The organism is Bacillus sp. FJAT-47783 (assembly GCF_022808615.1).
Taxonomy (GTDB): domain Bacteria; phylum Bacillota; class Bacilli; order Bacillales; family Aeribacillaceae; genus Bacillus_BZ.
This window is the reverse complement of sequence record NZ_JAKZKS010000001.1, coordinates 115,344-173,014: the sequence shown is the minus strand read 5'-3', so window position 1 is coordinate 173,014 and position 57,671 is coordinate 115,344. Positions and strand designations below refer to the sequence as shown.

At 38.6% G+C, this 57,671-nt stretch carries 57 protein-coding genes, 1 riboswitch and 1 other annotated feature (2 of these 59 cut by a window edge); of the genes, 55 read left to right on the top strand and 2 right to left on the bottom strand.

Annotated features, from left to right (window positions below; all coding sequences use genetic code 11):
- The 33 genes from sigG to MLD65_RS00690 form a co-directional block, all read left to right on the top strand.
- Window positions 1–550 carry the 3' portion of an RNA polymerase sporulation sigma factor SigG gene (gene sigG, locus MLD65_RS00850; protein WP_243289959.1) on the top strand. It extends 230 nt beyond the left edge of the window, so 550 of the gene's 780 nt are visible here — the last part of the coding sequence; its start codon lies off the left edge, out of view; it ends in the stop codon at window positions 548–550.
- 95 nt (window positions 551–645) lie between these two features.
- Window positions 646–906, top strand: a complete 261-nt coding sequence (locus tag MLD65_RS00845) for a YlmC/YmxH family sporulation protein (RefSeq protein ID WP_243289958.1) — start codon at window positions 646–648, stop codon at window positions 904–906.
- A 78-nt stretch (window positions 907–984) separates the two neighbouring features.
- Complete coding sequence (pgeF, locus tag MLD65_RS00840; RefSeq protein ID WP_243289957.1) at window positions 985–1,812, top strand: peptidoglycan editing factor PgeF; 828 nt, start codon at window positions 985–987, stop codon at window positions 1,810–1,812.
- A 3-nt stretch (window positions 1,813–1,815) separates the two neighbouring features.
- Window positions 1,816–2,487, top strand: a complete 672-nt coding sequence (locus MLD65_RS00835; RefSeq protein WP_243289956.1) for a YggS family pyridoxal phosphate-dependent enzyme — start codon at window positions 1,816–1,818, stop codon at window positions 2,485–2,487.
- A gap of 72 nt (window positions 2,488–2,559) precedes the next feature.
- Entirely contained in the window at window positions 2,560–3,024 is a 465-nt protein-coding gene (locus MLD65_RS00830) for a cell division protein SepF (RefSeq protein WP_243289955.1), read from the top strand.
- A gap of 6 nt (window positions 3,025–3,030) precedes the next feature.
- On the top strand, window positions 3,031–3,294 hold the full coding sequence (locus tag MLD65_RS00825) for a YggT family protein (protein WP_243289954.1): 264 nt from the start codon (window positions 3,031–3,033) through the stop codon (window positions 3,292–3,294).
- A gap of 103 nt (window positions 3,295–3,397) precedes the next feature.
- The gene (locus tag MLD65_RS00820) at window positions 3,398–4,174 is read left to right on the top strand and encodes a YlmH family RNA-binding protein (protein WP_243289953.1); all 777 of its coding nucleotides are present in this window, start codon (window positions 3,398–3,400) and stop codon (window positions 4,172–4,174) included.
- 91 nt (window positions 4,175–4,265) lie between these two features.
- Window positions 4,266–4,775 (top strand): DivIVA domain-containing protein, encoded by a 510-nt coding sequence (locus tag MLD65_RS00815; RefSeq protein WP_243289952.1) that lies wholly within the window; start codon window positions 4,266–4,268, stop codon window positions 4,773–4,775.
- Window positions 4,776–4,868: 93 nt separating this feature from the next.
- Window positions 4,869–5,102: a binding site (T-box leader), on the top strand.
- A gap of 52 nt (window positions 5,103–5,154) precedes the next feature.
- A complete protein-coding gene (gene ileS / locus MLD65_RS00810) occupies window positions 5,155–7,923 on the top strand; it encodes an isoleucine--tRNA ligase (RefSeq protein ID WP_243289951.1) in 2,769 nt (922 codons plus the stop codon).
- Window positions 7,924–8,168: 245 nt separating this feature from the next.
- Complete coding sequence (locus MLD65_RS00805) at window positions 8,169–8,459, top strand: TraR/DksA C4-type zinc finger protein (RefSeq protein WP_243289950.1); 291 nt, start codon at window positions 8,169–8,171, stop codon at window positions 8,457–8,459.
- Between the two features lie 117 nt (window positions 8,460–8,576).
- Window positions 8,577–9,038, top strand: a complete 462-nt coding sequence (gene lspA / locus MLD65_RS00800) for a signal peptidase II (protein WP_243289949.1) — start codon at window positions 8,577–8,579, stop codon at window positions 9,036–9,038.
- A gap of 6 nt (window positions 9,039–9,044) precedes the next feature.
- Window positions 9,045–9,959, top strand: a complete 915-nt coding sequence (locus tag MLD65_RS00795) for an RluA family pseudouridine synthase (protein WP_243289948.1) — start codon at window positions 9,045–9,047, stop codon at window positions 9,957–9,959.
- Between the two features lie 172 nt (window positions 9,960–10,131).
- Window positions 10,132–10,674, top strand: coding sequence for a bifunctional pyr operon transcriptional regulator/uracil phosphoribosyltransferase PyrR (gene pyrR, locus MLD65_RS00790; protein ID WP_243289947.1), 543 nt, complete (start codon window positions 10,132–10,134; stop codon window positions 10,672–10,674).
- Between the two features lie 177 nt (window positions 10,675–10,851).
- Window positions 10,852–12,162, top strand: coding sequence for a solute carrier family 23 protein (locus tag MLD65_RS00785; protein WP_243289946.1), 1,311 nt, complete (start codon window positions 10,852–10,854; stop codon window positions 12,160–12,162).
- Between the two features lie 156 nt (window positions 12,163–12,318).
- The gene (locus tag MLD65_RS00780; protein WP_243290244.1) at window positions 12,319–13,242 is read left to right on the top strand and encodes an aspartate carbamoyltransferase catalytic subunit; all 924 of its coding nucleotides are present in this window, start codon (window positions 12,319–12,321) and stop codon (window positions 13,240–13,242) included.
- Complete coding sequence (locus tag MLD65_RS00775) at window positions 13,212–14,492, top strand: dihydroorotase (protein WP_243289945.1); 1,281 nt, start codon at window positions 13,212–13,214, stop codon at window positions 14,490–14,492. The genes MLD65_RS00780 and MLD65_RS00775 overlap by 31 nt, the downstream gene beginning before the upstream one ends.
- 4 nt (window positions 14,493–14,496) lie before the next feature.
- Entirely contained in the window at window positions 14,497–15,600 is a 1,104-nt protein-coding gene (locus MLD65_RS00770; protein WP_243289944.1) for a carbamoyl phosphate synthase small subunit, read from the top strand.
- Window positions 15,585–18,800 carry a carbamoyl-phosphate synthase large subunit gene (carB, locus tag MLD65_RS00765; RefSeq protein ID WP_243289943.1) on the top strand — a complete coding sequence of 1,072 codons (3,216 nt, stop codon included), beginning with the start codon at window positions 15,585–15,587 and terminating at the stop codon, window positions 18,798–18,800. Before MLD65_RS00770 ends, carB begins: the two co-directional genes overlap by 16 nt.
- Window positions 18,797–19,573: a dihydroorotate dehydrogenase electron transfer subunit gene (locus MLD65_RS00760; RefSeq protein WP_243289942.1), complete on the top strand. Its 777-nt coding sequence runs from the start codon at window positions 18,797–18,799 to the stop codon at window positions 19,571–19,573. The genes carB and MLD65_RS00760 overlap by 4 nt, the downstream gene beginning before the upstream one ends.
- Window positions 19,574–20,485: a dihydroorotate dehydrogenase gene (locus MLD65_RS00755; protein WP_243289941.1), complete on the top strand. Its 912-nt coding sequence runs from the start codon at window positions 19,574–19,576 to the stop codon at window positions 20,483–20,485.
- The gene (pyrF, locus tag MLD65_RS00750) at window positions 20,478–21,209 is read left to right on the top strand and encodes an orotidine-5'-phosphate decarboxylase (RefSeq protein ID WP_243289940.1); all 732 of its coding nucleotides are present in this window, start codon (window positions 20,478–20,480) and stop codon (window positions 21,207–21,209) included. Before MLD65_RS00755 ends, pyrF begins: the two co-directional genes overlap by 8 nt.
- The gene (pyrE, locus tag MLD65_RS00745) at window positions 21,190–21,822 is read left to right on the top strand and encodes an orotate phosphoribosyltransferase (protein ID WP_243289939.1); all 633 of its coding nucleotides are present in this window, start codon (window positions 21,190–21,192) and stop codon (window positions 21,820–21,822) included. Before pyrF ends, pyrE begins: the two co-directional genes overlap by 20 nt.
- A gap of 114 nt (window positions 21,823–21,936) precedes the next feature.
- Window positions 21,937–22,043: riboswitch (SAM riboswitch) on the top strand.
- A gap of 132 nt (window positions 22,044–22,175) precedes the next feature.
- Window positions 22,176–22,319, top strand: coding sequence for a YezD family protein (locus tag MLD65_RS00740; RefSeq protein WP_243289938.1), 144 nt, complete (start codon window positions 22,176–22,178; stop codon window positions 22,317–22,319).
- A 106-nt stretch (window positions 22,320–22,425) separates the two neighbouring features.
- Complete coding sequence (locus tag MLD65_RS00735; protein WP_243290243.1) at window positions 22,426–23,145, top strand: phosphoadenylyl-sulfate reductase; 720 nt, start codon at window positions 22,426–22,428, stop codon at window positions 23,143–23,145.
- A 2-nt stretch (window positions 23,146–23,147) separates the two neighbouring features.
- Window positions 23,148–24,206 (top strand): inorganic phosphate transporter, encoded by a 1,059-nt coding sequence (locus MLD65_RS00730; RefSeq protein ID WP_243289937.1) that lies wholly within the window; start codon window positions 23,148–23,150, stop codon window positions 24,204–24,206.
- Complete coding sequence (gene sat / locus MLD65_RS00725; protein WP_243289936.1) at window positions 24,206–25,339, top strand: sulfate adenylyltransferase; 1,134 nt, start codon at window positions 24,206–24,208, stop codon at window positions 25,337–25,339. The genes MLD65_RS00730 and sat overlap by 1 nt, the downstream gene beginning before the upstream one ends.
- Before the next feature lie 15 nt (window positions 25,340–25,354).
- A complete protein-coding gene (gene cysC, locus MLD65_RS00720) occupies window positions 25,355–25,963 on the top strand; it encodes an adenylyl-sulfate kinase (protein WP_243289935.1) in 609 nt (202 codons plus the stop codon).
- 1 nt (window position 25,964) lies between these two features.
- Window positions 25,965–27,587: a nitrite/sulfite reductase gene (locus MLD65_RS00715; RefSeq protein WP_243289934.1), complete on the top strand. Its 1,623-nt coding sequence runs from the start codon at window positions 25,965–25,967 to the stop codon at window positions 27,585–27,587.
- 2 nt (window positions 27,588–27,589) lie between these two features.
- Window positions 27,590–27,805: a DUF3906 family protein gene (locus tag MLD65_RS00710; RefSeq protein WP_243289933.1), complete on the top strand. Its 216-nt coding sequence runs from the start codon at window positions 27,590–27,592 to the stop codon at window positions 27,803–27,805.
- 11 nt (window positions 27,806–27,816) lie between these two features.
- A complete protein-coding gene (gene cobA / locus MLD65_RS00705) occupies window positions 27,817–28,596 on the top strand; it encodes a uroporphyrinogen-III C-methyltransferase (RefSeq protein ID WP_243289932.1) in 780 nt (259 codons plus the stop codon).
- Window positions 28,593–29,348, top strand: a complete 756-nt coding sequence (locus MLD65_RS00700; protein WP_243289931.1) for a sirohydrochlorin chelatase — start codon at window positions 28,593–28,595, stop codon at window positions 29,346–29,348. Before cobA ends, MLD65_RS00700 begins: the two co-directional genes overlap by 4 nt.
- A gap of 210 nt (window positions 29,349–29,558) precedes the next feature.
- The gene (gene cyoE / locus MLD65_RS00695) at window positions 29,559–30,485 is read left to right on the top strand and encodes a heme o synthase (RefSeq protein WP_481748484.1); all 927 of its coding nucleotides are present in this window, start codon (window positions 29,559–29,561) and stop codon (window positions 30,483–30,485) included.
- A gap of 500 nt (window positions 30,486–30,985) precedes the next feature.
- Entirely contained in the window at window positions 30,986–31,867 is an 882-nt protein-coding gene (locus MLD65_RS00690) for an NAD(P)-dependent oxidoreductase (protein WP_243289930.1), read from the top strand.
- Between the two features lie 121 nt (window positions 31,868–31,988).
- Here the strand turns inward: MLD65_RS00690 and MLD65_RS00685 are convergent, their stop codons facing one another.
- A complete protein-coding gene (locus tag MLD65_RS00685; protein WP_243289929.1) occupies window positions 31,989–33,698 on the bottom strand; it encodes an Rqc2 family fibronectin-binding protein in 1,710 nt (569 codons plus the stop codon).
- A gap of 217 nt (window positions 33,699–33,915) precedes the next feature.
- On the opposite strand from MLD65_RS00685, the gene MLD65_RS00680 reads away from it, so the two are divergent.
- The 17 genes from MLD65_RS00680 to spoVM all read left to right on the top strand — a co-directional run bounded on the left by MLD65_RS00680 (window position 33,916) and on the right by spoVM (window position 51,626).
- Window positions 33,916–36,597 carry a calcium-translocating P-type ATPase, SERCA-type gene (locus MLD65_RS00680; RefSeq protein ID WP_243290241.1) on the top strand — a complete coding sequence of 894 codons (2,682 nt, stop codon included), beginning with the start codon at window positions 33,916–33,918 and terminating at the stop codon, window positions 36,595–36,597.
- Between the two features lie 115 nt (window positions 36,598–36,712).
- Window positions 36,713–37,588: a YicC/YloC family endoribonuclease gene (locus MLD65_RS00675; RefSeq protein WP_243289928.1), complete on the top strand. Its 876-nt coding sequence runs from the start codon at window positions 36,713–36,715 to the stop codon at window positions 37,586–37,588.
- Between the two features lie 35 nt (window positions 37,589–37,623).
- Window positions 37,624–37,887, top strand: a complete 264-nt coding sequence (gene remA, locus MLD65_RS00670) for an extracellular matrix/biofilm regulator RemA (protein ID WP_243289927.1) — start codon at window positions 37,624–37,626, stop codon at window positions 37,885–37,887.
- Between the two features lie 12 nt (window positions 37,888–37,899).
- Complete coding sequence (gene gmk / locus MLD65_RS00665; RefSeq protein WP_243289926.1) at window positions 37,900–38,520, top strand: guanylate kinase; 621 nt, start codon at window positions 37,900–37,902, stop codon at window positions 38,518–38,520.
- 1 nt (window position 38,521) lies between these two features.
- Complete coding sequence (gene rpoZ / locus MLD65_RS00660; RefSeq protein ID WP_243289925.1) at window positions 38,522–38,725, top strand: DNA-directed RNA polymerase subunit omega; 204 nt, start codon at window positions 38,522–38,524, stop codon at window positions 38,723–38,725.
- A 150-nt stretch (window positions 38,726–38,875) separates the two neighbouring features.
- Window positions 38,876–40,084 carry a bifunctional phosphopantothenoylcysteine decarboxylase/phosphopantothenate--cysteine ligase CoaBC gene (coaBC, locus tag MLD65_RS00655; protein WP_243289924.1) on the top strand — a complete coding sequence of 403 codons (1,209 nt, stop codon included), beginning with the start codon at window positions 38,876–38,878 and terminating at the stop codon, window positions 40,082–40,084.
- Between the two features lie 2 nt (window positions 40,085–40,086).
- On the top strand, window positions 40,087–42,498 hold the full coding sequence (priA, locus tag MLD65_RS00650; RefSeq protein WP_243289923.1) for a primosomal protein N': 2,412 nt from the start codon (window positions 40,087–40,089) through the stop codon (window positions 42,496–42,498).
- Between the two features lie 84 nt (window positions 42,499–42,582).
- On the top strand, window positions 42,583–43,059 hold the full coding sequence (gene def, locus MLD65_RS00645) for a peptide deformylase (RefSeq protein WP_243289922.1): 477 nt from the start codon (window positions 42,583–42,585) through the stop codon (window positions 43,057–43,059).
- Between the two features lie 6 nt (window positions 43,060–43,065).
- A complete protein-coding gene (gene fmt / locus MLD65_RS00640; protein WP_243289921.1) occupies window positions 43,066–44,001 on the top strand; it encodes a methionyl-tRNA formyltransferase in 936 nt (311 codons plus the stop codon).
- Window positions 43,998–45,344: a 16S rRNA (cytosine(967)-C(5))-methyltransferase RsmB gene (gene rsmB, locus MLD65_RS00635; RefSeq protein WP_243289920.1), complete on the top strand. Its 1,347-nt coding sequence runs from the start codon at window positions 43,998–44,000 to the stop codon at window positions 45,342–45,344. Before fmt ends, rsmB begins: the two co-directional genes overlap by 4 nt.
- A gap of 5 nt (window positions 45,345–45,349) precedes the next feature.
- Complete coding sequence (gene rlmN / locus MLD65_RS00630; RefSeq protein ID WP_481748480.1) at window positions 45,350–46,441, top strand: dual-specificity RNA methyltransferase RlmN; 1,092 nt, start codon at window positions 45,350–45,352, stop codon at window positions 46,439–46,441.
- 5 nt (window positions 46,442–46,446) lie between these two features.
- Window positions 46,447–47,205, top strand: coding sequence for a Stp1/IreP family PP2C-type Ser/Thr phosphatase (locus tag MLD65_RS00625; protein WP_243290239.1), 759 nt, complete (start codon window positions 46,447–46,449; stop codon window positions 47,203–47,205).
- On the top strand, window positions 47,199–49,181 hold the full coding sequence (gene pknB, locus MLD65_RS00620; RefSeq protein WP_243289919.1) for a Stk1 family PASTA domain-containing Ser/Thr kinase: 1,983 nt from the start codon (window positions 47,199–47,201) through the stop codon (window positions 49,179–49,181). The genes MLD65_RS00625 and pknB overlap by 7 nt, the downstream gene beginning before the upstream one ends.
- A gap of 19 nt (window positions 49,182–49,200) precedes the next feature.
- Window positions 49,201–50,085: a ribosome small subunit-dependent GTPase A gene (gene rsgA / locus MLD65_RS00615; protein WP_243289918.1), complete on the top strand. Its 885-nt coding sequence runs from the start codon at window positions 49,201–49,203 to the stop codon at window positions 50,083–50,085.
- Between the two features lie 4 nt (window positions 50,086–50,089).
- Window positions 50,090–50,740 (top strand): ribulose-phosphate 3-epimerase, encoded by a 651-nt coding sequence (rpe, locus tag MLD65_RS00610; protein WP_243290238.1) that lies wholly within the window; start codon window positions 50,090–50,092, stop codon window positions 50,738–50,740.
- Window positions 50,741–50,814: 74 nt separating this feature from the next.
- The gene (locus MLD65_RS00605) at window positions 50,815–51,495 is read left to right on the top strand and encodes a thiamine diphosphokinase (RefSeq protein ID WP_243289917.1); all 681 of its coding nucleotides are present in this window, start codon (window positions 50,815–50,817) and stop codon (window positions 51,493–51,495) included.
- A 50-nt stretch (window positions 51,496–51,545) separates the two neighbouring features.
- A complete protein-coding gene (gene spoVM, locus MLD65_RS00600; protein ID WP_243290237.1) occupies window positions 51,546–51,626 on the top strand; it encodes a stage V sporulation protein SpoVM in 81 nt (26 codons plus the stop codon).
- Window positions 51,627–51,772: 146 nt separating this feature from the next.
- On the opposite strand, the gene rpmB is transcribed toward spoVM, so the two are convergent.
- Window positions 51,773–51,961 (bottom strand): 50S ribosomal protein L28, encoded by a 189-nt coding sequence (rpmB, locus tag MLD65_RS00595; protein ID WP_243289916.1) that lies wholly within the window; start codon window positions 51,959–51,961, stop codon window positions 51,773–51,775.
- Between the two features lie 261 nt (window positions 51,962–52,222).
- Here rpmB and MLD65_RS00590 point away from each other — a divergent pair, with 261 nt between their 5' ends.
- The 5 genes from MLD65_RS00590 to recG all read left to right on the top strand — a co-directional run.
- Entirely contained in the window at window positions 52,223–52,585 is a 363-nt protein-coding gene (locus tag MLD65_RS00590; RefSeq protein ID WP_243289915.1) for an Asp23/Gls24 family envelope stress response protein, read from the top strand.
- Between the two features lie 20 nt (window positions 52,586–52,605).
- Window positions 52,606–54,279 carry a DAK2 domain-containing protein gene (locus tag MLD65_RS00585; RefSeq protein ID WP_243289914.1) on the top strand — a complete coding sequence of 558 codons (1,674 nt, stop codon included), beginning with the start codon at window positions 52,606–52,608 and terminating at the stop codon, window positions 54,277–54,279.
- A 136-nt stretch (window positions 54,280–54,415) separates the two neighbouring features.
- Window positions 54,416–55,078, top strand: a complete 663-nt coding sequence (sdaAB, locus tag MLD65_RS00580) for an L-serine ammonia-lyase, iron-sulfur-dependent subunit beta (RefSeq protein ID WP_243289913.1) — start codon at window positions 54,416–54,418, stop codon at window positions 55,076–55,078.
- Window positions 55,079–55,106: 28 nt separating this feature from the next.
- Window positions 55,107–55,997 carry an L-serine ammonia-lyase, iron-sulfur-dependent, subunit alpha gene (gene sdaAA / locus MLD65_RS00575; RefSeq protein ID WP_243289912.1) on the top strand — a complete coding sequence of 297 codons (891 nt, stop codon included), beginning with the start codon at window positions 55,107–55,109 and terminating at the stop codon, window positions 55,995–55,997.
- Window positions 55,984–57,671, top strand: partial view of an ATP-dependent DNA helicase RecG gene (gene recG / locus MLD65_RS00570; protein ID WP_243289911.1) — the 5' portion only. It continues 364 nt past the right edge of the window; the window shows 1,688 of its 2,052 coding nt (coding positions 1–1,688); the start codon lies at window positions 55,984–55,986; its stop codon lies beyond the right edge, outside the window. The genes sdaAA and recG overlap by 14 nt, the downstream gene beginning before the upstream one ends.

Sequence of the window (57,671 nt, the reverse complement as noted above, 5' to 3'; positions counted from 1 at the left end):
ATCAATCGATAATTTTGACTTAAGTCAAAATGTCAAATTCTCAACTTATGCCGTGCCGATGATCATCGGTGAAATTAGAAGATATTTACGAGATAATAATCCAATACGTGTTTCGCGTTCTCTTCGTGACATCGCGTATAAAGCATTACAAGTACGTGAGAAGCTTATGTCACAAACATCAAGAGAACCGAGTGCAGAAGAAATTGCAAAAGTTTTAGATGTTTCCCATGAAGAAATTGTCTTTGCTTTAGACGCCATCCAAGATCCGGTTTCGTTATTTGAACCGATATACAACGATGGCGGAGACCCGATTTACGTTATGGATCAATTAAGTGATGAACGAAATCGTGATACGAATTGGATTGAAGAACTGGCATTAAGAGAAGGAATGCGACGTTTAAATGATCGAGAAAAATTAATTTTGCGAAAACGTTTCTTTCAAGGGAAAACGCAAATTGAAGTAGCTGAAGAAATCGGCATTTCCCAAGCACAAGTTTCCCGGTTAGAAAAAGCAGCGATTAAACAAATGAACAAAAATATACAGCAATAATTTAGAGGGGTCAGGCGTTTTTCGTCTGATCCCTTAATCATGAATAAGTAGTCGATGTCATATGTTTAAATAGGAGGAGAATGGAGGGAAGAGATATGATGCATATTTCTGAATTTCAAGTAAAAGATGTGATAAACGTTTCGGATGGAAAGCGATTAGGGAATATAGATGATATCGATATAAATGTTACGAATGGAAAAATTCAAGCAATCATTATTGGCAACCAAGGGAAAATGCTCGGCTTTTTTGGAAAAGGGGATGAAATGATGATTCCTTGGCGTAATATTGTGAAAATTGGTGAAGACGTTATATTAGTTCGATTACCGCAACAAATAGAGGCGATTGAAAACTCTTAAAAATAAAAACGGTACTTTTGTTCATAGCGACATGTGGTAAAATAAAGAAAGGATAAATGTCGAAAAGGAAGGTAATGTATGGAAAAAGACCCTTTTCATCTTCAAAATGAATCCATTTTGACACTTAAAGAGTGGAACGCTATGAATGAAAACCTTGTCACGGGCTTTACAACGAAACGAGGAGGTTTTTCAACAAATTTTTTTGAATCGTTAAATGTCGGACTTCATGTACTTGATGATAAACAAGTAGTCGTTAAAAATCGAGATAAAATAGCAAGACAGATCGATATTCCTTTATCACATTGGGTGTTTGCGGATCAAGTTCACAAAGAACATATTCAGAAAGTATCGAAACGGGACCGGAGTGCAGGAACAACGAGCTATGAAACAACAATTTCTAAAAGCGACGGCTTGTATACAAATGAGATGAACACCGTTTTAGCTCTTTGTTTTGCTGATTGCGTCCCATTATATTTTTATGCACCTACCCACCATATGATCGGTTTAGCACATGCTGGATGGAAGGGGACAGTCAAAAATATTGCAGGAAATATGTTAACATTATGGACGGAAAAAGAGCGTATTGACCCGAAAGATATATATGTTTCCATCGGTCCTTCCATCGGCTCTTGCTGTTATCAAGTTGATGACCGTGTGATAGACGGAGTAAAGAAATGTTTACAAAAGGACGCAAATAAGACGTATACTGAAGTTGGAAGAGGACAATATCGCATAAATTTAAAGCTAGTCAACAAACTAATTTGCTTGCAATTTGGAGTGAGTGAACAGAATATTTCTGTTTCTGAATATTGTACGAGCTGTTGCGATCGACTATTTTTTTCCCACCGACGTGACCAAGGGAAAACTGGAAGAATGATGAGTTTTATTGGGCTGAAGGAGGTTTGAATCTTGACTGTAAAGGAAAATTTAGCAGCCATTCAAGCGAATATTGAAGATGCTTGTAGAAAAACGAATCGTACGAAAGATAAGGTTCAAATCATTGCTGTTACGAAGTATGTATCAATAGACCGAGCAGAAGAAGCTGTAAAGGCTGGTGTTTGTCATTTAGGTGAAAATCGAGATGATGGATTTTCACAAAAATATGAGCGAATCGGTGATAAGGCGACATGGCATTTTATCGGCACTCTTCAATCACGAAAAGTAAAAAACATTATTGATAACATCGATTATATTCATTCACTTGATCGATTATCTCTAGCAAAAGAAATACAAAAGCGAGCAAAGAAGAAAATTAACTGTTTTGTACAAGTGAACACATCAGAAGAAGAATCAAAGCATGGTTTACATATGAATGAATGTACGGATTTTATTAAAAGTCTCAAACCGTATACAAATATTGAAATAATGGGCTTAATGACAATGGCACCATATACAAAAGATGAACAAATCATTCGTGCGTGTTTTCGCTCACTAAAAAATCTACAAGAGGAAGTGCAAGCGTTACAATTACCTTTTGCACCTTGTACTGAACTATCAATGGGAATGTCGAACGATTATCATATTGCGGTTGAGGAAGGAGCAACATTTGTTCGTATCGGGTCTTCGTTAGTGGGGGAATAAATGAAACTTCATTCAGTGGAGTGTTACTAATTTTAAAGAGGCGAATAAAGCGGAATCGGAGGTATGGAATCGATGAGTATTAAAAATAAGTTCAGAAGCTTCTTTGCATTAGATGATGAAGAATATGAATATGTAGAAGAAGATCAGCATTACGAAGAAGAAAAAAATGAAAGTTCTATTAATAGAAGAGGCTTTGCGCAAGAAGTCCCACAACAACAAAGTCATAAGCAAAATGTTGTTAGTTTGCAAAGTGTACAAAAATCCTCTAAAGTGATATTATGCGAACCAAGGGCCTATTCAGAAGCACAAGAAATTGCAGATCATTTAAAAAGTCGCAGGTCTGTTGTTGTGAATCTTCAGCGAATTAATCGTGACCAAGCGAAGCGAATCGTTGACTTTTTAAGTGGTACGGTTTATGCTATTGGCGGAGATATTCAACGTGTTGGTGTCGATATCTTTTTATGTACACCCGAAAATGTAGATGTATCTGGTTCGATTTCTGATTTTTTACCAGAGGAAGAAAATAAAAGGTGGTAACGTATAATGGGATTAGTGATTGGTGTTTTAAGTCGATTATTAGAGATCTATTCTTATGCCATTATTATATACATACTCATGAGCTGGTTTCCGAACGCTCGTGAATCGGCAATAGGTCAATTTTTAGCAAGAATTTGCGAACCGTTTTTAGAACCGTTTCGCCGTTTCATTCCACCGCTAGGAATGATTGATATTTCGCCAATTGTTGCCTTACTTGTGTTAAGATTGGCCAATTATGGACTCGTTTCGTTATATATGATGATTTTTTAAAGGGGCTTTTCTGCCTCTTTTTTTCTTATTCTATTATTGAGAGGATCTTTAAAATATTGAAATAGAACTTATAGTTAAAAGGAAAAAGTATGGAGTTGTCAATATGGAAGGAATTTTTCAACATTTTCGCGAAAATGAACGTCATTTTATCGAAATGGTATTAGAGTGGAAAAACGTTGTTGAAGGGCAATATAGACCTAAATTAACCGATTTTTTAGATCCAAGAGAACAATGGATTGTCCAAAGTGTCATCGGTCATCATCATGACGTGAAAGTAGCTTTTTTCGGTGGAAGTGAACATGTTGAGCGAAAAAGAGCGCTTTTATACCCTGATTATTTCGCATTAGGGAGAGATGACTTCCAATTAAGTGTGTATGAAATCGATTATCCGAAAAAATTTGTCAAATTAGAACATCGACAAGTATTAGGTTCGTTAATGTCACTTGGGGTAAAGAGAACGAAATTTGGTGATATACTAATAGAAGGTGACCGAATCCAAGTGATTGTGGCGAAAGAAATCGAATCATTCGTAGAAATGAATTTTCAAGAAGTAGGAAGAACGAACGTTTCGCTTAGAAAGGTTAATGGAGATGAAGTGATTGAAACGTATGATCGATTTGAAGAACGAATGACGACAACTTCTTCATTAAGACTTGATACGGTTTGTTCATCGATTTACAATTTATCTCGTCAAAAGACGAAGCCATTTATTCACAATGGTGATGTGAAAGTGAATTGGAAAATAGTGGAGGATGCGTCTTTTGAAGTAGGGGAAGGAGATTTAATTTCTGTACGCGGATTCGGACGCTGTAAAATTCAATCTATTGAAGGACGGACTAAAAAAGATAAAATAAAAATGATTGTTGGTGTTCAAAAATAATTTAAGGAATTAGAAGGAAATTTGTTCATTCTGTCGAAATATGCTATATAATTGAAAAAGAATGAAGTCAATACATACGGAGGTGGCATTCGTGCCTTTAACGCCATTAGATATTCATAATAAGGAATTTACGAAAGGATTCCGCGGTTATGATGAAGATGAAGTAAATGAGTTTCTTGACCAAGTGATCAAAGATTATGAAATGATCATTCGTGAAAAAAAAGAACTTGAATCAAAAGTTCAAGAGCTAACAGAGAAATTAGGTCATTTTAACAATATAGAGGAAACGCTTAATAAATCGATATTAGTTGCGCAAGAAGCAGCAGAGGATGTAAAAAGAAGTGCGCAAAAAGAAGCGAAACTCATCATTAAGGAAGCGGAAAAAAATGCCGATCGCATTATTAATGAATCACTTGCCAAGTCGCGTAAAATCGCGATGGATATCGAGGAAATGAAAAAACAGTCCAAAGTGTTTCGTACAAGATTCCAAATGCTCATTGAAGCACAGCTTGACTTATTAAAAAATGATGATTGGGATCATCTAATGGAGTACAATGTAGAGCCGATTATAGACGAGGAGTATGAAGAATCTAAGTCTTAATATTAAACTCCAAAAAGAATGAAGTTTTTCTTTATGCGCTTGACTTTTCGACTTTTTTTCGCATATAATACAAAAAACAGAAAACACTATAATGTTAAAACAATGAGAGGGACAGTAGTTCCTTCTATACCTTTTCTTAAAGCGAGCTTAGGTTGGTGGGAGCTAAGCAAAAGGTGAAGGAATGAACATCACCCTTGAGTTCTTAGCTGAATAGACAAAGTAAGCTAAGACGGGACGATACCCGTTACAATGGAATGAAGAGGATATACATACTACTACTGTATATCTAAAAGGGTGGTACCGCGAGCTAACCTTCTCGTCCCTTAGGGATGAGAAGGTTTTTTATTTTGCTATTTTTAACTGATGTGGAGGAATGGAAATGGATTATAAAGATACGCTACTCATGCCGAAAACAGAGTTTCCAATGCGAGGAAATCTTCCGAAGCGTGAGCCAGACATTCAAGCAAAATGGGAAGATGTGAACATTTATGAAAAAGTACAAGAACGTACGAAAGGTCGCCCTTTATTTATTTTGCATGACGGACCGCCTTATGCAAACGGTGATATTCATATGGGCCATGCCTTAAATAAAATTTTAAAAGACTTCATCGTTCGTTATAAATCGATGAATGGCTATCATGCACCGTACGTTCCGGGATGGGATACACACGGTCTACCAATTGAAACAGCGTTAACGAAAAACAAAAAAGTAAATCGGAAAGAAATGAGTGTTGCTGATTTCCGTAAGCTTTGTGAAGAATATGCATGGGAACAAATTGATCGTCAACGTGAACAATTTAAACGTCTCGGAGTTCGTGGAGACTGGGAAAATCCATATGTTACGTTAAAGCCAGAATATGAAGCACAACAAATTAAAGTGTTTGGGGAAATGGCGAAAAAAGGATATATTTATAAAGGGTTAAAACCTGTTTACTGGTCTCCTTCTAGTGAATCAGCGTTAGCTGAAGCAGAAATTGAATATTACGATAAACGTTCACCATCTATTTATGTTGCCTTTGAAGTGAAGGATGGAAAAGGTGTATTAGAACATGATGAAAAACTAGTTATTTGGACGACGACTCCTTGGACAATTCCTGCAAACTTAGGAATAGCCGTTCATGCTGATCTTGATTATAACGTCGTAAAAGTCAATGGTGAAAAGTTTGTTGTCGCAAAAGACTTGCTTGAAACGGTTGCAAACGAAATCGGCTGGGAAAATGTCGAAGTCGTTAAAACAGTAAAAGGTCGTGAGTTAGAGCATATTGTAGCCAAACACCCAATTTATGACCGTGATTCTCTCGTTATGCTAGGTGAGCATGTCACAACAGATGCTGGTACAGGATGTGTTCATACAGCTCCTGGACACGGTGAAGATGACTTCATGATCGGACAAAAATACGGTTTAGACGTTTTATGTCCCGTTGATGAAAAAGGATATATGACGAAAGATGCGCCTGGGTTTGAAGGGCTATTCTATGACGAAGCGAATAAACCAATTACGCAAAAATTAGAGGAAAATGGTGCGTTATTAAAGCTATCGTTTATTACACACTCTTATCCGCATGATTGGCGCACGAAAAAACCGACGATTTTCCGGGCAACGGCGCAATGGTTTGCTTCGATAAAAGACTTCCGTGAAGAGCTTTTAAAAGCTATAGAAGAAACAAAATGGGTACCAGCATGGGGAGAAACGCGTTTATTTAATATGGTAAGAGACCGTGGTGATTGGTGTATTTCTCGTCAACGTGCATGGGGTGTGCCAATTCCAGTATTTTACGGGGAAAATGGAGAGCCGATTATTACAGATGAAACGATCGAACATGTTTCAAAATTATTCCGTGAACATGGCTCGAATATTTGGTTTGAAAAAGAAGCCAAAGACTTGCTTCCGGAAGGCTTTACACACCCTTCAAGTCCGAATGGACAGTTTACGAAAGAAACAGATATTATGGACGTTTGGTTCGATTCAGGTTCATCACATCAAGCCGTATTAGAAGAACGTGAAGACTTACAACGTCCAGCTGACCTTTATCTTGAAGGATCTGACCAATACCGAGGCTGGTTTAACTCTTCATTATCAACAGCTGTTGCTGTTACAGGGAAAGCTCCATATAAAGGGGTTTTATCGCACGGTTTTGCACTGGACGGTGAAGGACGTAAAATGAGTAAATCATTAGGGAATGTCGTTGTACCAGCTAAAGTTATGAATCAGCTTGGTGCTGACATTTTACGCCTTTGGGTTGCATCAGTCGATTATCAAGCAGACGTTCGTGTATCTGATGCGATTTTAAAACAAGTAGCAGAAGTGTATCGTAAAATTCGAAACACCTATCGTTTCTTATTAGGAAATTTATTTGATTTTAACCCAAATACAGATGCCGTTTCTTTTGATCAATTACGTGAAGTTGATCAATATATGTTAGTGAAATTAAACAAGCTTATTGAAAAAGTGAAAAAATCTTATGATGAGTATGAATTTGCTGCAATTTATCACGCTGTTCATAATTTCTGTACAATTGAACTAAGTTCATTTTATTTAGATTTTGCTAAAGACGTATTATATATTGAAGCAACAAATCATCATGAACGCCGTGCGATTCAAACTGTATTATATGAGTCGCTTCTTGCATTAGTGAAATTAATGGCACCAATTTTACCTCACACGACAGAGGAAGTATGGAGTCATATTACGTCTGTTCAAGAAGAAAGTGTACAATTAGTCGACATGCCAGAAGTTGTACAAATTGATGAGGCAGATGCATTAGTGAAGAAATGGGATGCCTTTATGGCACTTCGTGATGATGTACTAAAAGCGTTAGAAGTTGCACGTAATGAAAAAGTGATTGGTAAATCGTTAACAGCAAGCATCACTTTATTTGTAAATCAAGAGGCAAAAGCATTACTTGATTCTGTTGAGGAAAGCTTAAAGCAGTTATTTATTGTCTCCGAATTTAAACTAGGTGGATCAATAGAAGATGCGCCAGCAAATGCTCAAAGCTTCGAAATCGTCAAAATTGTTGTCGAACCAGCAAAAGGAGAAACATGTGAACGCTGTTGGGTCGTAACACCTGAAGTTGGGTCTGTAAAGGAACATGAAACGTTATGCCCGCGCTGTGCACAAATTATCAGTGAACAATATAGTTGTTAATGTAAGAGGATAAATCATTATAAATGAAGAAACCCACAGAAATATGGATGATTTCTGTGGGTTTTACTTATAGGATCAGAATTTATAAAGGTTTCTGCACTTTCCTAATGAAAAGATTTGACGTTTATGTTGTCAATTTTTTTCTGCATTGGTATACAAGGAAAAAGTTGATACGCGTTAAGATGAGGTGAAACGTCTACACTATCATTACAAACAAATTTCTGAACAACAAGGAGTTGTTCTGAATGCTAAACAACCTTATGAAAATTGAACACGAACTACAGTTAATGAAAAAAGAGTTACAAACTTGTTTAATGGAACAACATAACCTTCCCCTATCGATTCGAGCGATGATGAATGATGAATTAATGGATGTAGAAAGGGCATTATGGAAATTGCAAAATGGCCAATTTGGTATTTGTGAAAAAACATCACAACTCATCCCTTTTGACAAATTACACTTATTACCGACAGCTAGAACAGTTGACGACTTCTCACTACAAAGGTTTTTCGAAAAACGGGAAGTTTATTCTTAAAAGGAAAGGAGCGTTCCTTTCTTTTTTCCTTTTTGTCATTTGAGAATTTCTTTACAGTCTAATGAAAACTATGCTACTATTCAAAAGTAAACTTGAAATTAGCAGGATGTGAAGATTGTGATTTACTATATTATTGCTTTATTTGTCATTATTCTAGATCAAGTAACGAAATGGCTTGTTGTACAAAACATGCAGTTAGGTGAAAGTATAAAAGTGATTGAAGGATTTTTGTATATTACGTCACACCGAAACCGTGGAGCAGCATGGGGCATTTTGGAAGGTCAAATGGCATTTTTTTATATCATTACTGCCATTGTCATAATTGGGATCATATTTTACATGAACAAATATGCGAAAAAAGAGCCGTTAATGGGGGTTGCACTTAGCTTTATGCTTGGTGGTGCCATCGGTAATTTTATTGATCGACTTTTTCGTAAAGAAGTCGTTGACTTTATTAATACGTTTATCTTTACATACGACTTTCCGATTTTTAATATAGCTGACAGTGCTTTAACGATTGGTGTCATCTTACTTTTTATTTATATGTTGTTTTTTGAAGGAAAGGAAAAAAAGGAGTAAACATACATGGAGCTAGTAAAAATTCTCGTTGAGGAATCATTCGCTAATGAACGAATTGATAAAATGTTATCCACTTATCATAAAGATTGGTCACGAACACAAGTTCAACAATGGATAAAAGACGGGTTAGTGCTCGTCAATGATCAAAAAGTAAAAGGGAATTATAAATGTCAATTACATGATTCGATTACGGTTTCGATCCCTGCACCTGAAAGCCTAGATGTAGAACCAGAAGAAATGGATTTAGATATTTTTTATGAAGATGAAGATGTATTAGTCGTCAATAAGCCGCGAGGAATGGTTGTTCATCCTGCACCAGGGCATTCTTCAGGGACGCTTGTGAATGGACTCATGGCACATTGTAAAGATTTATCAGGCATTAACGGTGTTTTACGTCCTGGGATTGTTCATCGTATTGATAAAGATACATCGGGGCTGTTAATGGTGGCAAAAAATGATCGGGCTCATGAGTCGCTCGTCAATCAACTTGTCCAAAAAACGGTGACGAGAAAATATCGTGCCATTGTTCACGGTGTAATCCCTCATGATGTCGGAACGATTGATGCACCGATTGGACGTGATCCGAAAGATCGTCAAAGTATGACCGTTACAGAAGTGAATAGTAAAGAAGCAGTTACTCATTTCAACGTTATTCAACGTTTTAAGGAATATACATTTATTGAATGTCAATTAGAAACAGGGAGAACGCACCAAATTCGTGTACACATGAAATATATAGGATACCCGTTAGCAGGAGATCCAAAATATGGTCCGAAAAAAACGTTGCCAATTGAGGGACAAGCCCTTCATGCTGGAATACTGGGCTTTACTCACCCTAAAACAGGTGAGTACATGGAATTTGAAGCCCCTTTACCGACAGAATTCGAACATTTGCTTCAAGTTTTAAAGAATAATTATTGACAGACTTAATCTCATATGAAATAATACCATTAGAAAGTGAACCTTTAATACAGTCCCGTGAGGCTGAGAAGGAGTTCAAATACGATTGATAAATCCTACAATTCGTATGTCCTCTCAAGCCTAAAGTTTGAGAGGATTTTTTGTGCTCACGGAATGAATCGAGGTGAAGAAGATGCAACAAACGACAGTACTAGATGATCAAGCGATTCGTCGATCATTGACGAGAATTTCACATGAAATTATTGAGCGAAACAAAGGTATTGAAGATTGCATTTTAGTCGGAATTAAAACACGCGGTATTTACTTAGCCAAGCGTTTAGCAGAAAGAATTGGAAAATTTGAAGGAAATGAAATTCCGGTAGGCGAGCTAGACATTACGCTCTATCGTGACGATTTAACGAAAAAAACCGTTGATAACGAACCGCTCGTAAAAGGAACAGACATTCCGATTAGCATTAACAATAAGAAGATTATTCTTGTTGATGATGTTCTTTACACAGGTAGAACCGTTCGAGCAGCGATGGATGCGATCATGGATCACGGAAGACCGGCACAAATTCAGCTTGCCGTTCTAGTTGACCGCGGACACCGTGAATTGCCAATACGCGCAGACTATGTCGGCAAAAATATTCCGACATCGAGCTCCGAAAAAATTGTTGTTGAATTAGTAGAAGTAGACGAAACTGATCGAGTAACGATTCATAAAAAGGAATAACAAGACCCTTTTAATGACAGTCCCGTGAGGCTGCAAAGGGGGAGAATGGACAAATTGAAATGGAATGACTTCCGTTTCCGATTTGTACCACTGTGCCCTCTTTGCACCTTTAGCAAAGAGGGTTTTCTTTTAGACAAATACGAGATCGGACTAAATGAGAAAAGAGGAGGAACGAACATGAAACATTCAACAGACATCATCTTAGATATACAGGAAAAACCACAAGCCTCTACTTGGTTCGCGTTAAGCTTTCAACATTTGTTTGCGATGTTTGGGGCGACCATTTTAGTTCCATTTTTAGTTGGTATTGACCCTGCAGTTGCTTTGATTTCAAGTGGTCTAGGAACTCTAGCGTTTCTAATCATTACAAAGGGCCAAGTTCCTGCCTATTTAGGCTCATCATTTGCCTTTATCGCACCACTCATTGCAGCGAAAGAAGCGGCAGGTCCTGGAGGAGCAATGGTTGGATGCTTTTTAGCAGGGCTTGTATATGGAATTATCGCGATTGTCATTAAGTCAGCAGGGTATAAATGGGTCATGAAGTTTCTCCCACCTGTTGTGATCGGACCGGTCATCATCGTCATCGGTTTAAGCTTAGCGAATGTAGCCGTGTCCATGGCCATGAATAATCCTGATGGTGAATATAGTACGCTACATTTCTCTGTCGCTCTTGTCACATTGCTCATTACGATTGTAAGCTCTGTGTTCTTTAAAGGGTTCTTCAATTTAATACCGGTTCTTTTTGGAATCGCAGGAGGTTACGTATACTCCGTAGTCATTGGGATTGTAGACTTTACGAAAATAGTAGAAGCTAAATGGATTCAAGCTCCACAATTCATTATTCCATTTAAAGATTACACACCAACAGTTTCTGCCGAAATCATCTTCTTAATGGTGCCTGTTGCGATTGTAACGCTCTCTGAACATATTGGTCACCAAATGTTATTAAGTCAAGTTGTAAGACGGGATCTCATTCAAAAGCCTGGGCTATCAAGATCAATCTTAGGTGATGGAGTAGCAACGATGATTGGGGCACTAATCGGTGGACCGCCAAATACGACTTACGGTGAAAATATTGGTGTTCTTGCGATTACGAGAGTCTTTAGTGTCTACATCATTGCTGGAGCAGCTGTTTTCGCGATTGCCTTCGGGTTTATCGGAAAAGTTTCCGCGCTCATTTCATCCATCCCAACACCTGTAATGGGAGGCGTTTCGATCCTCTTGTTTGGGATTATCGCATCAAGCGGCTTACGAATGATGATTGATGATAAAGTGGATTTAGGAGAAAAGCGTAACTTAATTATCGCGTCCGTCATTTTAGTCATCGGAGTTGGTGGTGCAGTCATCCATATAGGTGAACGATTTGAACTCCATGGTATGGCACTTGCGGCAATTATCGGTGTCGTGTTAAATCTTGTATTACCGAAAGGGAAAGAAAAGGGAGAAAATGACGAAACAACGAAAAAGAAAGATTTAGTCGCATCATAAACACCTTTTAATCGAAGTCCAGTGAGGCTTCAAAGGGTGTAATCTTGATATGGCATTCATCAAGAATTACACCCTAACCAATTTGTGCTGGTTAGGGTTGTTTATTGAAATGGGGAAACATAAGAAAAAAGAGGTTTCGTGAAGGGAGAAAAGATGATGAATCATTTATTAACGATGACAGACCTTTCAATTGAAGAGATTGAGCAAATTATTCAAGATGCTGCTAATTATAAGCAAAATGAGGGCTGGAAAGCTCAAGAAAAACTTTTCGTTGCAAACTTATTTTTTGAACCGAGCACACGTACAAGATTTAGTTTTGAAGTTGCCGAGAAGAAGCTTGACCTTGAAGTGTTGAATTTTGAAGCAAGTACTTCAAGTGTGCAAAAAGGTGAGACGTTGTACGATACTGTCCGAACACTTCAAGCAATAGGTGCGGATGCCGTTGTTGTTCGCCATGAAGAGAATCGCTATTTTGATCAGCTAACGAATCTTGGTATACCTATTATAAATGCAGGTGATGGCTGTGGACATCATCCAACACAAAGCTTGCTTGATTTAATGACCATTTATGAAGAGTTTGGGAAGTTTAAAGGTTTAACAGTTTCGATTATCGGGGACATTCGTCATAGCCGTGTGGCGAGATCAAATGCCGAAGTGATGTCAAGGCTCGGAGTAAATGTCCTATTTAGCGGCCCACCGGAGTGGAAAGATGATCAAAATCCATTCGGAACGTATGTAGATATTGATGAGGCAGTTCGTACATCAGATGTGATCATGTTGCTCAGAATTCAACATGAAAGGCATGAAACAAAATCAGAAACATCCGAATACTTACAAAAATTCGGCTTAACGAAAGAGCGAGAAAAGCAAATGCAACGACATGCAATTATTATGCACCCAGCTCCAGTAAATAGAGGAGTAGAAATTGACTCTGACTTAGTGGAATGTCCTCGCTCAAGAATATTTAAACAAATGGAAAACGGTGTCTTTGTACGTATGGCTGTATTAAAACGAGCACTTTTTCAATTCGATCAAGGGGGAATGTCATTATGTCCATCATCTTACAAAATGCCCGTATAATAACCGAAACAGGAGAATTTCAAACAGTTGATATAAAAATAAAGAACGGCAAAATTGAAAAAATAGCTTCGAGAATTGAAGAAGAAGGTTCAAATATCATAAATTGCAAAGAGAAATTAGTTTCCGCTGGCTTCATTGATTTACACGTTCACTTGCGTGAACCAGGTGGTGAAAAGAAGGAAACGATTGTAACAGGTACACTTGCCGCGGCAAAAGGCGGGTTTACGACCGTTGCTGCGATGCCAAACACAAGACCTGTCCCTGATACGGTCGAACATATGGATGATTTAATGGAAAGAATTAACGAAACGGCACATGTCCGGGTGTTACCGTATGCTTCCATTACGGTAAGACAAACCGGAAAAGAATTGACAGATTTTCAAAGTTTAAAACAAGCTGGTGCATTTGCCTTTACGGACGATGGAGTTGGGGTTCAATCAGCTAAAATGATGTTTGAAGCGATGAAAAAAGCAGCCGAAAACGGTTATTCCATTGTAGCGCATTGTGAAGATAACTCTTTAATATATGGCGGCTCAGTGCACGACGGGGTTTATGCTAAACAAAATAATTTACCGGGTATTCCATCTGTTTGTGAAAGTGTTCATATTGCAAGAGATGTGTTATTAGCGGAAGCAACTGGATGTCATTATCACGTATGCCACATTAGTACGAAAGAGTCCGTTCGCGTCGTTCGCGATGCAAAAAAGGCGGGAATAAATGTGACATGTGAAGTAACCCCACATCACTTATTACTTTGTGATGAAGATATAGAAGGTGTGAATCCGAACTTCAAAATGAATCCTCCACTCCGCAGTAAAGAAGACAGAGAGGCATTAATTGAAGGATTATTAGATGGAACGATCGATTTTATTGCGACAGATCATGCACCACATACGGAGGAAGAAAAAAGTGAAGGAATGAAGCAAGCGCCATTTGGAATTGTCGGCTTAGAAACAGCCTTCCCACTCCTATATACACATTTCGTAAAACGAAACGTTTTTACATTGAAACAATTAATGGATTGGCTGACGGTAAAACCAGCTGAAAGATTTGGATTAAATCTAGGTCAATTACAAGAAGGGGCATTAGCTGATTTAACAGTCATTGACTTAGATCATGAAGCTGACATCAATCCAAATGAGTTTGTCTCAAAAGGTAAAAATACACCGTTTGCTGGATGGACGTGTAACGGATGGCCGATTTTAACGATGGTAAATGGTGAAATTGTTTGGGAAAAGGACGTGAAATAAAAAGATGAAACGATTACTAGTGTTAGAAAATGGAGAATTTTTCGTAGGAGAAGCTTTTGGAAGCGAAATAGATATTATCGGAGAAGTTGTTTTTACAACAGGCATGACAGGGTACCAAGAAACATTATCCGATCCATCTTACTGCGGACAAATCGTCACATTTACGTATCCACTCATCGGAAATTACGGAATTAATCGCGATGATTTTGAGTCCATTAACCCTTCGATTCACGGAATGATTGTAAAGGAAGCTTGTGTAGAGCCTTCAAACTTCCGAAACGAAATGACATTAGATGAATTTTTAAAAGTAAAAGACATTCCAGGAATTAGTGGTGTCGATACGAGAAAATTAACGAAAATCATTCGCCAATACGGAACATTAAAAGGAGCGATTTGCTCGATCGATGAACAGCCGAACGAAGTTGTTGAAAGGTTAAAGCATACAGAATTAATGCGAGACCAAGTAGCGAAAGTATCAACGAAAACTCCATACCCTTCACCGGGGCGTGGTCACCGTGTCGTACTTGTAGACTTTGGAATGAAGCACGGTATTTTACGAGAATTAAATCAACGCGATTGCGATGTCGTCGTTGTTCCACACAATTTTACTGCAGAAGATATTATGCTCTTAAATCCAGATGGTGTCATGTTAAGTAACGGTCCTGGAGACCCGAAAGATGTTCCAGAAGCCATTGAAATGATTCGTCAATTACTCGGTCGTGTTCCGATCTTCGGCATTTGCTTAGGGCATCAATTGTTCGCACTTGCATCTGGTGCAGAAACGGAAAAAATGAAATTCGGTCATCGAGGCTCAAACCATCCGGTAAAAGAATTAGCAACGAACAAAGTAAGTATTACGTCTCAAAACCATAGTTATACGGTAAATCCTGATTCTTTAACAAATACAGACATAGAAGTAACGCATGTAGCCCTTAACGATGGAACTGTAGAGGGACTTAGACATAAAAAATACCCAGCATTTACTGTCCAGTATCACCCTGAAGCATCACCTGGACCTGAAGATGCAAACGGATTATTTGATCAATTCATGAACATGATGAACGAAACGAAGAAGAAAAGAGGGGATCTTCAATGCCAAAACGCGTAGATATAAAAAGAATTTTAGTAATTGGATCAGGCCCGATTATTATCGGTCAAGCTGCTGAGTTTGATTATTCTGGAACACAAGCATGTATGGCATTAAAAGAAGAAGGATATGAAGTCATTTTAGTAAACTCTAATCCAGCAACGATAATGACCGATGTAGAAATTGCCGATAAAGTATATATCGAACCGTTAACGGTCGACTTTTTATCTAGCATTATCCGAAAAGAGCGTCCAGATGCGATATTACCAACACTCGGTGGACAAACAGGCTTAAATTTAGCGGTTCAATTACATGAAAAAGGTGTACTTGATGAGTGTGGCGTAGAAATTTTAGGAACAAATCTTTCGGCGATACAAAAAGCGGAAGACCGTGAAATGTTCCGTGCCCTGATGAATGAATTAAACGAGCCAGTACCCGAAAGCGAAATCATTCATCATTTAGAAGAAGCGTATACGTTCGTACAACAAGTGGGATATCCAGTCATTGTCCGCCCAGCCTATACATTAGGGGGGACAGGTGGTGGAATTTGTAACAATGAAGAAGAGTTAGTAGAAATTGTAACGAACGGTTTAAAATTAAGCCCTGTCAACCAATGTTTACTTGAAAAAAGTATTGCAGGTTATAAAGAAATTGAATATGAAGTCATGCGTGACTCTGAGGATCATGCCATTGTCGTATGTAACATGGAAAACATTGACCCAGTCGGCGTTCATACAGGTGATTCAATCGTCGTAGCGCCAAGTCAAACGTTATCGGATCGTGAATATCAAATGCTCCGAAATGTGTCGTTAAAGCTAATTCGCGCACTTGAAATTGAAGGTGGCTGTAACGTCCAATTAGCCCTTGATCCGAATAGCTTTCAATACTATATCATTGAGGTAAATCCGCGTGTTAGCCGTTCATCAGCCTTAGCATCAAAAGCAACGGGTTATCCGATTGCGAAATTAGCGGCTAAAATTGCTGTCGGATTAACACTCGATGAAATGATTAACCCGGTAACAGGAAAAACGTACGCGTGTTTTGAGCCGGCTTTAGACTATGTCGTATCGAAAATTCCACGTTGGCCGTTTGATAAATTTGAATCAGCAAATCGCCATTTAGGAACGCAAATGAAGGCGACAGGAGAAGTGATGGCCATTGGTCGTAATTTCGAGGAATCAATATTAAAAGCGGTTCGTTCTCTTGAAACTGGCGTCTATCACTTAACGTTAAAAGATGCGGATCAAATTGATGATGAAACGATTGAAAAACGCATTAGAAAAGCGGGAGACGAACGACTATTTTATATCGGTGAAGCGTTAAGACGAGGGGTAACAATCGAGCAAATACACGAATGGAGTCAAATTGACCTCTTTTTCTTAAGAAAATTACGAAACATCATTGCACATGAACGAGTGTTAAAAGAGAATCCGTTTGATATTCAACCATTACGTGAAGCGAAAAGAATAGGTTTTAGTGACTATACAATCGCACAAATTTGGAGCAGTAAAGAGAAAGAAATTTATGCATTTCGTAAAGAGCACGGTATTATCCCTGTATACAAAATGGTTGATACATGTGCAGCTGAATTCGAATCAGAAACACCGTATTTTTACGGTACATTCGAGGAAGAAAATGAATCACTTGTAACAGAACGTGAAAGTGTCATCGTACTAGGTTCTGGTCCGATTCGTATCGGCCAAGGGATAGAATTTGATTATGCTACCGTTCATTCCGTCTGGGCCATTCGTGAAGCAGGATATGAAGCGATTATTATTAACAACAACCCAGAGACTGTTTCAACCGATTTTAGTATATCTGACAAGCTCTACTTTGAACCGTTAACAATTGAAGATGTGATGCACATCGTAGATTTGGAAAAACCAAAAGGGGTTGTCGTTCAGTTTGGTGGGCAAACCGCGATTAATTTAGCAGCGAAATTAGAAGAACGCGGTGTGAAAATTTTAGGTACAAGCTTAGAAGATTTAGATCGAGCGGAAGACCGCGATAAATTTGAGCAAGCGTTACATGAAATCGAAATTCCGCAACCAGCTGGTAAAACGGCTACATCTGTTACAGAAGCAGTGAAAATTGCGAAGCAAATCGGTTACCCGGTTTTAGTTCGACCTTCTTATGTGCTTGGAGGTCGTGCCATGGAAATTGTCTACCGAGAAGAAGAGCTCTTACACTATATGGAGCATGCTGTGAAAATCAACCCAGATCATCCTGTGTTAATCGATCAATATTTAACAGGAAGCGAAATTGAAGTCGATGCGATTTCGGATGGAACAAATGTTGTCATCCCAGGAATTATGGAACATATCGAGCGAGCTGGTGTCCATTCAGGTGACTCCATTGCCGTGTACCCTCCGCAAACGTTATCGAACGAAATAAAGGATAAATTAGTCGATTATACGATTCGATTAGCAAGAGGATTGAACATTGTCGGTTTATTAAATATCCAATTTGTTATTTCGAACAATGAACCATATGTGCTCGAAGTGAATCCGAGATCAAGTCGTACCGTTCCGTTTTTAAGTAAAATTACGGGAATTCCGATGGCGAACTTAGCAACAAAAGTTATCTTAGGTCAATCTTTAACCGATTTAGGGTATGAAACAGGACTTGCAGTTGAACCAGAAAATGTATTTGTGAAAGTACCAGTCTTCTCTTTTGCGAAATTAAGACGCGTAGACATTACACTTGGGCCGGAAATGAAATCAACGGGAGAAGTGATGGGGAAAGATGATACATTAGAAAAAGCATTATATAAAGGGTTAGTTGCAGCAGGAATGAAAATTGAGCAACACGGCTCTGTCCTTTTAACAATTGCCGATAAAGATAAAGAAGAAGGACTTTCCTTAGCAAATCGTTTTTATCACATCGGTTATGAAGTGTTGGCAACAGAAGGTACAGCCGCCTTTTTAAACGATCATGGCATCCCTGCAAAAGTAGTAAGCAAAATCGGAACAGAAGGCGATACGATTTTAGATGTAATTCGAAACGGAGAAGCACAGTTTGTCATAAATACGTTAACGAAAGGAAAACAACCGGAGCGTGATGGGTTCCGCATTCGTCGTGAAGCGGTTGAAAATGGTGTACCTTGCTTAACGTCACTGGATACAGCAAATGCGATTTTACGCGTGTTAGAAGCGATGGCTTTAACAACGGAAGCAATGCCAAAGACGAAGGGAAAAGATGTTGAGGTGGCCGTTCGATGAAAAAGGAAATGATGGAAGTCATTAATCATCATCAATTGGCAGCACATATATATGAACTGACACTACAAGGTTCGATCGTAGCTGACATTAATAAGCCGGGTCAATTCGTGCACATAAAAGTTGATGATAGCTTCGATTTGCTTCTTCGAAGACCGATAAGTATTGCTGAATTCAATCGAGACGAACGATGGATGAAGCTTATTTATCGCGTCGACGGAGCTGGTACAAAGAGACTATCGCAAAAAAAGATCGGTGAAAAGCTAGACATTTTAGGACCACTAGGCAACGGGTTTTCCATTGATGAAATGGATAAAGGGGATCATGCCTTAATTGTCGGAGGGGGAATTGGGGTTCCCCCTTTATATGAATTGTCAAATCAGCTCGTCAAAAAAGGAGTTAACGTTACACATGTACTAGGTTTTCAATCAGCGGATGCTGTATTTTATGAGGAACGATTTAACGAGCTAGGACAAACATGGATTACAACAGTAGACGGCTCATACAGGGAAAAAGGGTTTGTAACAGATGTATTAAAGAAAGAGTCCATACCATTTAAAACATTGTACACGTGCGGACCTTCACCGATGCTTAGAGCGATTGAAGATATGTATCCAACGGATGATGTGTATATTTCGTTAGAAGAACGAATGGGTTGCGGAATCGGTGCGTGTTTTGCTTGTGTTTGTCATTTAAAAGATGACGAACGAATGACAGACTACCGTAAAGTTTGCACAGATGGCCCTGTTTTCCGTGCGGGAGAGGTGATGTATTAAATGTTAACCGTTAACTTACCAGGTTTAAAGTTGAAAAATCCGATTATGCCAGCATCTGGATGCTTCGGCTTTGGTCGTGAATATAGTCGATTGTATGATTTGTCAAAGTTAGGCGCCATCATGATTAAGGCAACGACGGTAGAGCCGCGATTTGGGAATGATACGCCACGAGTTGCGGAAACACCTTCTGGCATGTTAAATGCGATCGGGCTGCAAAACCCAGGCTTAACGAAAGTGATGGAAGAGGAATTACCATTTTTAGAGCAGTATGATGTGCCAATTATCGCCAATATCGCTGGGACAACGGTTGAAGATTATGTGACTGTAGCTGAACGAATTAGCGAAGCAAAAAACGTAAAGGCACTTGAATTAAACATTTCTTGTCCGAATGTGAAAGAAGGTGGGATTACATTCGGAACGGATGCGAAAGTTGCGGCACATTTGACGAGAGAAGTAAAGAAAAAAGCAACAGTTCCTGTTTATGTCAAGCTCTCCCCAAACGTGACCGATATTAAAGAAATTGCCAAAGCGATAGAAGATGCTGGTGCAGATGGGCTAACATTAATCAATACGCTCTTAGGGATGCGCTTAAATTTGAAAACAGCAAAGCCAATTATCGCCAATCGTACAGGTGGACTATCTGGTCCAGCCGTTAAGCCTGTCGCGATTCGAATGGTGTATGAAGTAAGCCAAGCGGTGAGCATCCCGATTATTGGGATGGGCGGCGTTATGTCTGTTGATGATGTCATTGAATTTTTGTATGCGGGTGCATCTGCCGTCGCAATCGGAACGGCCAACTTTGTCAACCCATATATTTGCCCAGAAATCATTGAAGCATTACCAAAGAAGTTAAAAGAGCTAGGGATTGATTCCGTATCAGAGTGTGTCGGAAGGAGCTGGAAGAGTGAATAATCGGCCAATTATTATCGCTTTAGACTTTGAAGATCGTAAAAAAGTTCAATCGTTTTTGCAACATTTCGATGAGTCACTTTTTGTAAAGGTAGGAATGGAACTTTACTTTCAAGAAGGACCTTCCATTCTTTCTTACTTGAAGGACGAAGGTCATCAAATTTTCTTAGACTTAAAGCTACATGATATTCCAAATACAGTCAAGCAAGCGATGACGGGGCTTGCGAGGATCGGTGTAGATATGGTCAATGTGCATGCACTAGGCGGGAAAAAGATGATGGAAGCAGCGTTAGAAGGCCTTGAAATCGGTACACAATCAAATCGTACTCGTCCGACATTAATTGCCGTTACACAATTAACGAGTACGAGTGATCAAATGTTACGGGACGATTTAAATATGAACACAACGGTGTTAGATTCTGTTATTCATCTTGCCAAGCAAACGAAAAGCTCAGGGCTTGACGGTGTCGTTTGTTCAACTCATGAAGTCGAGCGTATTCGCGAAGCTTGCGGAGATGATTTTCAAACCGTAACCCCTGGCATACGAATGAAAGAAGATCAACATAATGATCAAGTGCGAGTGGCCACACCAAGCTTAGCGCGTGAAAAAGGCGCATCAGCGATTGTTGTAGGTAGAAGCATTACAAAAGCAAATGATCCATATAGTGCTTACATTTCGGTAAAACAAGAATGGGAGAGTGAGATGGATGAAACAACAATTGGCTAAAGATTTGCTCTCAATCGGTGCCGTATTATTGCGTCCAAACGATCCGTTTACATGGGCAAGTGGCATTAAGTCACCTATATATTGCGACAATCGTATGACATTATCCTTTCCGGAAGTTCGCAAACATATATACGTTGGATTATCAGAACTGATTGAAGCGAAATTCCCAGAAGCTGAAGTCATTGCGGGAACGGCGACGGCCGGTATTCCTCACGCCGCCCTTGTAAGTGAAAAGCTAAACCTTCCGATGTGTTATGTGAGGAGCTCTCCGAAAGGCCATGGCAAAGGAAATCAAATTGAAGGGAAAGTCGAAAAAGGACAAAAGGTTGTTGTCGTTGAAGATTTAATTTCAACCGGGCAAAGCGCCTTAAAAGTCGTCGATGCACTGCGCAATGAAGGCTGTGAAGTATTAGGGATCGTGTCCATCTTTACATATCAATTACAGATGGCAAAAGAAAACATCGAACAAGCAAACATTGAATCGTATTCCTTATGTGATTACGACACATTAGTTCAAATCGCAAAAGAGGAACGATACATTTCAGAAGAAGATGTGAACAAATTATCAAAATGGCGCAAAAACCATAAAAGTGAAGAGTGGATGGCGGTTTAAGGAAAGGAGGGGCTATAAGCTCCTCTTTATCTCTTTTAGAAAAAACATAATTCCGATAAAAAAACTCGGGTTGACATTTTCTGAATTTATGCTAAAATTTGAAATCAATAGCAATACTTATCAAGAGTGGTGAAGGGAACTGGCCCAATGAAGCCCGGCAACCTGCTAGCATAGCAAGGTGCTAATTCCAGCAAAATGGGAACCGTTTTGAGAGATAAGTAGAGTTTAAGAACCTCGACATTATCCTCAAAATCGCACTCTCCACAAGATGGCACTTTTTTAAAAACTTCGTACGCTTATTAAACCAACTTTACCACTATGATTTAAAGGATTTATGACAAGGAGGAGCGAATATGAGTGCACAAGATCATTATGATAAGGTCATGATTGAGTTGAAGAAAATGTTAGTTAATTTAAAGTTCGGTTCCGTGACAATTGTTGTCCAAAATGGAAAAGTGATTCAATTGGAGAAAAATGAAAAAGTAAGGTTAACGTAAAAAGTATCGCTGACTAGAAAAACTAGAGGCGGTTTTAGCTATTCGACAACGATATAGCTAAGACCGCCTTTTTCATTTTCGCTTTATATAAGGAGGGAGAAAATTGCTGCTTACGTATGACCGGTGGGAGCTAGATACATGGACTTTTGATGAATCAACGGAAACAAAAGGTGCCCTTGAAGTACTGGACTGGGCTTATTCTACTTATTCAAGTGAGGATATTGTTTATGCTTGCAGTTTCGGTATTGAAGGAATTGTGTTAATTGATCTTATTTACAAGGTGAATAAAACGGCTAAAATTGTTTTCTTAGATACAGGACTCCATTTTCAAGAAACATATGATTGTATTGATGAAGTACAAAATCGGTATCCAACGTTAAATATTCAACTAAAACAGCCAAATGTGTCATTAGAAGAGCAGAAAGAAAAGTTCGGTGAAGCACTATGGAAACGGGATGCGAATCAATGCTGTTATATAAGGAAAGTCGGCCCGCTAGAAGAAACATTACAAAACGTAACATCATGGATATCGGGGCTTAGACGGGAGCAATCACCGACAAGAAAGCACGTTCAGTACATTAATAAAGACGAGCGATTTAAAAAAATAAAAATATGTCCGCTTATTCATTGGACATGGAAAGATATTTGGCGCTATTGCCATAATCATCAATTATCTTATAACGTTCTTCATAACAAAGGATATCCGAGCATAGGGTGTGCCCCATGTACAAATCCGGTTTTCAATGAGGATGATTTACGATCTGGAAGATGGGCCGGTCAAGCAAAGCTAGAATGTGGCTTACATGTTAACACGGAAGGAACGTAAAAATGGAATGGGTGGCAATTATTGTAGGTTGTTTGTTTGCGATGAATATCGGGGCAAGTGGTGCTGCGGCAACAATGGGGGTAGCGTACGGTTCAGGCTCCATCCAAAAAAGGTATATCGCCTTAATTCTTTGCTCCATCGGCATCATCTTAGGAGCCGTCATCGGTGGCGAAAAAGTCATTAAGACGATTGGATCAGGGCTAATGAGGCAAGAAGATTTAAGCGCTCCAATTGTAATGATCATTTTAGCTTCAGCCACTTTAACCTTATTATTTTCAAATTTACTCGGCATCCCGCTTTCAACGAGTGAAGTAACCGTTGGATCGGTCGTTGGAGTTGGCATTGCTTTTCAATCCGTGTATTTGTTGCCGCTACTGACCATTATTTCTTTATGGGTCATTGTTCCGGTTATTGCGTATATCGTCACCGTTCTCATCCAAAAAGGGATGAATGCATATATCGCACATACCCGTTTCGCCAAAGCGAAAATTTTACCGTATATTCTCATTCTCACCGGTTTTCTTGAAGCATTTTCAGCAGGAATGAACAATATCGCAAACGCCGTTGGCCCGTTAGTTGGTGCACACCTTTTAGCGGAATCGACTGGCAAGTGGCTCGGAGGCTTTTTCGTTGCACTAGGGGTGTTAGTATTAGGTGCTAAAGTGCTTGAAACAAATGGGAAACGAATTACGAAGTTTTCTACGTTAGAAGGTATCAACATTTCAGCAACAGGGGCTACACTCGTCATTTTGGCATCTTTATTCGGTATTCCTATCCCGATGACACAAATTACGACATCATCTATTTTAGGAATTGGCTTTGTGAATGAAGGGAGACAGGTGTTTAAAAAAGAGGTGGTGAAACGACTTGTGAAAATTTGGATTGTATCACCACTTGTTTCATTAATTGTCTCCTATACAGTTGTTCAAGCTTTTGTCTTTTCAAATTGGTATTCATTTATTATCGTCATCATTGTTTTTGTTGCAACAATTGTCTTTATAAGCTTAATGACATCTTTTTTAAAACCAAGTAAACAAATGAGTTTGGGGAGGAATGAATAATGACGATTCAACCACATGGAGGTACATTAGTAGAACGATATGATGCAAATTATGATGTTTCAAACATTACAAAAAAAATTGAGATTGATGCGATGGCTTTATCAGACTTAGAGCTAATTGGGATCGGCGCGTACAGCCCGCTAACAGGATTTCTTCAAGAACAAGATTACAAGGCAGTAGTTGAAACGATGCGTTTACAAAATGGAGTTGCGTGGAGTATTCCGATTACTTTACCTGTATCAGAACAAATTGCAAATAGTCTTATCATTGGCGAACAAGTTGCTTTAACCTACAGTGGTGATGTTTACGGTGTTTTAACCGTTCAATCAATCTTTACACCTAATAAAGAAAAAGAAGCACAACTTGTTTACCGGACGAACGACGCGGAACATCCGGGTGTGCGTAAATTGTATGAACGCGGCAATGTTTACATCGGCGGAGAGATTGTATTAACGAAAAAGACGCCAAAACCATTTGAAAATGAAACGTATGAACCGAAAGAAACACGAACGTATTTCAAGAAGCAAGGCTGGCAAACAGTCGTAGGCTTTCAAACACGGAACCCTGTTCACCGGGCTCATGAATATATTCAAAAAACAGCATTAGAAACGATAGACGGCCTGTTTTTACAACCGCTCGTCGGCGAAACGAAAAAAGATGATATTCCTGCTGATATACGTATGAAAAGCTACAAAGTATTGTTAAACAACTATTATCCTACTGACCGTGTTCTCCTTGGCGTATTCCCAGCAGCGATGCGATATGCAGGTCCGCGCGAGGCGATTTTTCACGCAATAGTGCGGAAAAATTACGGATGTACACACTTTATCGTTGGTCGTGACCATGCAGGGGTCGGAAATTATTACGGAACATACGATGCGCAAAAAATATTTTCTGAATTTACAAGAGAAGAGCTAGACATTACCCCAATGTTTTTTGAGCATAGTTTTTATTGCCGAAAATGTGATAGCATGGCTTCTTTTAAAACATGCCCACATCGTGCTGAAGATCGATTGATTTTATCAGGAACGAAAGTACGTACACTCCTTCGTAATGGAGAACCGCTCCCGAGTACATTTAGTCGGAAAGAAGTTGTTAACGTACTTGTAGAAGGAATGAAAGTGACGAATTAGAGGGAGTGAGTAGAGATGTCCATTAATATTACATGGCATGAATCATCGATTACAAAAGTGGAGCGACAAAAGAGAAATGGCTACAAAAGCTTTATTTTATGGTTTACAGGTCTATCGGGGTCCGGAAAATCAACGATTGCCAATAGCTTGGCGAAAACGTTATTTCACAAAGGAATTCAAGCGTATGTGTTAGATGGGGATAATATTCGTCACGGCTTAAATCGTGATCTTGGATTTTCCGATGATGATCGGAAAGAAAATATTCGTCGTATTGGAGAAGTTTCCAAATTATTCGTTGATAGTGGTCAAGTCGTCATTACCGCATTTATATCTCCTTTTCAAGAAGACCGAGATCTTGTCCGTCAAATAGTTGAAAAAGGTGAATTCATTGAAGTTTATATCAAATGCTCACTCAAGTCTTGTGAACAACGAGACCCAAAGGGGTTGTACAAACGAGCACGAAACGGCGAAATTAAGCAGTTTACAGGGATTGATGCGCCATATGAACCCCCTCTTAATCCAGAGATCGAGGTGGACACGGAACAGCTTTCAGTCGAAGAGAGTGTTCGGAAAATAGTCAATTATTTAAGCGAGCATCAGTATATCGAAAAAGGGGAGTCATAACATGTCCTATGAAAAAGTATGGAAGAACAACGAAAAGTTAAATAAAACAGAATTGAAAAAGCTTGAAAAAGATGGTTTGGAAATTTTTAAAGATATTAAAGAATATGCGAAAAGTGGCTTTTCTTCGATTCCAGAAGAAGAATGGGATTTATTTAAGTGGGCAGGGCTTTACTTGCAAAAGCCGAAAAAAGCTGGTTACTTTATGATGCGAGTGAAAGTACCATCTGGCTACTTAACATATGACCAAACTAGAACACTTGCTTCAATTGCGAAAGATTACGGACGTGGAGTATTTGATATTACGACACGACAAGCGATTCAATTTCATTGGCTAACGATTGAGCAAATGCCAGATATTTTTGAACGATTAGAACGAGTCGGTTTGTCCTCTGCAGGTGCATGTGGAGACATTACAAGAAACATTGTTGGAAACCCTCTTGCCGGTATTGATCCATATGAGCTTATAAATACTGAGGAAATCGTTCGTGAAATAGATCAATATTTTCATATGAACGAACAGTTTTCAAATTTACCACGTAAATACAAAATGTCCATTAATGCAAGTGTTTATAACTCCTCCAATGCTGAAATCAATGATGTTGCCTTTACCCCAGCTAAAAAAGTAATAGATGGGGAGGAGAAAATCGGGTTTCACGTAAAGGTTGGCGGTGGCTTATCAGCTAAACCGTATTTAGCACAATTATTGGATATATTCGTATTACCGGACCAAGTAAAAGATGTCGCGATTGCGATTACGACCATTTTTCGAGACTACGGATACCGAGAAAAGCGTCACCGGGCACGCTTAAAATTTTTAGTTGCTGATTGGGGTGCGGAAACGTTTACGGAAAAATTATTAGAATATACAGGACCACTTCCATCAAAAGGAGAAGATGCAACGAAAGGATGGAATGCAGGCTTCATTTACGGGGCCCATCCTCAAAAACAAGAAGGTTTAAGCTATGTCGGTTTTAATGTTCCGGTTGGACGTCTAACAGCAGATGAAGTGTTCGAAATCTCAGAAGTTTCAAAAATATATGGGAATGGTGAGATTCGCACATGTAATTCACAAAACTTTATTATTCCGAATATTCCGAACGATGAAGTGGAACTGCTTTTAAATGAAAAAATCTTTCAGGGCAGGATTTCAACGACACCCCATTCCATTACCGCCTATTCGGTTTCTTGCACCGGAACAGAATATTGTAACTTAGCCCTCGTTGAAACGAAAGAACGAATGAAGAACATTGCCAAATTTTTAGATGAAGAAATCGAATTAGACGTCCCGGTTCGTATCCATATGGTTGGCTGCCCGAACTCATGCGGCCAGCGGCAAATTGCTGATATCGGCCTTCAAGGAATACTGATGAAAACGAAGGAAAAGAAAATGGTGCAGGCTTTCGAAATTTATGTCGGTGGAACGTTGTTAGAAGGCGGAAGGTTTAACGATAAGTTAAAAGGAAAAGTTGAAGCAGAGAAGCTATCGATCGTGTTAAAGAGGTTGCTTGAATTTTTTAAGGAACAAAAAATAGAGAATGAAACGTTTTTACAATTTTATGAACGAGTCGGAATAGAGCCGATCCAACAGCAGCTAAATGAAATAATGGAAACGGTAGTGGTTTAAGAATGAACGGATATAAATTTTTAGTAAAAACAAAAAAAGATACGATTCCAGTCATAATTGTGGCGGAAAATGAAGAAAAAGCATTTGATCAAGTAGAAATTGAACTTGAAAAGCACTTCATGAAAGTACCTCATTATGAAGAAATAACCTTGTACGAAAAGAAGAAAATCCAAAAAGGTGTTGGTTTCGTTATAGACAATCAAGAATGGGACACATAGGGGGGATTTAAGTGGGAAAGGTATTTATCGTTGGAGCAGGGCCTGGAGACCAGGAATTAATCACAGTAAAAGCATTAAAATGTATTCAAACGGCCGATGTGATTATGTATGATCGCTTAGTGAATAAAGAGTTGCTCGCGTATGCAAAAAAGGATGCGGATCTCATTTACTGCGGAAAACTGCCAAACTATCATACGATGAAGCAAGAAACCATAAATAAATTTTTAGTTAAATTTGCCAAATCCGGAAAAACAGTGACACGCTTAAAAGGCGGTGATCCGTATTTATTCGGTCGTGGCGGTGAAGAAGCTGAATACTTAGTTAAAAACCATATCGCTTATGAAGTCGTGCCTGGTATTACCGCTTGTGTCGCCGCTTCCTCCTATAGCGGCATTCCGTTAACCCATCGACATGTAAGTGGTAATGTAGCCATTATAACTGGACATCGGGCAAAAGAAGAGAATCATCAACTAAACGATGTTCGCTATCTACAATCAGTTGATACATTATGTATTTATATGGGGGTAGGGAATTTACAAACCATTCAACAAAAGTTATTGAATGCAAAGAAAGACAAACTTACACCTGTCGCCTTTGTAGAGTGGGCATCAACTCCTTTGCAGCGAACGACGATTAGCACGCTTGAAAACATGGTTGAAGATGCTCAAAAACAAAAAATCGAAAATCCATGTTTAATCATTATTGGGGATGTTGTTAAATTTCATTCGAAATTAAACTGGTTTGAAGAGAAAAATCATAAAGAACTAGCAATCCATGCTGGTGCGACATGATGACAAAAGCGGTTTTATATGTGTTTCATGGCTCTCGGTTAAAACAAACGAAGGAAGAAGCTTTAACGTTTTTTAACTATTGCCAACAATCAGCGCCATTTTCGATTCAATATTACGCATTTTTAGAGCTCTCTAACCCATCGATTGAAGAAGGAGTTAAACAATGCATTGAATCCGGGGCGACAGAAATCGCCATTATTCCGATTTTGTTATTTGCAGCCGGACATGCGAAAAAGGATATCCCTAAGATTTTACAAAAATTAAAAGAACAATATCCTTTCGTTCATCTATATTATGGAAAACCACTCGGTGTCAACGAATCGATGGTCAATACGATTGTCGAAAAGGTTGAATCAGTTATAAAAAAATCTCGTTCATTATCGAAACAAATAAAATTGGTGATGATCGGAAGGGGGAGTCGGGACGTTAAAATGCAAGAAAACTTCCAAAAACTATGTAGTAATGTCCAAAAGCGGTTGAATTTAGAGACAAAGTGGTGTTATTTAACGGCGGCAGAGCCAACTTTTCAACAAATGATCAAACAAGTACAAAAGGATGCGGGGAATCAGTATATTTTCGTTCCTTATTTACTCTTTTCAGGATTTCTATTAAAGAAAATCGAAAATGAATTAACATCAGCACAACCAAGTCATGGTGATTGGGTGCTGGCTGATTATATCGGCCAGCATCCTAACGTGCATCGCCTCGTTGTTCAAAGAGGAGAAGAAGCTTTTTCTTACCCGTTTTCATAAATAACGATTATTTCCTTAAAAGGTAAGCGAAATTAATTTTGGCTTACCTTTTTATTTGGTAGAATAATAATTGAAAACGATTGAATATTCCTGAAAAATGTATTTTGTGTGAACTTCGTCACAGAAATCGATTTTTAAGATAGAATATAAGTTGATTTTGTAATATGAAAAAAAGGAATGAATAAAGAAAGAATGCCAAAAGATATGAATATGGATAAACATGTTGAAAAACGATCTCGAACTGAATCAAAACAGACGATTTCACAAATTTTAGCACAAACGATTAAAACAGGGATCATTAAATCGAATTTGATTACGATGTTTGCAGGGTTAACATTGTCTTTATATACGTACAAGTTTAGCCTGCTTGAAAAATGGGATGCAATCGTTTTTGCTTTGATTGGCACGTTTTTAATAATTGGAGCTGCAGGCGCTTTTAATAACTTGTATGATCGAGACATTGATTCAATCATGGAGCGAACGAAAAATAGACCAACTGTAACGGGTGTTATTAAGCCAAAAACGGTTTTATGGTTAAGTATCATCATGTCTATTCTCGGACTCGTAGCTCTTCTATTAACAACGCCTCTTGCTGCGTTATTAGGACTTTTAGGATTATTTTTTTATGTAATTCCTTATACGATATGGACGAAACGCCGTACAGTTTTTAATACTGAGGTGGGAAGTATTTCTGGAGCTATTCCTCCTCTCATCGGTTGGGCTGCCATTTATCCGGATATTACACATCCTGCTATTTTAGGTCTGTTTGTGATTGCAGTTATTTGGCAAATGCCACACTTTTATGCAATAGCCATCCGTAAGCATCACGAATATAAAGCGGCAAACGTTCCGATGCTACCTGTCGTAAAAGGTGTTAAACGAACCTATTTACAAACAAATATTTATTTAGTTGTTTTAATTGCTACAAGCTTCCTTTTTGGATCATTAAGTGTTGGAATTATGTTAGTTGCACTGCTTTTAAGTATTGCATGGCTTGTCTTAAGCATTGTCGGTTATAAAAAAATGGATTCTGAAAAATGGGCGAAAGCGATGTTCATTTATTCCCTCATTCATATGACTATTCTTTTTTCGACCGTTATCATTTACTCTCTTATTGGTATTTTATTTTTGAGCTAACTTTTAAAAATGTTTTAGAATTTTGAAGTAGATGACTTGCGTGGGAGATTCGTTCTATAAAGGAACGAATCTTTACTTAATTAAATGAAGAAATATAAAAAAGTTTAAATTCGCTAAAGCATTAAAATACAATGAATGGAGCGTTGTCCAGCAAAAACCACCTACCCCCCTTCAGGTCAAATAACCTTCATCCAATAAAGTTAAAGAGCGCCTTTTTCATTATTGGAACTCTCGTTATGCTCCCATTGTTCAAAATGAGTAGGCTTGTAAGTGTTGAAGTTAAATAATTTGGATTAAGTAGTTAAGGAGGTTTTGAGGTGAATTTTCTCCATGTGTAATAATGAGGGTGAGAGTTGAAGATAACTGAATGGATCTTCAGCTCTTTTTAATTTATTGTACTAACATTATAAAGTTATAGAAGGGATATTTTACATTTTGAAGAAGTTGTGTACTGGAAACGTAATGAAAACTGGTAAATATTTTTTATGGGAGATGGAAAAATGGAAAAAACAGTTATTGGTTTTATTGGAACAGGCGTGATGGGAAGGAGTATGGCCACTCATTTGCTTGAAGCAGGTTACCCTATACATCTTTATACGAGATCTCGCTCTAAAGCAGAAGAATTATTGGAGAAAGGGGCAAAGTGGGAACAAACGATCAAAGAGGTGGCGGAAAAATCATCTGTCATCTTTACGATGGTTGGTTATCCTTCTGATGTGGAGGAAGTTTATTTTGGGGAAAAAGGCCTCTTTGCCGGTGCAAAACCTGGAAGTTATCTCATTGACATGACAACGTCAAGTCCTGCTTTGGCAAAAAAGATATATAGAGAAGCGAAGAGCCGGCAGTTTCATGCACTCGATGCCCCGGTTTCTGGAGGAGATATTGGAGCGCGTGAAGCAAAACTTTCTATTATGGTTGGTGGCGATGAACAGGATTTTAAAGAGATGCTTCCGCTATTTTCACTAATGGGAACGAACATTGTCCATCAAGGAGAAGCAGGGGCAGGACAACATACGAAAATGTGTAATCAGATCGCCATTGCTTCTGGAATGATGGGCGTTTGTGAGTCGGTGCTTTACGCGGAAAAAGCTGGACTTGATCCAGCTACCGTATTAAAGAGCATCGAGTCTGGAGCAGCCGGAAGTTGGTCGCTTTCCAACTACGTACCACGTATCATTGCCGGCAATTTCGAACCAGGCTTTTATGTGAAACATTTTATTAAAGATATGAAAATTGCACTTCAATCCGCAAAGGAAATGGGACTTGAAACACCAGGTCTGAAGCTTGCCATGAATTTGTATGAGGAGCTTGCTAGAATGGGAGAGGAAAACAGCGGCACCCATGCTCTTTATAACCTATATAAGCAGTTTGTGCAAAAATAAGTTTTCTATCATTTTATGATGGGGATTAGATGACTGAATATTTTGCGCACCATAGCTATGGTGCGCAAAATAGACTGGATAAAGCGCAAGTTATGAAAATAAAGCCAAAAAACATATTTCCTTACTTCCGCATCCGAAGGACTTTTTCCTCATCTGGTGTCACATAGACCGTTTGCTGGCCTTCGTAAGTCACAAAGCCGGGCTTTGATCCACTTGGCTTTTTCACATGGCGTATTTTCGTGAAATCAACAGGGACAGAACTTGACTGTCTTGCTTTACTAAAATAGGCTGCTAAATGGGCTGCGTCAAAAATCGTTTCTTCTGATGGGTTTTCGGAACGGATGACGACGTGTGAGCCGGGAATATCCTTCGTATGAAGCCAAATCTCATCTCTTCTTGCAAGCTTATTCGTTAAATATTCGTTTTGTTTATTATTTTTTCCAACGATTATTTCCGTACCATCGCTTGCGACATACGTTTCAAGCTCGGGCTTTCCTTGTTTTTTCCGCTTTAATGTTCCTTTCCCCTTTCGTTTTAAGTAGCCGCCTTCTGCCAATTCATCACGAATTTCTTCTAAATCTTTTGGAGCAGCTGTTTCGAGCTGTTGAATAAGTCTGTCGAAATAATCAACTTCTTCTTCTGCTTTATGAATTTGTTCCTGAACAATGTCGATTGAATTTTTTGCCTTCTGATATTTTTGGAAATAACTTTGCGCATTTTCAGAAGGTGTTTTCATTGGATCTAACGGGATTTTTACCGTACCATTTTGTTCATCGTAATAATTGATCACGTCAATTTCTTTGTCCCCTTTTTGAACGATAAACATATTCGCTGTTAAAAGCTCTCCGAGTAATTTGTATTCATCCGCTTTTTCGGCATTCATTAAAGTCTTTTTCAACTTCTTTACTTTATTGGCATTTTTCTTTCTTTCGTTTAAGATGAATCGTTCTAAATCATGTCCTTGCTGTTTAACCCGATCTCTTTCTGCCTTCCCATAATAAAAACGATCAAGCAATTCACTTAAACTTTCATACGTTTTCCTTTCCCCTTTTACATGTGAAAGGGGGAAAAGGTAAAAGACTTCTTTTTGTTCCCCGAATACGATGGATGGGGAAATTTTTTTCGATTGGATTGCTTTTATCACTTCCATAAAGGCTTTCGGTAACGTATTTCGGTTTGCTAACCCAGCTTTAAAAACGATTTCTTGACCTAAAAGCGGTGAAATCCCAGCAAACGAAGCTACGAGCTGATCTACTAGCTTTCCTTGATTAAAGTCTAGCTTTTTTAAAATCGTTTCCTCATCTGCTTCAAAAGGGTTTACTTTATCTTGCTTCGGAGGAAAAACATATGGATGGCCTGGTAAAACGGTACGATGACGGTTCATCGCTGGAGATAAATGTTTAATACTATCGAAAATCATGTTTCGTTCTTTATCGATTAAAACAATATTACTATGTCTGCCCATTATTTCGATAATAAGTTGTTTATAAGAAAGGTCACCAAGTTCGTTTCGGGTTTTAAATTCAAACATAATAATCCGTTCCATACCGGGTTGTTCAATGTTTTCAACAATGCTCCCTTCGAGGTGTTTGCGAAGGAGCATACAAAACATCGGCGGTTCAGCCGGATTTTCATACGTTTCGTTCGTTAAGTGAACACGAGCATAACTAGGGTGTACTGATAAGAGGACACGGTGATTTTGCCCGTTTGCCCGAATTTGTAATACTAATTCATTTTTAAATGGTTGATAAATTTTTGATACTCTTCCGCCGAGAAGAGCTTCTTTTAATTCATTTTTCATACAATATGTAAATATGCCGTCAAATGACATGTACAACACCTACTTTTCAATGATTAAACTTTGTCTTCATTACGTAAAGGAGGCAAGCGTGACGCTTGCCTGTGCCTTAATCAAGTAAAAAATGTTTATATAAATTATAACATGTTTTTGGACGAGGCTGAATAAGTTGGTTTTAAAGACAAGTATGCTGTGTATAGTCCAAATTGAGTAGTCTGAATAGACAATTGTAAGGGGTGTTCGTCTTTTGATGATATGGCATAAAATGACGGTGAATGAAGTGATGGATCAAGTAAAAACAAACATCGAGAATGGACTATCAGAAGAAGAAGCCCATAAGCGGCTAAAAAAAGATGGGTACAATGAAATAAAAGAGAATGAACGTCCTTCTGCTTTATTGATATTTATCAGCCAGTTTAAAGATTTTATGGTGTTAGTTTTACTCGTTGCGACACTCGTATCGGCATTATTAGGAGAATATATTGATGCCATTGCGATTATTGCGATTGTTTTATTAAATGGTGTTTTAGGGTTTATTCAAGAAAGGCGTGCAGAAAAATCATTAGATGCGTTAAAGGAACTATCGGCACCCCATGTAAACGTACTCCGAAATGGTGAGTGGATGAAAATCCCATCTAAGCATCTCGTTGTAGGGGATGTCATTAAATTTACGAGCGGAGACCGGGTTGGAGCGGATGTTCGGATTGTAAATGGAAATGCACTAGAAATTGAAGAGTCTGCCTTAACAGGGGAATCCGTGCCTGTGATGAAATCGACTTCTCCTATTGCTGATGAACAGCTTGGCATAGGTGATCAAGTAAATATGGCTTTTATGGGGACTTTAGTGTCGAGAGGTTCTGGTGTTGGAATTGTCGTCCAAACGGGGATGAAAAGTGCAATGGGCCAAATTGCCGATCTTATTCAAACAGCTGAGACGATGATAACCCCGTTACAAAGAAAGCTAGAGCAGCTCGGAAAAATTTTAATCGTTGTCGCACTTCTATTAACAGTTCTTGTCGTTGTCATTGGGGTTCTTCAAGGTCATAATATGTACCAAATGTTTTTAGCTGGTGTATCATTAGCCGTTGCGGCGATACCAGAAGGATTGCCTGCCATTGTAACGGTTGCCTTATCTCTCGGTGTACAACGAATGATAAAAAAGAAATCGATCGTACGAAAACTACCTGCTGTTGAAACACTCGGATGTGCATCCGTTATTTGTTCAGATAAAACAGGAACGATGACACAAAATAAAATGACAGTAACGCACATTTGGGTAGGGGGAAAAATGTGGGAAGTAACAGGGGCAGGGTATGAGCCAAATGGCGAGTTTTTACAAGGAAATCGTACCGTTAATCCACATCACGATAAATCGTTAAAGCAAATTTTATCGTTTAGTATGTTGGCAAGCGAAGCGGAAATTCGAAATAAAGATGGAGCATATGTTTTAGATGGTGACCCGACAGAAGGAGCTTTAATCGTAGTTGGGATGAAAGCAGGACTTCAAAAAGATTCTTTGAAAAGACAATTTGAAATGATAAAAGAATTTCCCTTTGATTCAACACGAAAAATGATGAGTGTTGTCGTGAAAGATCATGCTGGAAAACAATATGTTATTACAAAAGGAGCACCGGATGTCCTTCTTTCCAAGTGTCACCATGTATTATGGGATGGAAGACAAGAATCTTTATCAAGAAATAGACAGAACGACATTCAAAAAACAATTGATGAGCTTGCTGCAAAAGCACTTCGGACGATTGCCATCGCTTTTAAGCCGTTACCAGATGCTCGCTGTGAACAAATATCCCAACTCGAAGCTGAACGTGACCTTATTTTGATTGGAATAACAGGAATGATTGACCCTCCGCGACCAGAGGTGAAACAGGCTGTCCAAGACTGTAAAAATGCTGGAATAAAAACGGTGATGATTACGGGAGATCATCTTATTACAGCGAAAGCGATCGCGAAACATTTAAATATATTGCCGTCTAATGGAAAAGTGCTCGATGGCCAAACGTTATCAAACATGTCAGTGGAGCAATTAGAAGCTGTTATTGAAGACGTTTATGTGTTTGCACGCGTGTCACCTGAACATAAATTAAAGATTGTGAAGGCGTTTCAAAATCGTGGTCATATTGTTGCGATGACTGGTGATGGGGTCAATGATGCACCAGCTATTAAAGCGAGTGACATCGGAATCTCTATGGGAATAACAGGAACAGATGTGGCAAAAGAAGCCTCATCGCTCATTTTAGTAGATGATAATTTTGCGACAATTCAAGCGGCGATAAAAGAAGGAAGGAATATTTACGAAAATATTCGAAAGTTTATTCGGTACTTACTTGCATCCAATGTGGGGGAAATATTGGTCATGTTATTTGCGATGATTTTAGCACTCCCGCTCCCTTTAGTACCGGTTCAAATCTTGTGGGTCAACTTAGTGACAGATGGGCTTCCAGCGATGGCTCTCGGGTTAGATCCTGCAGAAGGAAATGTGATGAAACAAAAGCCAAGGCACCCTAAAGAAGGGATATTTGCTAGAGGACTAGGCTGGAAAATTATTTCTCGCGGTTTTTTAATTGGGGCGATGACGTTAATTACTTTTATGATTGTATATGCCAGAGACACTGAAAACTTAGCCTATGCTCAAACGGCTGCTTTCAGTACACTCGTTTTAGCGCAATTAATTTTAGTATTCGATTGTAGAAGTGAAAAGTCGATTTTTGAACGGAATCCATTTGGCAATATGTACTTAATTGGTGCGGTCATTTCCTCTTTATTATTAATGTTAGTTGTTATTTACTATCCACCTCTTCAACCGATTTTCCACACGGTTCCGATTAATCAGCGCGACTGGTTGTTAATTGGTGCCCTTTCAGCCGTTCCAACTTTTTTATTGGCTGGGTCACTTTTGACAAGAAAAGAAAAGTAAAATATGTTATAATGCATAAAGGTGATAGATGACTCATTCTATGACCTTTCTTTTTTGGGGAAAATTCCTCCTATTTTACCGTTTACCGCTCAAGTAAAGAAACGGAAGTGATGAAATGGTACATAGTATGACTGGATTTGGGCGTTCTGTTAAAGAAAATGGCAATTATCATGTAACGGTTGAAATGCGATCGGTTAATCATCGCTTTTCAGAAATAAGCATTCGCATGCCGCGCCATTTGCTAAGTGTTGAAGATAAATTAAAGAAAATAGTGCAGCAACATATTCGACGCGGTCGAGTAGAATTGTATATTACAATTAAAGGGGAATCGTTAGTTCAACGTTCGTTACGTGTCGATTGGCCACTTGTTGAACAATACATAAAATCTTTATCCGTGATGAAAGAAAAATATCATTTAACTGATCCGATCAAATTAGACCATATCATTGGACAAAGTGAAATATTTGACATTCAAGAGGAAAATAGTGAAAATGATGAACTTGAACAGCTGTTAGTTGAAGCTGTTGAGAAAGCAACAATAGACCTTCTTGAAATGAGAAAGCGAGAAGGAGAACAATTAAAACATGATTTGCTCGTTCGACTAAAGGAAATGAATGAATTAACGATTCACATTGAAGACCAAGCTCCTCAAGTCGTCAAAGGATTCGAAGAACGAATTCAAAAACGTATAACGGAATTTTTAACAGGGAATATTGATGAAAATAGAATATTAACCGAAGCTGCGATATTTGCAGATAAAGCAGATATAACAGAAGAGTTAACGAGATTAAAAAGTCATATCCACCAATTTGAAGAAACGCTTGAAATACGTGAACCAATTGGGCGTAAACTCGACTTTATCGTTCAAGAAATGAATCGTGAAGCAAATACAATTGGGGCAAAAGGAAATGATCATCTTATTGCCAAATATGTAGTAAACTTAAAAAGTATGATTGAAAAAATAAAAGAACAGGTTCAAAATATTGAATAGTGCATGCATCGTGACGAAAGTGGAGGGAGCAAACAATGGGGATCAAATTAATTAATATTGGATTTGGCAACATCGTTTCTGCCAATCGAATTATTTCGATAGTGAGTCCGGAATCTGCTCCGATTAAGCGAATTATTCAAGATGCTAGAGATCGTGGGATGTTAATCGATGCTACATATGGACGTCGGACGAGAGCGGTTGTCATCATGGATAGTGATCATATTATTCTCTCAGCAGTACAGCCAGAAACAGTTGCTCAAAGACTTTCAAGTAAAGATGAGCTATCAGATGAAGGGTAGGGACAAAAGCGAATGTTAAAGCGTGAAAAAGGTTTATTAATAGTGTTATCAGGACCTTCTGGAGTAGGAAAAGGAACGGTTAGAAAAGCTCTATTCGAACAAGAAGATGTCGATTTCGAGTATTCGATTTCAATGACGACGCGTAAACCGCGTGAAGGAGAAGTCGACGGGGTAGATTACTTCTTTAAAGAACGTGAAGAATTTGAACAGATGATACGTGATGGTAAATTATTAGAATGGGCAGAATATGTAGGGAATTATTACGGAACACCGATTGAGTATGTTGAAAGAACGTTAAATGAAGGAAAAGATGTTTTTCTTGAAATTGAAGTACAAGGTGCCTTACAAGTGAAAAAATCTTTCCCAGAAGGATTATTTATTTTCTTAATGCCACCGAGCTTAAATGAGTTAAAAAATCGTATTTTGACGCGCGGTACGGAAACAACCGACTTAATTACGAACAGAATGAATGTGGCAAAAGAAGAAATTGAAATGATGCATGCATACGATTACGTCGTCGTCAACGATGAAGTAGAGTTAGCATGTGAACGAATTAAATCAATCGTCACGGCAGAGCATTGCAAACGTGAACGTGTCGAGAAACAATATAAAAAAATGTTGGAGGCTGAGTAATATGCTTTATCCATCCATTGATTCACTCATGAACAAAATTGATTCAAAATATACACTCGTTTCTGTTGCAGCAAAACGAGCTCGTCAAATGCAGCAGTTAAACGACCAACAAATTGCAAAAACCGTATCAACGAAATTTGTTGGGAAAGCATTAGAAGAAATTGAAGCAGGTCTCCTTCAATATGAAAATGCAGAAAAAAAGTAACAACCTATCCATAGGTTGTTATTTTTTTCTACTTTCGAACTGCTAAAGTTAAGCATATTAGAAAACGATAACTGTTGATTCGGTGTATAATATCGATATAAAAATGATTACGAGGGTGAATGGTAGAAGTATTGGAATGGGGGGATGACAATGAAAAACAAAAATATATTATTATGTGTAACAGGCGGGATCGCCGTTTATAAATCGGCACAGCTAACAAGTAAATTGTCACAAAAAGGGGCAAATGTTCGCGTGATGATGACACAATCTGCACAAAAATTTGTGACTCCTTTAACGTTTCAAGCATTATCTAGGCATGACGTTTATGTGGATACATTTGAAGAAAAACACCCTGAAGTGATTGCCCACATTGATTTAGCAGACTGGGCAGATTTAGTTCTTGTTGCTCCGGCAACAGCTAACATCATCGGGAAGATGGCGAACGGCATTGCGGATGATATGATTACGACAACGCTCTTAGCAACGACTGCACCTGTTTGGGTTGCCCCGGCGATGAATGTACATATGTATGATCACCCTGCAGTAAAGCGAAACATTTCAACACTTGCTCGTGATGGATATCAATTTATCGAACCGTCTGAAGGGTTTTTAGCTTGTGGATATGTAGGGAAAGGTCGCCTAGAAGAACCTGAAAAAATTGTTGGCTTAATGGAACAGTATTTCGAAAGATTAGCTACACCTTCGAAATTATATGGGAAACATATTGTTGTTACAGCTGGACCGACGCGTGAAAAAATAGATCCAGTTCGTTTTTTTACGAACCGTTCAACGGGAAAAATGGGCTATGCGATAGCGGAAGAAGCAGTTCGAAAAGGAGCCAATGTAACGTTAATTTCCGGCCCGACTTCACTTACACCGCCCTCTAATGTAGAATTCATTCAAGTTGAAAGTGCTAAAGACATGTATGAGGCGGTTATCAAGTGTTACGATAAAGCGGATATTGTGATTAAGTCTGCGGCTGTCGCCGATTATCGTCCAAAAGACGTTCATGAAGAAAAGATGAAAAAGAAAGGTGGCGAACTTCAAATCCTATTAGAACGAACAACAGATATTTTACAAGAACTTGGAAAAAGGAAAGATAAGCAATTATTAGTCGGCTTTGCGGCGGAAACGAAAGATGTCAAATCATATGCTTTAGCTAAACTAGAAAAGAAAAATTTAGATATGATCGTCGCAAACAATGTAGCAGAAAAAGGCGCTGGGTTTGGTACGGATACAAACATCGTCACAATTTTTCATCGTGACGGGCAGGAAACAACGTATCCGATCATGTCAAAAAATAAAATTGCTGAAGCCATTTTAAAGGAAATTGAATCACGTATTAGAGGAGAAGGGTAAACATGCGATATGCGAGTGTCATCGTTGATGTGCCGGCGATGCAAACAGATCGTAGTTTTGATTATGAAATACCTGAACAATGGCATGGTGCAGTTAAGCCAGGTATGCGCGTTATCGTTCCATTTGGTCCACGCAAGCTGCAAGGATTTGTTACCGCATTAAAGGCTTCACCTTCCATTGAGAAAGTAAAGAAGATCGAACAGTTATTAGACCCGGCTCCTGTGCTAAATGAAGAATTACTTTCGCTTGGCAATTGGTTAACCGAAACAACGCTTTGTTATAAAATTACGGCATTTCAAGCGATGCTTCCTGCTGCATTAAAAGCAACATATAAAAAAGAACTCGTTGTCACAGAAGAAGGAAAAAAAACATTACCGTTTGACCTTCAATTGCTTTTTCAACAGTCAAATCGAGTACCGTGGGAAAAAATGACTCATAGCACGTCCATACATTCAATCTTAAAAGAAATCGAAAAAGGCACTATTGAAGTGAAATATCTTGTTAAACAGAAAACGAATAAACGAACAGTAAAACGAATTAAACGACGTGTAGCAAAGGAAGAGCTAGAAGCGTATTTGGCGAATTTATCAAGTCGAGCTAGTAAACAAAAATCGATCATTGAATATTTTCTGCAACATGATGAACCTGTTTCGCTAAAGGATTTGTTGGCAACAATAGATTGTACAAACTCGACTGTTCAAACGTTAATAAAAAAAGGCATTTTACGAGAAGAATTGGTTGAAGTTTATCGGGATCCTTATGAAAATCGATTTTTTCAAAAAACAACTCCTCTTCCTTTAACAGATGAACAACAAGAGGCAATTGAGCCGATTTTATCAACAATCGATGAAAAAAGACATGAAGTTTTTTTAATGTACGGTGTAACCGGGAGCGGGAAAACAGAAGTATATTTACAGTCAATAGAACGTGTATTAAATGTTGGGAAAGAAGCGATTATACTCGTACCAGAGATTTCCCTAACTCCACAAATGGTTCATCGCTTTAAAAGTCGTTTCGGTTCACAAGTTGCCGTACTTCATAGTGGATTATCAGCGGGAGAAAAATATGATGAATGGCGAAAAATTTATCGGGGAGAAGTCAAGCTTGTCGTAGGGGCGAGGTCAGCCGTTTTTGCACCGTTTCAAAACATTGGCATTATCATTATTGATGAAGAGCACGAATCGAGTTATAAACAAGAAGATAATCCTCGCTATCATGCGAAAGATGTAGCCATTTATCGTGCCAAAAAACATCAATGTCCAGTCGTTCTCGGCAGTGCAACACCGACATTAGAATCGTTTGCTAGAGCGCAAAAAGGTGTGTACCATCTCCTTCCATTAAAAGAGCGTGTCAATAATCGACCTCTTCCAACAGTTGACATTTGTGATATGAGAGAGGAACTGAGAAACGGAAATCGTTCCATGTTTTCGAAAACGCTACTTGAGAAATTGGAAGATCGCCTGCAAAAAGGGGAACAATCTGTTTTATTTTTAAATAAACGCGGTTATTCTTCCTTCGTCATGTGTCGCGATTGTGGATATGTTTTACAATGTCCTCATTGTGATATTTCGTTAACTTATCATCGTTCAGATCAAAAGATGAAATGTCATTACTGTGGATATGAAGCTTTTATGCCTCGAATGTGTCCAGAGTGTCAAAGTGAGCATATTCGCTTTTTTGGAACAGGTACGCAGCGCGTAGAAGAAGAATTAACAAAAATTTTACCAGAAGCGAGAGTCATTCGAATGGATATTGATACGACGAGTCGTAAAGGTGCACATGAAACGTTATTAAAAAAGTTTGGGAATAAAGAAGCAGATATTCTGCTTGGGACGCAAATGATTGCAAAAGGGTTAGATTTTCCTGATGTTACATTAGTCGGTGTATTAGCAGCAGATACAATGCTTCGGATACCAGATTTTCGATCTGCCGAAAAAACGTTCCAGTTGTTAACGCAAGTGAGTGGTCGGGCTGGCCGACATTCGTTACCAGGAGAAGTCGTCATTCAAACGTATGCACCCGAACATTACAGTATTCAATTAGCGAAGAATCATGATTACGACGCCTTTTACCTTAAAGAAATGACGATGAGAAAGTTATATTCTTATCCGCCATTTTATTTTCTTGTTTTAATTACCGTCACACATCAAGATGTGATGAAAGTCGTTTCCGTTTCAAATAAAATAGCTCAATATGTTAAACGTCATTTGTCAAAAGAAACGCAAATTCTTGGGCCTGTAAGTTCTCCGATCCCACGAATCAATGATAGATATCGGTATCATTGCATGATAAAATACAAGCGGGAAGTAAACTTGTACGACACATTAAAATCGATTGTACAACATTATCAACAAGAGCTGGCGCAAACCGATTTAACAATTTCAATTGATTTAAATCCAATGATGCTTATGTAAGCTCGTCATGTATAAATTGTTAAAAAAATTTATTTATATAAGCGTTTCGTGCCACATTACTGTAAAAACATGGAGGTATTTTTATTGGCTATACGAAAAATCGTCACTTATCCAGCAGAAGTGTTAGAAAAACCGTGTGAGAAAGTGACAGAATTCGATAAAAAACTAACAAAACTAGTAAATGATATGTATGAAACGATGATTGAAGCAGATGGTGTCGGTTTAGCTGCACCACAAATCGGCATTTCAAAGCAAATCGCCATCGTTGATATTGGTGATGCAAATGGGAAAATCGAATTAATTAATCCGACGATTATTGAAGAGCGCGGGGAACAAATAGGTCCTGAAGGGTGCTTAAGCTTTCCAGACCTTTTTGGGGAAGTAACTCGAGCGAATTATGTGAAAGTAAGAGCACAAAACCGACGAGGAAAAGTGTATGTCCTAGAAGCAAACGGATTTTTAGCTCGTGCGATCCAACATGAAATTGACCATTTGCACGGTATTTTATTTACATCAAAAGTAACGCGCTACTTAAATGAAGATGAGTTAGTAGAAAGGTGATTATCGATGACGAAAGTAGTATTTATGGGCACGCCGGACTTTGCTGTCCCGGTTTTAGAACAATTAATAGAAGATCAATATGATGTCGTGGCTGTTGTGACACAGCCAGACCGCCCAGTTGGGAGAAAAAAGGTGTTAACACCGCCACCTGTCAAGGTAGCAGCAGAAACACATCAAATTCCTGTATTACAACCAGAAAAAATTCGTATAGAAGAGGAATGGAAAAAAGTATTATCGTATGAACCAGATATTATTGTTACAGCTGCATTCGGACAAATATTACCAAAAACCTTGCTAGAAGCACCGAAGTTCGGGTGTATTAATGTTCATGCTTCTTTACTTCCTGAGCTTCGCGGTGGTGCGCCGATCCACTATGCGATTTTACAAGGAAAAGAAAAAACCGGGATTACGATTATGTATATGGTGGAAAAGCTGGATGCTGGTGACATCATTTCACAAGTGGAAGTGCCGATTGAAGAAACGGATCATGTAGGTTCGTTACACGATAAGCTAAGTGATGCTGGGGCGAAGCTTTTATCCAAAACATTACCAAATATTTTAAGTGGTAATATTAAACCTATTAAGCAAGATGAGGAGAAAGCCACTTTTGCCTACAATATCAAACGTGAGCAAGAAAAGATTGATTGGAACAAGTCTGGACAAGAAATTTACAACCATATACGTGGACTCAATCCATGGCCCGTTGCTTATACGACTCTTTCTGAGAAAGTGATGAAAGTTTGGTGGGGTGAAAAAGTTTTAATCAATCAAACAGGTGAACCAGGCACAATCGTGAATATCGAAAACGATGGAATCGTTGTCGCAACAGGAGATAACGTTGCGATTAAAGTGACGGAAATCCAACCAGCGGGAAAAAAACGAATGACTGGTGAGCAATTTGTTCGTGGTGCATCCGTTGAAGTTGGGATGAAGCTTCAATGAAAAAAATAAAAAACGTACGAACAGTTGCATTAGACGGGTTAAATGCCATTGAAAATAATCAAGCATACAGTAACCTTTTGCTAAACTCATTGATTGAAAAAAATAAACTACCACAAAAAGATATTCCTTTATTAACAGAGATTATATATGGAACGTTGCAACGAAAGCTCACACTTGACTACTATTTATCATTCTTTTTAAAAGGAAAGAAAAAAATAGACGATTGGGTACAAAATTTATTGCGCCTTTCATTGTATCAAATGGTTTATTTAGATCGAATACCAGACAGAGCGGTTTTATTTGAGGCGGTAGAAATCGCAAAAGCTCGTGGCCATCGAGGAATTGCCTCAATGGTCAATGGCACGTTACGAAATATACAACGTAACGGCTTGCCGGAAATAGAAGAAATAAAAGACCCAATTGAACGTATCTCGGTTAAAACAAGTACGCCAAAATGGTTAGTAAAACGTTTATCGAATCAATACGGTATAGAAGTAGCCGAACAAATATTTCTTGAACAGCTAAAGCCGGCAAAGCAGACTGCTCGTGTTAACGTAAATAAAGCGACGGTAGAGAACGTGTTAGAGCTGTTACAAAAAGATGGGTTGGAAGTTACAAAAGGTGAGATCGTACCGGAATCGATTCAAGTTATAAAAGGAAATATTGCCCATTCGCATGTATTTAAACAAGGGCTATACACGATACAAGATGAAAGCTCGATGCTTGTAGCAAAAGCTCTCGATATAAACGAAGGGGAAATGGTATTAGATAGCTGTGCAGCTCCTGGTGGCAAATCAACGCATATTGCAGAAATGTTATCCAATACTGGAAAAGTAATTTCTTTAGATTTACATGAACATAAAGTAAAATTAATTGAAGGTCAAGCTTCGAGACTCGGATTAACGAACGTGGAAACGAAAGTGATGGATGCAAGAAAAGTAGGGGAACACTTTCAAGCGGAAACATTCGATAAAATTTTAGTCGATGCTCCGTGTACAGGATTTGGTGTTATTCGAAGAAAACCTGAAATAAAGTATTCGAAAACCGACAAAGATGTTCATTCTTTAGCAACGATTCAAAAGGAAATACTACAAGCTGTAGCCCCGCTATTAAAACGAGGCGGTCTATTAGTTTATAGTACGTGTACAGTGGACCAAGAAGAAAATTCAAATGTTATTTACGACTTTTTACAACAAACATGTGATTTTATAAAAGACGATACGTTAGCGAGCAGGATGCCAGAGAAAGTGGCAGCACATGTAGACAATGGTGAACTGCAAATCTTACCCCAATACTTTCAGTCGGATGGGTTTTATATTTCAGCATTAAGAAAGAAGGTGTAGACATCGTGGAAATAGCATCAACACGTAAAAGTGAGCAAGCCAAAACAAATGGGAAGCGCTCGATCTATTCGTTACGGCTACCAGAACTTAAAGCTTGGCTAGAAGCAAATGGTGAAAAAGGATTTCGAGCGAAACAAATATATGACTGGTTATACAAAAAGCGGATTACGTCATTTGAAGACATGACAAACGTATCGAAGAGCTTACGCACAAAGCTTGACGAATCGTTTACGATCACAACTTTAAATACGCTTATTCAACAAACCTCTAAAGATGGCACGATGAAGTTTTTATTTGAACTATCAGATGGCTATTCGATTGAAACGGTGCTAATGCGACATGAGTACGGAAATTCTGTTTGTGTGACGACACAAGTAGGATGTCGGATAGGATGTACATTTTGCGCCTCGACATTAGGTGGGCTAAAACGAAATTTAGAAGCAGGGGAAATTGTCGCACAAGTCGTCAAAGTTCAGCAGGCTCTAGATGAGCTTTCTGAACGTGTTAGTCATGTTGTCATTATGGGGATTGGAGAGCCGTTTGATAATTATGATGAAATGCTTTCGTTTTTAAAAATTATTAATGACGATGACGGATTAAATATTGGAGCACGTCACATTACCGTTTCCACAAGTGGAATTATCCCGAAAATTTATCAATTTGCCGATGAAAATATGCAAATTAACTTTGCCGTTTCTTTACACGCACCGAACACAGAATTAAGGTCAAAGCTTATGCCAATTAATAAAGCATTTAAGCTTCCAGACTTAATAAAAGCGATTCGATATTATATCGATAAAACTGGTAGAAGAGTAACGTTTGAATACGGTTTATTCGGTGGGGTAAATGATCAAGTCGAGCACGCAGAAGAGTTAGCAGGGCTCATTAAAGATTTGAAATGTCACGTTAACTTAATCCCTGTCAATTACGTCCCAGAACGTGATTATGTCAGAACACCGCGCGAGCAAATATTCCGATTTGAAAAAACGCTCAAAAAAGCAGGAATCAATACGACTATTCGTCGCGAGCATGGGCATGATATTGATGCCGCTTGTGGACAATTGCGGGCAAAGGAGCGAAAAGAGGAGACGAGGTGAACGAATTGAAGGCGATATTCTTAACGGACAAAGGGAAAGTTCGTCCCCACAATGAAGATTGTGGGGGCATTTTGAAAAATCAAGACGGACAGGTTTTAGCGATTGTGGCGGACGGAATGGGCGGTCATCGCGCTGGGGATGTTGCTAGTCGTATGACGGTAGAAAAATTAAAGCATGCTTGGGAGAAGTCTTCATCCCTATCAACTCCAAACAAAGCAGAATCTTGGCTAAAAGAACAAATTGAAATGGTTAATCGCGAATTATATGAACATGCAAAAGCACATGATGAATGTCAAGGAATGGGTACAACAATTGTCGCATTTCTTTCTTTTGAGACGTTTGCAACGATTAGTCACATCGGCGATAGTCGTTGCTATTTATTAAATGGCAGCGGTTTTAAACAAATAACTGAAGACCATTCGCTTGTCAATGAATTACTTAAATCTGGTCAAATATCAAAGGAGGATGCCGAACAGCATCCACGAAAAAACATTTTACTCCGGGCACTTGGAACAGAGCCGTCTGTTCAAATTGATATGAAAACGATCGGAATCGACCCTGGAGATGTCATCATGTTATGCTCTGACGGTCTTTCAAATAAAGTGTCTGAAGAGGAGTTAAAAGAAATACTATCATCTCATGAACCGTTAGAAATAAGAGCTGAAAAACTGATTACTAGAGCGAATGTAAAGGGTGGGGAAGATAATATTTCTGTTGTATTATATGAACATGCTCTTTTAGAAACGGGTGATGACCCTTGTTGATTGGAAAACGTATAAGTGGTCGCTATAAGATTTTGGAAGTAATTGGCGGCGGCGGAATGGCCAATGTTTATTTAGCAAGGGACATGATTTTAGAACGAGATGTTGCGATAAAAATATTGCGCTTTGATTTTGTCAACGATGAAGAATTCATTAAACGATTTCGCAGGGAGGCTCAATCAGCCACAAGCCTAGCGCATCCAAACATCGTTAGTATTTATGATGTTGGGGAAGAAGATAATATTTACTATATTGTTATGGAATATGTTGAAGGACAAACGTTAAAACAATACATACAAAAAAATGCACCACTCAATCCGCGTGAGGCATTAAACATCATGGAGCAAATCGTTTCAGCGATTGCTCACGCCCATGAAAATCAAATTGTTCATCGCGATATTAAACCACATAACATTTTAATTGATCATCATGGAAATGTAAAAGTGACGGATTTTGGCATTGCGATGGCACTTACTTCAACAACGATTACACATACGAACTCTGTGTTAGGTTCTGTTCATTATTTATCTCCAGAGCAAGCAAGGGGCGGGCTTGCGACAAAAAAATCAGATATTTATTCATTAGGGATTGTCCTTTATGAATTGCTTGCTGGGAGATTGCCGTTTGATGGGGAATCCGCTGTTTCCATCGCCCTCAAACATTTACAATCAGACGCACCTTCTCCGAAAAGGTGGAACCCAGATATACCGCAAAGCGTTGAAAATATTATTTTAAAAGCCATGACAAAAGATCCATTGCACCGTTATGACTCTGTCGAAGAAATGGAAGAAGATATCGTAACAGCCTTTCATTCGAACAGGCAAAATGTTGCCCGTTTTACCATTCCAGATTCTGAGGAGGAAATGACAAAAGCGATTCCGATTATTAAAGATTCAATGATGAACGAAAGTAGTGAAAATACGGTCGTTCATGAGCCGCATCAAAAAGACGAGCCGAAGAAACTGGACAGCGATGGAAAAAACAAAGAGAAAAAGCCGAAAAAGAAAAAGCGTCGTATTGTCACAGGACTCATTGTAACTTCGGTGCTTTTAATAATCGCATTATTGCTGGCCTTTTTCGTGTTACCATCCATCCTCTTACCAAAAGATATTGAAGTACCAGATGTAGCTAATATGAAATATGAGGAAGCTGTAAATGAATTAATATCGCAAGGTTTTCAAGTAGATGACCCGATTATTGAAGAGAGTGACGAGGTTGAGGAAGGGTATGTCATAAAAACGAATCCGCGTGCGGGTAAAATGGTGAAAGAAGACGCCGTCATTACAATTTATAAAAGTGGCGGGAAAGAAAAGATTCCGTTTGAACAATTTGTAGGACAAGATATTGAACGAGCTCGAGAAATTTTAGAGAAAAAAGGCTTTACGAATATACAAGTAGAAGAAGAGTATAGTGAAGAAGATGTTGGAACGATTTTGTCTCAAGACCCTAAAGAAGGAGAAGAAGTCATCCCTTCGGAGCAAGAGGTCGAATTTGTCATTAGTAAAGGACCAGAAAAAGAAGCATTACTGGATCTAACAGGCTATACGAGACAAGCAGTTGTTAATTATTTAAATGAACAAAGGTGGAAGCTTGTCGCGAAAGAGGAACATTCTGAAAACGTCCCTAAAGGCGAAGTCATTTCCCAAAACCCTGAAGCAGGAACAGAAATTTTACCAGGCGAAACCGTTGAAGTGACATTTTCACTAGGGCCTGAGAAAAAGCCCGATAAAAAAGTTTCAGTGGAAATTGAAATCCCTTATGAAGCAAGTGAAGAAGAAAAAGATAAGCCTGTAGAAGTAGGTATTTATGTAAACGATGCAAAACATTCTTTAGATAAACCGTACGACAAATTTAACATTAAAGAAGCGACGACGAAAACGATTGAATTAACGATTTCACCAGATCAAAGTGCATATTTTCAAGTGCTTGTCGATAATAAAGTCGTTCATACTGAAACAGTGCCATACCCTGAGGATTAGAGCATAAAGGAGGTTAGTTATGCCACAAGGCAAAATCATTAAAGCTTTAAGTGGGTTTTATTACGTGCTAGACAAAGAGCGTATTATTCAATGTAGAGGACGTGGTGTTTTTAGAAAAAATAAAATTACACCATTAGTCGGCGATGAAGTTGTTTACCAGGCAGACAACGATAAGGAAGGCTATATTTTAGAAGTGTTAGAGCGCAAAAATGAACTGATTCGTCCGCCGATTTCAAATGTAGATGTAGCACTTCTTGTTTTTTCGGCTAAACAACCTGATTTCAGTCCAACACTTTTAGATCGCTTTTTAGTGCTAGTGGAAGCAAATCATATCAATCCGGTTATATGTATAAGTAAAATGGACTTAATTCAAGATGAAAAGAAGAAAAAGGAGCTAAAGCAATTCGTACAAGACTATGAAAAAATAGGGTATCAAGTTTTTGAAATCTCAACAAAAATGGAGAGAACCATTCAAGAGCTGAGACCTGTTTTAGAAGGTCGGATTTCCGTTATTGCAGGACAATCTGGCGTGGGTAAGTCATCGTTATTAAATGTCTTAAAGCCAGAATTAGAGCTAAAAACAAATGATATTTCTACACATTTAGGAAGAGGAAAACATACGACAAGACATGTTGAATTAATTGAAATTGGCGGTGGACTCGTAGCTGATACACCAGGATTTAGCTCCTTAGAGTTTATCGACATTGAAGCCAGTGACTTGTCCTATTGCTTTTTAGAGATGAGAGAGCGAAGTGTTGATTGTAAATTTAGAGGCTGCACCCATGTACAAGAGCCAAAATGTGCAGTGAAAGAAGCGGTAGAAAAAGGAGAAATTCCTAGCTATCGCTATGAGCATTATTTGCAATTCTTGGAAGAGATTAAAGATAGAAAGCCGAGGTATTAAGATGATGATAAAAATTGCACCATCCATATTATCTGCTGATTTCTCCCGATTAGAGGAGGAAATAAAAGATGTTGAACAAGGGGGCGCCGATTATATTCATGTTGATGTCATGGACGGTCATTTTGTTCCAAACATTACGATCGGTCCGCTCATTGTGGAAGCCATTCGTCCAGTGACAAAGCTGCCGCTTGATGTGCATTTAATGATTGAGGATCCCGACCGCTATATTCCTCAGTTCAGTCGGAAGGGTGCGGATATTATATCGGTTCACGTAGAAGCTTGTCCACATTTACATAGAACGATTCAACTCATTAAGTCAGAAGGGGTGAAAGCGGGAGTTGTCTTAAATCCTCATACTCCAGTATCCATGATTGAGCACATTATAGATGATGTCGATTTAGTTTTATTAATGACGGTAAACCCTGGGTTCGGCGGCCAAGCTTTTATTCCAAATGTTTTACCGAAGATTCAGAAAGTAAAACAAATGGTGATCGATCGAAATTTACAAGTTGAGATAGAGGTTGATGGCGGAGTCAATATAGAAACTGCGAAACAATGTATTGAGGCTGGTGCAAATGTGCTAGTTGCAGGCTCTGCCATTTATAATCAAGCAGACCGTAGACAAGCCATTCAGGCTATAAGAGGAGTTAAATAGAAGAATCGCTACTTAAAGCGGTTCTTTTTTTAAAAATAAAAATATTATGTAAACAAATGGATAGGATGATTGACATGAACGTATATCATATTGTTGCAGGCGGACCGATAGCAAATATTCCAAATTTAAAGCAGTATGATCACCGTGATGTACGGTGGATAGGGGTTGATCGTGGGGTTCTCTATCTACTAGAATCCGGAATCATTCCTGATTTTGCTTTTGGTGATTTTGACTCTATATCGGAAAAAGAACGACAAAGGTTAAATGAAATGTTAACGAATATAAACATTTTTCCTTCCGAGAAAGATAAAACAGATTCAGAAATCGGAATAGACTTTGCCCTTTCGCAAAAAAATGTACATGAAATCGTATTATTCGGTGCAACGGGTGGAAGACTTGATCATTTATTTGGAAATGTTCATTTGTTGTTTAAAGCATTAAAGAAAGGGGCCATGGCGAAAATCATTGATTGCCAAAATGAAGTGAGCATTTATCAATCAGGAACATATACTATTGAGGAGCAAGAGCGGTATCGATATATTTCTTATTTACCTTTTTCAGAAGAAGTAACAGGGTTAACGTTACAAGGTTTTAAATATCCACTAATTAATTGTCATATCAAGAGAGGTTCAACATTATGTATAAGTAACGAACTCATTCATTCTGTTGGTACTTTTTCATTTGAAAACGGCATATTAATGATGATAAGAAGCTGTGATGAAAAGAAAAGCGTGTCAGTGTCTAAAGGAAGATGAATGAATAAACTAGTTATACAGGAGTATATCTTTACTCGAGGAGGGAAAGTATGAGATTTTATACCATTAAACTCCCAAAATTTTTAGGAGGTATTATTCGAGCAATGCTCGGTTCGTTTAAAAAGGATTAGAAAGCACCTTTTGAAAGGTGCTTTCAGCTAAATCCATATGATTGATTTGAAATACCTTATTCGTTATATGTTGTTGTGTAAAATAAACGGCCTTATTCTATTATAAAAAATAAAAGCACCTCTAAAAGGTGCTTTTTGTTTGTGTTTTACACGCGTTCAACTTTACCAGATTTAAGAGCACGAGTAGAAACATAAACACGTTTAGGTTTACCGTCTACTAAAATTCGAACTTTTTGTACGTTTGCTCCCCATTTACGTTTATTTGCATTCATAGCATGAGAGCGTGCGTTACCGAATCCTGTTTTTTTACCAGTGATCACGCATTTACGTGCCATATGAAAAACCTCCTCAATATGAACAAAAATCATTACAATTCTAAACGATTGATTAAAGATACTTTAATAATTTAACATAACGATTCTACAAATGCAATATGTTTTCCTAATACGTTCAAGAAAATTTACTTGACATTATGCATATTTCATAGACTATTATATAAAAGACTTTGTGAACTCTTTAGGCTTTCTTTCCAAACCTCGCTTTTTTGTAGTAAAATGTGAGTTAGGTGTACAGAAGCATAAAAGGAGGAAATTTTTATGTCCATTGAATTAGAGACGAATCTTGGTCAAATTGATATTTCGAACGACGTGATCGCCCAAGTTGCAGGTGGGGCTGCCGTTGACTGCTATGGCATTGTCGGTATGGCGTCAAAAAATCAACTAAAAGACGGACTTTCTGACATTTTACGTAGAGAAAACTTTAGTCGAGGTGTAGTAGTTCGCCAAGAAAATGATGAAATGCATATTGATATGTATATAATCGTCAGTTATGGAACGAAAATTTCAGAAATTGCAACGAATGTACAAACAAAGGTTAAATATACGTTACATAACATGCTTGGAATCTCTGTTGAATCGATTAACATTTACATTCAAGGAGTTCGCATCACGAATCCATAACATAAGAGGAGGAAGTTTTTGTGGCAATACAAGTATTAGATGGAAAACGTTTTGCGGAAATGGTTATTCAAGGTGCTAACCATCTATCGGACAATGCAAAGATCGTTGATGCATTAAACGTTTTCCCTGTTCCGGACGGAGATACAGGTACAAATATGAACTTATCCATCACTTCCGGTGCAAAAGAAGTGCAAAAAAATATTTCTGATGAAATCGGAAAAGTAGCAGAATCTTTTGCAAAAGGATTATTGATGGGGGCACGTGGAAACTCTGGTGTCATTTTATCACAATTATTTAGAGGTTTCTCTAAGGCTGTTGAAGGAAAAGCGGCCATTGATACGAGGCAGTTTGCAAAAGCCCTTCAATCTGGAGTAGATTCAGCTTATAAAGCGGTCATGAAACCAGTCGAAGGAACGATATTAACGGTTGCAAAGGATGCAGCGAAAAAAGCGATCACCATTGCTGATTCCGAAAAGAATATTACGTCCTTTATGGAGCAAGTATTAAATGAAGCGAAACGCTCCCTTGAGAAGACACCAGAATTACTTCCGGTTTTAAAGGAGGTAGGTGTTGTTGATAGCGGTGGACAAGGACTCGTTTTCATTTATGAAGGCTTTTTAGCTGAATTAAAGGGTGAAAAAGTATCTGGAACGCCTGTGAAGATGCCTTCCATGAACGAACTTGTTAAAGCAGAGCATCATAAAAATGTTCAAAGCCATCTGAATACAGAAGACATAGAATTTGGTTACTGTACAGAATTCATGGTAAAGTTTGAGGATGGGAAAGAGACGTTTGTAGAAGAAAAGTTTCGAGAAGATTTAAGCAAATTTGGTGATTCCTTGCTTGTTATCGCCGATGAAGAACTTGCGAAGGTTCATATTCATGCGGAGCAACCTGGGGAAGTATTAACTTATGGGCAACGGTACGGTCATTTAATTAATATGAAAATTGAAAATATGCGCGAACAGCATATGAGTATTGTAAATGAAGAGACGAAAAATCCTCTTCATACAGAGGGACACGAGCGGGCTGAAAAACAAAAGTATGGAATTGTTGCTGTTGCAATCGGTAATGGTATAGCCCGTCTTTTTGAATCGATGGGTGTGACAAAGGTAATAGAAGGCGGACAAACGATGAACCCTAGTACAGAAGATATTGTTCGCGCGATAAAGGAGACAAATGCTGAAAACGTCATAGTTCTCCCGAATAATTCCAATATTATTATGACAGCAAATCAAGCTGCAAATGTTGTGGAGGAAAATGTCATTGTTGTTTCCTCAAAATCGGTACCACAAGGAATGGCAGCTCTATTAGCCTTTAACCAAGAGGTAGATGGTGATACAAACTTACGTGCAATGCAAGAAGCGCTTGCGAATGTGAAAACTGGCCAGGTGACATTTGCTGTTCGAGATACAAATATTGACGGAATCGATCTTGAAAAAGGGGACTTTATGGGGATTTTTGATAAAAAGATCGTCACGAAAGATAAAAGCAAGCTTGAAGCAGCGAAAAAACTCGTAAAAGAAATGATTACTGAAGACGATGAAATTGTCACAATCCTTCAAGGAGAAGATGCTTCAGACGAAGAATTAGAAAAACTTGTCACATTTATAGAAGATATGTTTGATGAAGTGGAAGTGGAAGTTCATAAAGGAAATCAGCCATTGTACTCCTTTATCTTCTCAGTAGAATAAGGTGAAAGAAAAAGGACCGCTTGCTAGCGAGTCCTTTTTTTGCACCTTATTTTACCAGTTCATTCAAACATGGCAGTTGAATTATTTTTTTGATAAACTATATATGGGTAAATGTACATGAATGTGGGGGATTATAATGAAGTATAGAAGTGTGTTTGATATAATCGGTCCAATTATGATTGGGCCTTCTAGTTCACATACAGCTGGTGCAGCAAGAATTGGACGTGTTGCTAGAAGTTTATTTGGACGTGAACCCAAATGGGCATCGATCTCCTTTTATGGTTCATTTGCGAAAACGTATAAAGGCCATGGGACAGATGTTGCCATCGTAGGTGGTCTTTTAGACTTTGATACATTTGATGAACGAATCAAAACTTCGTTAGCTATTGCAAAAGAAAAGGGCATAAAGATTACTTTTATTGAAGAAGAGGCTGTGACCGATCATCCGAATACAGCTCGCGTTATTATTGGGGATGACCAAGGGCAATTGGAGCTAGTAGGGATTTCGATCGGCGGTGGCAAGATTGAAATTACCGAATTAAATGGATTTGAACTGAAACTATCTGGAAACCACCCAGCGGTATTAGTCGTTCATAATGACAGATATGGTGCGATTGCAGCTGTTGCGAATGTATTTGCGAAATACCAAATCAATATCGGCCATATGGAAGTATCCCGAAAAGAAAAAGGTCAACTAGCCCTTATGACAATTGAAGTAGATCAAAACATTGACCAACATGTGTTGGATGAATTGAAAACGTTACCGAATATTTTACAAGTAACGAAAATAGTCGAATAGACGAAGGGGTAAACGAGGAGGATAGAGCATGTTTCGTAATGTAGCGGAATTAGTAGAACGAGCAGAAAGCGAAAAGATTAAAATTTCAGAAGTCATGATTCGACAAGAAATGGAGCAAACAGGTAAAAACCGAGAAGAACTAATCCAATTCATGGACCAAAACTTAACCGTGATGGAGCAAGCAGTTGAAAAAGGTTTAAAAGGGGTAACATCGCATTCTGGATTGACAGGTGGAGATGCTGTTTTAATCCAGCAGTACATTCAAAAAGGAAGCTTTCTTTCCGGACCGCATATTTTAGATGCTGTCAGTAAGGCGGTTGCGACAAATGAAGTGAATGCTGCGATGGGAACCATTTGTGCTACACCTACAGCTGGTTCAGCAGGAGTTGTTCCTGGAACTTTATTTGCTGTAAAAAATGTGTTAAATCCATCTCGTGAAGAGATGATCGAGTTTTTATTCACAGCAGGTGCGTTTGGATTTGTTGTTGCAAATAATGCGTCCATCTCCGGTGCAGCAGGTGGATGTCAAGCAGAAGTCGGTTCAGCAAGTGGCATGGCAGCTGCTGCGATCGTTGAGATGGCTGGGGGAACGCCTAGTCAATCAGCTGAAGCAATGGCCATCACGTTAAAGAACATGCTTGGACTCGTCTGTGATCCCGTTGCAGGGCTTGTTGAAGTGCCATGTGTCAAACGAAATGCCATGGGAGCTGCCAATGCCATGGTGGCGGCTGATTTAGCATTAGCGGGTGTAACAAGTCGAATTCCGTGTGATGAAGTGATTGATGCCATGTTTAAAATTGGACAAACGATGCCTGTCGCGTTAAAAGAAACTGCACAAGGGGGTCTTGCGGCTACTCCAACAGGTCGAGAACTAGAAGCAAAGATCTTTGGAATACCGCTAGAAAATGATCGTCAATAAGTTAGAACAACCCGTTTCGGTTATAAAGGGGATTGGGGAAGAAACAACCGTCACTCTTTTTGAAATGGGAATAGAAACGGTTGGCCAATTACTTGAATATTTTCCATATCGTTACGAAGATTACAGTTTGCGTGATTTAGCAGAAGTAAAGCATGAAGAAAAGGTGACGGTTGAGGGGAAGGTTCATTCAGAACCTTCTCTTACCTATTATGGAAGAAAAAAAACGAGACTAACATTTCGACTATTAGTCGGGAACTATTTAATAACTGTCGTTTGTTTTAACCGATCATTTTTAAAAAAGAAATTAGCCATCCATCAAGTCGTAACGGTAAGTGGAAAGTGGGATCGAAATCGGCAAACGATTTCCCTACAAGAAATCTTCTTTGGTCCTTATTATCAAAAGAATGAAATTGAACCCGTATATTCTGTTCGTGGTAAATTAACGGTCAAAACGATGAGACGTTTCATTTCCAATGCATTGGAAAACTATTGTTCTTTGATTGAAGAGAACCTCCCCGCTTCCTTAAGGACGAAGTATAAGCTTTTATCAAAAAAAGAAGCAATACGACTTATTCATAATCCGAATAATCGTGAAGAGCTGAAGCAAGCGAGAAGGCGATTCGTTTATGAAGAGTTTTTACTATTTCAATTAAAAATGCAGGCATTGCGAAAATTCCACCGAGAACAATCAAAAGGAATCGAGCATCAAAACGAAACAGAAAAACTTCAACTTTTTATGAAGCGGCTTCCGTTTCCGTTGACAAGTGCACAAGAGCGAGTCGTAAAAGAAATTCTTGCTGATATGTATTCACCATATCGAATGAATCGTCTGCTGCAAGGGGATGTTGGTTCAGGGAAAACAGTCGTTGCGGCCATTGTTATGTATGCTTCCGTTATATCTAGTTACCAAGCAGCTTTAATGGTGCCAACGGAAATTTTAGCGGAGCAGCATGCAGATTCGCTTTCAAACCTATTTGAACATACATCCGTAACAATTGCGCTATTAACAAGTTCTGTGAAAGGGAAACGCCGCAAAGAATTGCTCGAGCGGTTACAAAATGGAGAGATTGATATACTTGTTGGGACGCATGCGTTAATTCAAGAAGATGTTCAATTTCGTAAGCTTGGTCTTGTCATAACAGATGAACAGCATCGATTCGGAGTAGAGCAAAGACGAGTTTTGCGAGATAAAGGCGAGTACCCCGATGTTTTATTTATGACGGCAACCCCAATTCCACGTACGCTTGCCATCACAGCATTTGGTGAGATGGATGTTTCCGTTATTGATGAAATGCCAGCGGGACGAAAAAAAATAGAAACGTATTGGGTGAAGCCGAATACGCTAGAACGCGTATTACAGTTTATTCAAAAAGAAGTGAATAAAGGAAGACAAGCATATATCATTTGTCCATTAATTGAAGAATCGGAGAAGCTTGATGTTCAAAATGCGATTGATGTGCACAGCATGTTAACACATTATTATAAAGGGAAGATAAAAATTGGGCTGATGCACGGCCGTTTAACACCCGATGAAAAAGAGGAAGTAATGAGAGCTTTCAGTGAAAATGAAGTGCAAGTACTTGTATCAACAACGGTTGTAGAAGTTGGGGTGAATGTACCAAACGCAACTGTCATGGTTATTTACGATGCAGAACGTTTCGGGTTATCTCAGTT

Excerpts from the sequence above, each read along its gene's own strand:
- MLD65_RS00845 (WP_243289958.1), top strand. The coding sequence starts at position 646 with ATGATGCATATTTCTGAATTTCAAGTAAAAGATGTGATAAACGTTTCG.
- pgeF (WP_243289957.1), top strand. The coding sequence starts at position 985 with ATGGAAAAAGACCCTTTTCATCTTCAAAATGAATCCATTTTGACACTT.
- MLD65_RS00830 (WP_243289955.1), top strand. The coding sequence starts at position 2,560 with ATGAGTATTAAAAATAAGTTCAGAAGCTTCTTTGCATTAGATGATGAA.
- MLD65_RS00825 (WP_243289954.1), top strand. The coding sequence starts at position 3,031 with ATGGGATTAGTGATTGGTGTTTTAAGTCGATTATTAGAGATCTATTCT.
- MLD65_RS00820 (WP_243289953.1), top strand. The coding sequence starts at position 3,398 with ATGGAAGGAATTTTTCAACATTTTCGCGAAAATGAACGTCATTTTATC.
- ileS (WP_243289951.1), top strand. The coding sequence starts at position 5,155 with ATGGATTATAAAGATACGCTACTCATGCCGAAAACAGAGTTTCCAATG.
- MLD65_RS00805 (WP_243289950.1), top strand. The coding sequence starts at position 8,169 with ATGCTAAACAACCTTATGAAAATTGAACACGAACTACAGTTAATGAAA.
- MLD65_RS00795 (WP_243289948.1), top strand. The coding sequence starts at position 9,045 with ATGGAGCTAGTAAAAATTCTCGTTGAGGAATCATTCGCTAATGAACGA.
- pyrR (WP_243289947.1), top strand. The coding sequence starts at position 10,132 with ATGCAACAAACGACAGTACTAGATGATCAAGCGATTCGTCGATCATTG.
- MLD65_RS00785 (WP_243289946.1), top strand. The coding sequence starts at position 10,852 with ATGAAACATTCAACAGACATCATCTTAGATATACAGGAAAAACCACAA.
- MLD65_RS00780 (WP_243290244.1), top strand. The coding sequence starts at position 12,319 with ATGAATCATTTATTAACGATGACAGACCTTTCAATTGAAGAGATTGAG.
- MLD65_RS00775 (WP_243289945.1), top strand. The coding sequence starts at position 13,212 with ATGTCCATCATCTTACAAAATGCCCGTATAATAACCGAAACAGGAGAA.
- MLD65_RS00770 (WP_243289944.1), top strand. The coding sequence starts at position 14,497 with ATGAAACGATTACTAGTGTTAGAAAATGGAGAATTTTTCGTAGGAGAA.
- carB (WP_243289943.1), top strand. The coding sequence starts at position 15,585 with ATGCCAAAACGCGTAGATATAAAAAGAATTTTAGTAATTGGATCAGGC.
- MLD65_RS00760 (WP_243289942.1), top strand. The coding sequence starts at position 18,797 with ATGAAAAAGGAAATGATGGAAGTCATTAATCATCATCAATTGGCAGCA.
- MLD65_RS00755 (WP_243289941.1), top strand. The coding sequence starts at position 19,574 with ATGTTAACCGTTAACTTACCAGGTTTAAAGTTGAAAAATCCGATTATG.
- pyrE (WP_243289939.1), top strand. The coding sequence starts at position 21,190 with ATGAAACAACAATTGGCTAAAGATTTGCTCTCAATCGGTGCCGTATTA.
- MLD65_RS00740 (WP_243289938.1), top strand. The coding sequence starts at position 22,176 with ATGAGTGCACAAGATCATTATGATAAGGTCATGATTGAGTTGAAGAAA.
- MLD65_RS00730 (WP_243289937.1), top strand. The coding sequence starts at position 23,148 with ATGGAATGGGTGGCAATTATTGTAGGTTGTTTGTTTGCGATGAATATC.
- sat (WP_243289936.1), top strand. The coding sequence starts at position 24,206 with ATGACGATTCAACCACATGGAGGTACATTAGTAGAACGATATGATGCA.
- cysC (WP_243289935.1), top strand. The coding sequence starts at position 25,355 with ATGTCCATTAATATTACATGGCATGAATCATCGATTACAAAAGTGGAG.
- MLD65_RS00715 (WP_243289934.1), top strand. The coding sequence starts at position 25,965 with ATGTCCTATGAAAAAGTATGGAAGAACAACGAAAAGTTAAATAAAACA.
- MLD65_RS00710 (WP_243289933.1), top strand. The coding sequence starts at position 27,590 with ATGAACGGATATAAATTTTTAGTAAAAACAAAAAAAGATACGATTCCA.
- MLD65_RS00700 (WP_243289931.1), top strand. The coding sequence starts at position 28,593 with ATGATGACAAAAGCGGTTTTATATGTGTTTCATGGCTCTCGGTTAAAA.
- cyoE (WP_481748484.1), top strand. The coding sequence starts at position 29,559 with ATGGATAAACATGTTGAAAAACGATCTCGAACTGAATCAAAACAGACG.
- MLD65_RS00690 (WP_243289930.1), top strand. The coding sequence starts at position 30,986 with ATGGAAAAAACAGTTATTGGTTTTATTGGAACAGGCGTGATGGGAAGG.
- MLD65_RS00685 (WP_243289929.1), bottom strand. The coding sequence starts at position 33,698 with ATGTCATTTGACGGCATATTTACATATTGTATGAAAAATGAATTAAAA.
- MLD65_RS00680 (WP_243290241.1), top strand. The coding sequence starts at position 33,916 with ATGATATGGCATAAAATGACGGTGAATGAAGTGATGGATCAAGTAAAA.
- MLD65_RS00675 (WP_243289928.1), top strand. The coding sequence starts at position 36,713 with ATGGTACATAGTATGACTGGATTTGGGCGTTCTGTTAAAGAAAATGGC.
- remA (WP_243289927.1), top strand. The coding sequence starts at position 37,624 with ATGGGGATCAAATTAATTAATATTGGATTTGGCAACATCGTTTCTGCC.
- gmk (WP_243289926.1), top strand. The coding sequence starts at position 37,900 with ATGTTAAAGCGTGAAAAAGGTTTATTAATAGTGTTATCAGGACCTTCT.
- rpoZ (WP_243289925.1), top strand. The coding sequence starts at position 38,522 with ATGCTTTATCCATCCATTGATTCACTCATGAACAAAATTGATTCAAAA.
- coaBC (WP_243289924.1), top strand. The coding sequence starts at position 38,876 with ATGAAAAACAAAAATATATTATTATGTGTAACAGGCGGGATCGCCGTT.
- priA (WP_243289923.1), top strand. The coding sequence starts at position 40,087 with ATGCGATATGCGAGTGTCATCGTTGATGTGCCGGCGATGCAAACAGAT.
- fmt (WP_243289921.1), top strand. The coding sequence starts at position 43,066 with ATGACGAAAGTAGTATTTATGGGCACGCCGGACTTTGCTGTCCCGGTT.
- rsmB (WP_243289920.1), top strand. The coding sequence starts at position 43,998 with ATGAAAAAAATAAAAAACGTACGAACAGTTGCATTAGACGGGTTAAAT.
- rsgA (WP_243289918.1), top strand. The coding sequence starts at position 49,201 with ATGCCACAAGGCAAAATCATTAAAGCTTTAAGTGGGTTTTATTACGTG.
- rpe (WP_243290238.1), top strand. The coding sequence starts at position 50,090 with ATGATAAAAATTGCACCATCCATATTATCTGCTGATTTCTCCCGATTA.
- MLD65_RS00605 (WP_243289917.1), top strand. The coding sequence starts at position 50,815 with ATGAACGTATATCATATTGTTGCAGGCGGACCGATAGCAAATATTCCA.
- spoVM (WP_243290237.1), top strand. The coding sequence starts at position 51,546 with ATGAGATTTTATACCATTAAACTCCCAAAATTTTTAGGAGGTATTATT.
- rpmB (WP_243289916.1), bottom strand. The coding sequence starts at position 51,961 with ATGGCACGTAAATGCGTGATCACTGGTAAAAAAACAGGATTCGGTAAC.
- MLD65_RS00590 (WP_243289915.1), top strand. The coding sequence starts at position 52,223 with ATGTCCATTGAATTAGAGACGAATCTTGGTCAAATTGATATTTCGAAC.
- sdaAB (WP_243289913.1), top strand. The coding sequence starts at position 54,416 with ATGAAGTATAGAAGTGTGTTTGATATAATCGGTCCAATTATGATTGGG.
- sdaAA (WP_243289912.1), top strand. The coding sequence starts at position 55,107 with ATGTTTCGTAATGTAGCGGAATTAGTAGAACGAGCAGAAAGCGAAAAG.